The sequence below is a fragment of the Arthrobacter sp. CMU6 genome (genome assembly GCF_059090205.1).
The window spans coordinates 1-57,671 of record NZ_JBNHFL010000026.1 but is presented as its reverse complement, the minus strand read 5'-3'; the positions used below and the strand labels follow the sequence as shown (position 1 = coordinate 57,671).

Annotated in this window: 46 protein-coding genes, 2 tRNA genes and 1 riboswitch (1 of these 49 running past the window's edge); of the genes, 9 read left to right on the top strand and 39 right to left on the bottom strand. The window is 67.0% G+C overall.

Going from position 1 to position 57,671, the window contains the following annotated elements:
- Positions 1-711: the 5' portion of an amidohydrolase family protein gene (locus AC5RWD_RS17400; protein WP_494021211.1), read on the bottom strand. Its footprint begins 372 nt before the window's first position; 711 of the gene's 1,083 nt are visible here — the first part of the coding sequence; the start codon lies at positions 709-711; its stop codon lies beyond the left edge, outside the window.
- Positions 712-806: 95 nt separating this feature from the next.
- A riboswitch (TPP riboswitch) is annotated at positions 807-914 on the top strand.
- Here AC5RWD_RS17400 and thiC point away from each other — a divergent pair.
- Positions 910-2,742 (top strand): phosphomethylpyrimidine synthase ThiC, encoded by a 1,833-nt coding sequence (gene thiC, locus AC5RWD_RS17395; RefSeq protein WP_494021210.1) that lies wholly within the window; start codon positions 910-912, stop codon positions 2,740-2,742. Its footprint overlaps the riboswitch before it by 5 nt.
- A gap of 101 nt (positions 2,743-2,843) precedes the next feature.
- On the opposite strand, the gene AC5RWD_RS17390 is transcribed toward thiC, so the two are convergent.
- Both AC5RWD_RS17390 and ffh read right to left on the bottom strand, forming a co-directional pair.
- Positions 2,844-3,578 (bottom strand): alpha/beta fold hydrolase, encoded by a 735-nt coding sequence (locus AC5RWD_RS17390; RefSeq protein WP_494021209.1) that lies wholly within the window; start codon positions 3,576-3,578, stop codon positions 2,844-2,846.
- 57 nt (positions 3,579-3,635) lie between these two features.
- A complete protein-coding gene (ffh, locus tag AC5RWD_RS17385; protein WP_494021208.1) occupies positions 3,636-5,216 on the bottom strand; it encodes a signal recognition particle protein in 1,581 nt (526 codons plus the stop codon).
- A gap of 84 nt (positions 5,217-5,300) precedes the next feature.
- Here ffh and AC5RWD_RS17380 point away from each other — a divergent pair, with 84 nt between their 5' ends.
- Positions 5,301-6,689: a glucose-6-phosphate dehydrogenase gene (locus AC5RWD_RS17380; protein ID WP_494021207.1), complete on the top strand. Its 1,389-nt coding sequence runs from the start codon at positions 5,301-5,303 to the stop codon at positions 6,687-6,689.
- A 66-nt stretch (positions 6,690-6,755) separates the two neighbouring features.
- Here the strand turns inward: AC5RWD_RS17380 and AC5RWD_RS17375 are convergent, their stop codons facing one another.
- Together AC5RWD_RS17375 and AC5RWD_RS17370 are read right to left on the bottom strand one after the other, a co-directional pair.
- Positions 6,756-7,094: a P-II family nitrogen regulator gene (locus AC5RWD_RS17375; protein WP_255768384.1), complete on the bottom strand. Its 339-nt coding sequence runs from the start codon at positions 7,092-7,094 to the stop codon at positions 6,756-6,758.
- Complete coding sequence (locus AC5RWD_RS17370; protein ID WP_494021206.1) at positions 7,091-8,449, bottom strand: ammonium transporter; 1,359 nt, start codon at positions 8,447-8,449, stop codon at positions 7,091-7,093. Before AC5RWD_RS17370 ends, AC5RWD_RS17375 begins: the two co-directional genes overlap by 4 nt.
- Positions 8,450-8,676: 227 nt before the next feature.
- Between AC5RWD_RS17370 and AC5RWD_RS17365 the strand changes: the two genes are divergently transcribed.
- On the top strand, positions 8,677-9,927 hold the full coding sequence (locus AC5RWD_RS17365; protein ID WP_494021205.1) for an MFS transporter: 1,251 nt from the start codon (positions 8,677-8,679) through the stop codon (positions 9,925-9,927).
- A 59-nt stretch (positions 9,928-9,986) separates the two neighbouring features.
- Here the strand turns inward: AC5RWD_RS17365 and ftsY are convergent, their stop codons facing one another.
- The 7 genes from ftsY to coaD all read right to left on the bottom strand — a co-directional run bounded on the left by ftsY (position 9,987) and on the right by coaD (position 18,185).
- A complete protein-coding gene (gene ftsY, locus AC5RWD_RS17360) occupies positions 9,987-11,210 on the bottom strand; it encodes a signal recognition particle-docking protein FtsY (RefSeq protein WP_494021204.1) in 1,224 nt (407 codons plus the stop codon).
- Between the two features lie 87 nt (positions 11,211-11,297).
- Entirely contained in the window at positions 11,298-14,900 is a 3,603-nt protein-coding gene (gene smc / locus AC5RWD_RS17355; RefSeq protein WP_494021203.1) for a chromosome segregation protein SMC, read from the bottom strand.
- 120 nt (positions 14,901-15,020) lie between these two features.
- A complete protein-coding gene (gene mutM / locus AC5RWD_RS17350) occupies positions 15,021-15,992 on the bottom strand; it encodes a bifunctional DNA-formamidopyrimidine glycosylase/DNA-(apurinic or apyrimidinic site) lyase (protein WP_494021202.1) in 972 nt (323 codons plus the stop codon).
- Between the two features lie 6 nt (positions 15,993-15,998).
- Complete coding sequence (rnc, locus tag AC5RWD_RS17345) at positions 15,999-16,754, bottom strand: ribonuclease III (RefSeq protein WP_494021201.1); 756 nt, start codon at positions 16,752-16,754, stop codon at positions 15,999-16,001.
- A gap of 21 nt (positions 16,755-16,775) precedes the next feature.
- Positions 16,776-16,979 carry a 50S ribosomal protein L32 gene (gene rpmF, locus AC5RWD_RS17340; RefSeq protein ID WP_003806041.1) on the bottom strand — a complete coding sequence of 68 codons (204 nt, stop codon included), beginning with the start codon at positions 16,977-16,979 and terminating at the stop codon, positions 16,776-16,778.
- Positions 16,980-17,015: 36 nt separating this feature from the next.
- Complete coding sequence (locus AC5RWD_RS17335; protein WP_494021200.1) at positions 17,016-17,540, bottom strand: YceD family protein; 525 nt, start codon at positions 17,538-17,540, stop codon at positions 17,016-17,018.
- Between the two features lie 144 nt (positions 17,541-17,684).
- Positions 17,685-18,185: a pantetheine-phosphate adenylyltransferase gene (gene coaD / locus AC5RWD_RS17330; RefSeq protein ID WP_494021199.1), complete on the bottom strand. Its 501-nt coding sequence runs from the start codon at positions 18,183-18,185 to the stop codon at positions 17,685-17,687.
- A gap of 90 nt (positions 18,186-18,275) precedes the next feature.
- On the opposite strand from coaD, the gene AC5RWD_RS17325 reads away from it, so the two are divergent.
- Positions 18,276-19,484 (top strand): aminotransferase class I/II-fold pyridoxal phosphate-dependent enzyme, encoded by a 1,209-nt coding sequence (locus tag AC5RWD_RS17325; RefSeq protein WP_494021198.1) that lies wholly within the window; start codon positions 18,276-18,278, stop codon positions 19,482-19,484.
- Positions 19,485-19,486: 2 nt separating this feature from the next.
- Positions 19,487-20,269 carry a spermidine synthase gene (locus tag AC5RWD_RS17320; RefSeq protein ID WP_494021197.1) on the top strand — a complete coding sequence of 261 codons (783 nt, stop codon included), beginning with the start codon at positions 19,487-19,489 and terminating at the stop codon, positions 20,267-20,269.
- A gap of 20 nt (positions 20,270-20,289) precedes the next feature.
- Here the strand turns inward: AC5RWD_RS17320 and rsmD are convergent, their stop codons facing one another.
- Genes rsmD through AC5RWD_RS17300 form a run of 4 tightly spaced genes read right to left on the bottom strand, consistent with a single transcriptional unit; the run spans position 20,290 to position 25,209 of the window.
- Complete coding sequence (gene rsmD / locus AC5RWD_RS17315) at positions 20,290-20,895, bottom strand: 16S rRNA (guanine(966)-N(2))-methyltransferase RsmD (RefSeq protein ID WP_494021196.1); 606 nt, start codon at positions 20,893-20,895, stop codon at positions 20,290-20,292.
- 39 nt (positions 20,896-20,934) lie between these two features.
- The gene (locus tag AC5RWD_RS17310) at positions 20,935-23,154 is read right to left on the bottom strand and encodes an ATP-dependent DNA helicase RecG (RefSeq protein WP_494021195.1); all 2,220 of its coding nucleotides are present in this window, start codon (positions 23,152-23,154) and stop codon (positions 20,935-20,937) included.
- The gene (locus tag AC5RWD_RS17305) at positions 23,151-24,161 is read right to left on the bottom strand and encodes a DAK2 domain-containing protein (RefSeq protein WP_494021194.1); all 1,011 of its coding nucleotides are present in this window, start codon (positions 24,159-24,161) and stop codon (positions 23,151-23,153) included. The genes AC5RWD_RS17310 and AC5RWD_RS17305 overlap by 4 nt, the downstream gene beginning before the upstream one ends.
- Positions 24,162-24,183: 22 nt before the next feature.
- Positions 24,184-25,209 carry a thiamine-phosphate kinase gene (locus AC5RWD_RS17300; protein ID WP_494021193.1) on the bottom strand — a complete coding sequence of 342 codons (1,026 nt, stop codon included), beginning with the start codon at positions 25,207-25,209 and terminating at the stop codon, positions 24,184-24,186.
- A 121-nt stretch (positions 25,210-25,330) separates the two neighbouring features.
- On the opposite strand from AC5RWD_RS17300, the gene AC5RWD_RS17295 reads away from it, so the two are divergent.
- Positions 25,331-25,834: a DUF3515 family protein gene (locus AC5RWD_RS17295; RefSeq protein ID WP_494021192.1), complete on the top strand. Its 504-nt coding sequence runs from the start codon at positions 25,331-25,333 to the stop codon at positions 25,832-25,834.
- Between the two features lie 4 nt (positions 25,835-25,838).
- Here AC5RWD_RS17295 and AC5RWD_RS17290 read toward each other — a convergent pair whose 3' ends face one another.
- The 6 genes from AC5RWD_RS17290 to leuC all read right to left on the bottom strand — a co-directional run bounded on the left by AC5RWD_RS17290 (position 25,839) and on the right by leuC (position 32,390).
- On the bottom strand, positions 25,839-26,984 hold the full coding sequence (locus tag AC5RWD_RS17290) for a D-alanine--D-alanine ligase family protein (RefSeq protein WP_494021229.1): 1,146 nt from the start codon (positions 26,982-26,984) through the stop codon (positions 25,839-25,841).
- 17 nt (positions 26,985-27,001) lie between these two features.
- Positions 27,002-28,054 carry an NAD(P)H-dependent glycerol-3-phosphate dehydrogenase gene (locus tag AC5RWD_RS17285; protein WP_494021191.1) on the bottom strand — a complete coding sequence of 351 codons (1,053 nt, stop codon included), beginning with the start codon at positions 28,052-28,054 and terminating at the stop codon, positions 27,002-27,004.
- On the bottom strand, positions 28,051-28,797 hold the full coding sequence (locus AC5RWD_RS17280; RefSeq protein ID WP_494021190.1) for a lysophospholipid acyltransferase family protein: 747 nt from the start codon (positions 28,795-28,797) through the stop codon (positions 28,051-28,053). Before AC5RWD_RS17280 ends, AC5RWD_RS17285 begins: the two co-directional genes overlap by 4 nt.
- 10 nt (positions 28,798-28,807) lie before the next feature.
- Positions 28,808-30,133, bottom strand: coding sequence for a UDP-N-acetylglucosamine 1-carboxyvinyltransferase (gene murA / locus AC5RWD_RS17275; RefSeq protein WP_494021189.1), 1,326 nt, complete (start codon positions 30,131-30,133; stop codon positions 28,808-28,810).
- A gap of 190 nt (positions 30,134-30,323) precedes the next feature.
- A complete protein-coding gene (gene leuD / locus AC5RWD_RS17270; protein ID WP_494021188.1) occupies positions 30,324-30,926 on the bottom strand; it encodes a 3-isopropylmalate dehydratase small subunit in 603 nt (200 codons plus the stop codon).
- 9 nt (positions 30,927-30,935) lie between these two features.
- On the bottom strand, positions 30,936-32,390 hold the full coding sequence (leuC, locus tag AC5RWD_RS17265; protein ID WP_494021187.1) for a 3-isopropylmalate dehydratase large subunit: 1,455 nt from the start codon (positions 32,388-32,390) through the stop codon (positions 30,936-30,938).
- A gap of 111 nt (positions 32,391-32,501) precedes the next feature.
- Between leuC and AC5RWD_RS17260 the strand changes: the two genes are divergently transcribed.
- The 3 genes from AC5RWD_RS17260 to AC5RWD_RS17250 all read left to right on the top strand — a co-directional run bounded on the left by AC5RWD_RS17260 (position 32,502) and on the right by AC5RWD_RS17250 (position 36,029).
- Positions 32,502-33,221 (top strand): IclR family transcriptional regulator, encoded by a 720-nt coding sequence (locus tag AC5RWD_RS17260; protein WP_043420062.1) that lies wholly within the window; start codon positions 32,502-32,504, stop codon positions 33,219-33,221.
- A 301-nt stretch (positions 33,222-33,522) separates the two neighbouring features.
- Positions 33,523-35,352: an HNH endonuclease gene (locus tag AC5RWD_RS17255; protein ID WP_494021186.1), complete on the top strand. Its 1,830-nt coding sequence runs from the start codon at positions 33,523-33,525 to the stop codon at positions 35,350-35,352.
- A gap of 125 nt (positions 35,353-35,477) precedes the next feature.
- The gene (locus tag AC5RWD_RS17250) at positions 35,478-36,029 is read left to right on the top strand and encodes a DUF1697 domain-containing protein (protein ID WP_494021185.1); all 552 of its coding nucleotides are present in this window, start codon (positions 35,478-35,480) and stop codon (positions 36,027-36,029) included.
- 117 nt (positions 36,030-36,146) lie between these two features.
- Here the strand turns inward: AC5RWD_RS17250 and AC5RWD_RS17245 are convergent, their stop codons facing one another.
- The 17 genes from AC5RWD_RS17245 to AC5RWD_RS17165 form a co-directional block, all read right to left on the bottom strand.
- Positions 36,147-37,760 carry a GTPase gene (locus tag AC5RWD_RS17245; protein ID WP_494021184.1) on the bottom strand — a complete coding sequence of 538 codons (1,614 nt, stop codon included), beginning with the start codon at positions 37,758-37,760 and terminating at the stop codon, positions 36,147-36,149.
- On the bottom strand, positions 37,757-39,514 hold the full coding sequence (locus AC5RWD_RS17240) for a dynamin family protein (RefSeq protein WP_494021228.1): 1,758 nt from the start codon (positions 39,512-39,514) through the stop codon (positions 37,757-37,759). Before AC5RWD_RS17240 ends, AC5RWD_RS17245 begins: the two co-directional genes overlap by 4 nt.
- Positions 39,515-39,706: 192 nt before the next feature.
- Positions 39,707-39,782 (bottom strand) — tRNA-Glu (locus AC5RWD_RS17235).
- Positions 39,783-39,912: 130 nt separating this feature from the next.
- A tRNA-Gln gene (locus AC5RWD_RS17230) sits at positions 39,913-39,984 on the bottom strand.
- A gap of 162 nt (positions 39,985-40,146) precedes the next feature.
- Complete coding sequence (locus AC5RWD_RS17225) at positions 40,147-40,899, bottom strand: HAD family hydrolase (RefSeq protein WP_494021183.1); 753 nt, start codon at positions 40,897-40,899, stop codon at positions 40,147-40,149.
- A complete protein-coding gene (gltX, locus tag AC5RWD_RS17220; protein WP_494021182.1) occupies positions 40,899-42,410 on the bottom strand; it encodes a glutamate--tRNA ligase in 1,512 nt (503 codons plus the stop codon). Before gltX ends, AC5RWD_RS17225 begins: the two co-directional genes overlap by 1 nt.
- A 119-nt stretch (positions 42,411-42,529) precedes the next feature.
- The gene (locus AC5RWD_RS17215) at positions 42,530-43,306 is read right to left on the bottom strand and encodes a fumarylacetoacetate hydrolase family protein (protein ID WP_377989844.1); all 777 of its coding nucleotides are present in this window, start codon (positions 43,304-43,306) and stop codon (positions 42,530-42,532) included.
- 18 nt (positions 43,307-43,324) lie between these two features.
- Complete coding sequence (locus tag AC5RWD_RS17210; protein WP_494021181.1) at positions 43,325-44,122, bottom strand: MBL fold metallo-hydrolase; 798 nt, start codon at positions 44,120-44,122, stop codon at positions 43,325-43,327.
- Positions 44,123-44,255: 133 nt separating this feature from the next.
- Positions 44,256-45,368 (bottom strand): branched-chain amino acid aminotransferase, encoded by a 1,113-nt coding sequence (locus tag AC5RWD_RS17205; protein ID WP_494021180.1) that lies wholly within the window; start codon positions 45,366-45,368, stop codon positions 44,256-44,258.
- A 101-nt stretch (positions 45,369-45,469) separates the two neighbouring features.
- Positions 45,470-46,522, bottom strand: coding sequence for a 3-isopropylmalate dehydrogenase (locus tag AC5RWD_RS17200; RefSeq protein WP_494021179.1), 1,053 nt, complete (start codon positions 46,520-46,522; stop codon positions 45,470-45,472).
- A 74-nt stretch (positions 46,523-46,596) separates the two neighbouring features.
- Positions 46,597-48,156: a methionine--tRNA ligase gene (metG, locus tag AC5RWD_RS17195; protein WP_494021178.1), complete on the bottom strand. Its 1,560-nt coding sequence runs from the start codon at positions 48,154-48,156 to the stop codon at positions 46,597-46,599.
- Between the two features lie 34 nt (positions 48,157-48,190).
- On the bottom strand, positions 48,191-48,946 hold the full coding sequence (locus AC5RWD_RS17190) for an ABC transporter ATP-binding protein (RefSeq protein ID WP_494021177.1): 756 nt from the start codon (positions 48,944-48,946) through the stop codon (positions 48,191-48,193).
- Positions 48,943-51,735 carry an ABC transporter permease gene (locus tag AC5RWD_RS17185; RefSeq protein ID WP_494021176.1) on the bottom strand — a complete coding sequence of 931 codons (2,793 nt, stop codon included), beginning with the start codon at positions 51,733-51,735 and terminating at the stop codon, positions 48,943-48,945. Before AC5RWD_RS17185 ends, AC5RWD_RS17190 begins: the two co-directional genes overlap by 4 nt.
- 232 nt (positions 51,736-51,967) lie before the next feature.
- Complete coding sequence (gene serA / locus AC5RWD_RS17180) at positions 51,968-53,557, bottom strand: phosphoglycerate dehydrogenase (RefSeq protein ID WP_494021175.1); 1,590 nt, start codon at positions 53,555-53,557, stop codon at positions 51,968-51,970.
- 115 nt (positions 53,558-53,672) lie between these two features.
- A complete protein-coding gene (ilvC, locus tag AC5RWD_RS17175) occupies positions 53,673-54,698 on the bottom strand; it encodes a ketol-acid reductoisomerase (RefSeq protein WP_494021174.1) in 1,026 nt (341 codons plus the stop codon).
- A 72-nt stretch (positions 54,699-54,770) separates the two neighbouring features.
- Positions 54,771-55,283 (bottom strand): acetolactate synthase small subunit, encoded by a 513-nt coding sequence (gene ilvN / locus AC5RWD_RS17170; RefSeq protein ID WP_050054685.1) that lies wholly within the window; start codon positions 55,281-55,283, stop codon positions 54,771-54,773.
- Positions 55,284-55,285: 2 nt separating this feature from the next.
- Positions 55,286-57,187: an acetolactate synthase large subunit gene (locus tag AC5RWD_RS17165; protein ID WP_494021173.1), complete on the bottom strand. Its 1,902-nt coding sequence runs from the start codon at positions 57,185-57,187 to the stop codon at positions 55,286-55,288.
- Between the last annotated feature and the right edge of the window lie 484 nt (positions 57,188-57,671).

The following is a 57,671-nucleotide window of genomic DNA, read 5'->3' as shown; positions in this document are numbered from 1 at the left end:
CGGGAAGGTGGCGATATTGATGAGTGTCGGCACGATCGGCACCTGCTGGTCGACCAGCCGCGGAATGTGCCGTGGCAGCAGGCCGGTGGCGTGTTCGATGCAGTCGATACCGGCGTCCAGCATGTCATCGAGGGTGTCCTCGCCGAAGCAGTGCGCCGTGACCCTCGCCCCTTCGTCGTGGGCGGCGCGGACGGCGTCCCGCACGGCTTCGGCCGGGAATGATGGCGCGAGGTCGCCGGCGGCCCGGTCGATCCAGTCCCCCACCAGCTTGACCCAGCCGTCGCCTTCCCGCGCCTGCTTGCGCACCGCCTCCACGAGGCCCTCCGGCTCGACTTCCACCGCGAAGTTCCTCAGGTACCGGCGGGACCGGGCCACGTGCCGTCCCGCCCTGATGATCCGCGGGATGTCGGCGCGCTGCTGGAGCCACCGGGTGTCGCTGGCGGCCCCGGCGTCCCGGACAAGGAGAGTGCCGGCGTCGCGGTCCGTGATGGCCTGGCGGTACGCGACGTCGTCGTCCACAGGACCGCCCGGGCCCAGTCCGATGTGGCAGTGGGCATCCGCGAAACCGGGCAGGACCCAGCCGTCCAGGACGGCGTCCGGCCGTTGCCCCGGAGGATTGAACGTCAGCTTCCCGTCCACGGCCCAGAGCCCGCGGCGTTCCTCGTCCGCAGCAGTGAGCACGGGTCCGCTGAATTCGATGATGTACGCCATGCTTCCAGCCTAATCGGCTCCCGCCACCGGGATCCTGACCTTTCCGGCGCGGGCTTCACGGTAGACGGGCACAATCCGGCGTGTGGTAGCTTCGTCTACGACCACACGGGTGCCCCTGCAGGGGCTGAGATCAGGCTGGTGCAGCCTGCGACCGTTGAACCTGTCCGGGTAATGCCGGCGAAGGAAGTGAGCAGTAAATTGAGCACCCAGAAACCACAGCTGACCCCTACCCAAATTGATTCAGCCCAAATCAGTGCAGCCCAGAGTGAAGCCGCCGGAAGTACCACGCAGTCACTGAAATCCCATTCACTGGCGTATCTGGAGGGGGACGGCCTGCGGGTTCCGGTAACGGAAATCGCCCTGGAGCCTTCACCTAACGGCGAGCAGAACGCTCCGCTGCGGGTTTACCGCACGGCGGGTCCGGGCAGCGACCCGGTGGTGGGCCTCGCGCCGTTCCGTTCGGAATGGATTGCGGCACGGGCAGACACCGAGACGTACCACGGACGTGAACGGAATCTGCTCGACGACGGCAAGTCGGCCGTGCGCCGTGGCGCGGCCTCCGCTGAATGGAAGGGCGCCAAGCCGGTGCCCCGCCGTGCGGTGGAAGGCAAGACTGTGACGCAGATGCACTATGCCCGGCAAGGCATCATCACCCCAGAAATGCGTTTCGTGGCCCTCCGCGAAAACTGCGATGTGGAACTGGTCCGCAGCGAACTCGCAGCCGGACGGGCCATCATCCCCAGCAACATCAACCACCCGGAATCGGAGCCGATGATCATCGGCAAGGCCTTCCTGGTGAAAATCAACGCCAACATCGGCAACTCGGCCGTCACCAGCTCCATTGCCGAGGAGGTGGACAAGCTGCAGTGGGCCACCCAGTGGGGCGCTGACACGGTCATGGACCTGTCCACGGGAGACGACATCCACACCACACGCGAATGGCTCATCCGCAACTCCCCCGTGCCGATCGGCACGGTGCCGATCTACCAGGCCCTGGAAAAGGTCAACGGCGAAGCGAACGCACTCACCTGGGAAATCTTCCGCGACACCGTCATCGAACAGTGCGAGCAGGGTGTGGACTACATGACAATCCACGCCGGCGTGCTGCTGCGGTACGTGCCGCTCACGGCGAACCGCGTGACCGGTATTGTTTCCCGCGGCGGCTCGATCATGGCCGGCTGGTGCCTTGCCCACCACCAGGAAAACTTCCTGTACACCCACTTTGACGAACTGTGCGAGATCTTCGCGAAGTACGACGTCGCCTTCTCACTGGGAGACGGCCTCCGGCCGGGCGCGACGGCGGATGCCAACGACGCCGCGCAGTTTGCCGAACTGGACACGCTGGCCGAGCTGACCCAGCGTGCCTGGGAGTACGACGTGCAGGTCATGGTGGAAGGTCCGGGGCACATCCCGTTCCATCTGGTACGTGAAAACGTTGAGCGCCAGCAGGAGCTTTGCAAGGGTGCGCCCTTCTACACCCTGGGACCGCTGGTTACGGACGTGGCCCCCGGATACGACCACATCACCTCGGCCATCGGCGCCACCGAAATCGCCCGCTACGGCACCGCCATGCTGTGCTACGTCACGCCCAAGGAACACCTGGGCCTGCCGAACAAGGACGACGTGAAGACCGGCGTCATCACGTACAAGATCGCCGCCCACGCTGCCGACCTTGCCAAGGGGCACCCCGGCGCGAACGAGCGGGATGACGCACTGTCCAAGGCCCGGTTCGAGTTCCGGTGGCGCGACCAGTTCGCGTTGTCGCTGGACCCGGTGACGGCCGAGTCCTTCCACGACGAGACACTGCCGGCGGAGCCTGCCAAGACGGCGCATTTCTGTTCGATGTGCGGGCCCAAATTCTGCTCCATGCGGATCAGCCAGGACATCCGGAACGAGTACGGCTCCGCCGAGGCGCAGGCCGCCCTCGCCGAGATGGCGGAGGGAATGCGCGAGAAGAGCCAGGAATTCCTCGCTGCGGGCGGAAAGGTGTACCTGCCTGAGCTTCGGCTTCCGGAGTCAGCCCGGAACTGACCGCTTTTGGGAGTTCCCGTCCGGCCGGCATTGGGGGCTGGCCGGGCGGGGTGTCCCGAAGGTTTGTCAGGGGGCCCCTGTCCCTCAGGATGCCCTGTCCCTCAGGATGCCCTAGGCTGCTGCCGCCGGCTGACCTCGGCGATGAACGACCTGATGTAGCGGTCGCCTTCCGGTGAGTCGTGGGGCCGGTGCCCGCCCGCAGCAATGCGGTGCAGGGCGCCCGTTTCCCGCAGGTACCCGGCGATTTCCTCGTACAAGGGCTCCCAACCGCCGGTGAGGACCAGAGTGGGAACACCAGGCACGATCTGCAGCGGCGCCTGCCATGGTGCTGCCTGCAGGCGCAGCCGGCGCGCAGCCCGCTTCGCCTCGGGGGTACTGGGCTCCGGCGTGTCGGCGGCGAAGGCACGGCGTAAAAACTCGCGTTCGTAGTCGTCGTCGCCAAGCTGGTGCCTGACTTCGAACAGCGGCTCCATCAGGGCACGGTGCGCGGCGGTGGCAGGCAAGTCGGCGGTGAGCGACAGGCAGGCCGGTTCCACGAGCGTCAGCGAGAAGACCAGGTCCGGGCGTTCGACCGCGGCCATCATCGCGGCGATGGCGCCCTGCGAATGCGCCACGACGTGCCCCCCGGCAGTGCCGCACCCGTCGTCGGCCAGCGAACGCAGCACAATGCGGGTGTCCTCGGCGAAGTCGGTCTCCAGCGGTTCGGCCTCGGCGTCAAAGCCGTGGCGGCGCAGAAACAGGGCGTCGTACTGCAGGGCCATGCCGTGCTGGCGCGGCCACGCCGCGGAGCCGAAATTGCCGGCACCGTGGACGAACACTACCCGCTGCTTATACATGACCCAACCTTATGGCAGCGGTCTGACATCGGCGCCGGCCGACATCACCGGTGCGCCCTATTTGCCGCCCATGAACTTGTCGAAGCCCTTGGGCAGGTTCAGCTGGGACGGATCGAAGTCGGCCGACTGCTGGCCGAACGCTGCCCCGGTGGGCACTGCCTTCGATGCCCCGGCCCGCCTGGCCTCCGCTTCGCGCAGCTCCTGGGCCGCCTTGGCAGGGTTGCCGGAACGGGCCTTCTTCTTGGGCGCGTTCTTGCCGCCCTTGCGGGCACCGCCGGCTCCCATGCCTGGCATCCCGGGCATACCCGGCATGCCGCCGCCCTGGGCCATCTTCTTCATCATCTTCTGGGCCTGCGCGAAGCGTTCCAGCAGCCCGTTGACCTCGGACACGTGCACGCCCGAGCCACGGGCGATGCGGGCCCGGCGGGAGCCGTTGATGATCTTGGGTGCCACCCGCTCGTGCGGGGTCATGGAACGGACAATGGCCTCCACCCGGTCGATCTCGCGCTCGTCGAACTGCTCCAGCTGCTGCCGGATGTTCTGCGCACCGGGCATCATCATGAGCATCTTCTTCATGGAGCCCATTTTGCGGATCTGCTGCATCTGCGCCAGGAAGTCATCCAGCGTGAAGTCCTCCTGGTCGGCGAACTTCTTCGCCATCCGGGCGGCTTCGTCCTTGTCCCAGGACTTTTCAGCCTGCTCAATGAGGGACAGGACGTCACCCATGTCCAGGATTCGGGAGGCCATCCGGTCCGGGTGGAACAGTTCGAAGTCGTCCAGGTTTTCACCGGTCGAGGCGAACATCACGGGTTTGCCGGTGACCGACGAAACGGACAGCGCGGCACCGCCGCGCGCGTCGCCGTCGAGCTTTGACAGCACGATGCCGGTGAAGTTCACGCCCTCGTCGAAGGCGGTCGCCGTGTTGACCGCGTCCTGGCCGATCATGGAGTCGATCACGAAGAGGACTTCGTTGGGGACAATCGCCCGGCGGATCTGGCGCGCCTGCTCCATCATGTCGGCGTCGACGCCGAGGCGGCCGGCGGTGTCCACGATCACGACGTCGTGCAGCTTCTGGCGCGCTTCCTCAACGCCGGAGCGTGCGACGGCGACAGGGTCACCGGCCGGGTGGGCAAGTTCGGAGGTGGCGCCGGGGTGCGGGGCGAACACGGGAACGCCCGCACGCTGGCCCACGACCTGCAGCTGCGTCACGGCGTTGGGGCGCTGGAGGTCACAGGCAACAAGGAGGGGGCTGTGGCCCTGCGCCTTCATCCACTTGCCGAGCTTTCCGGCCAGGGTGGTCTTGCCGGCGCCCTGGAGGCCGGCGAGCATGATGATAGTGGGGCCGGTCTTGGCCATCCGGATGCGCCGCGTCTCGCCGCCGAGGATCTCAACAAGCTCCTCGTTGACGATCTTCACGATCTGCTGGCTGGGGTTCAGGGCCCCGGAGACCTCGGCGCCCAGCGCACGCTCACGGACCTGTCCCGTGAATTCCCGGACCACGGGCACGGCAACATCCGCATCCAGCAGGGCGCGCCGGATCTCGCGGACTGTGGCGTCGACATCTGCCTCGGTGAGGCGGCCTTTGCCGCGAAGGTTCTTGAAGGTTGCTGTCAACCGGTCAGAGAGTGAATTGAACACGCGCCGTGCACTTCTTTCAGTGGATGAACGGGACTCGACTATCTAGGGTATCAAGACACGCCTTCAAGGTGGCATGCTGGCAGGGTGACGAGCCAAACGACTGTAAAAACCCTGCTCATCCTCGGTGCCTCCGGCGATCTCACCGGCCGGCTTCTTCTCCCCGGCCTGGCCAGGCTGGTGGCCACCGGGCGCGCCGCCGGCCTGCAGCTCGTGGGGGCCGGTTCGGATCCGTGGTCACGGGAACAGTGGCAGGAACGCGTGCAGGCCGCCTTTGACGCCGCCGGCGGAACAGCTGGCGACGCCGGAAGAGACGCGCTGGCGGCCATAGCGAAGTCAACGGATTACCATCAGGCCGATGTCACCGCGGACGGCCCGCTCGCCCAGCTCCTGGGCGAACTCGAGGGCCCGGTAGCGGTCTATTTCGCCCTGCCGCCGCAGGTCAGCCAGAAGGCCTGCGAAATCCTGCGCCCGGAGCAGGTCCCCGCGGGAACACGCCTTGTCATGGAGAAGCCCTTCGGCTCCGGCGAGGAGTCCGCCCGTGAGCTCAACCGGACCCTCCTGGGCCTGGTTCCCGAGGACCACATCCACCGGGTTGACCACTTCCTGGGTAAGGCCACCGTCCTGAACATCCTCGGCCTCCGGTTTGCCAACAATTTCCTGGAGCCGGTCTGGAGCCGCGACCACATCGCGAAGGTTGAAATCATCTTCGACGAGGACTTGGCGCTGGAGGGCCGGGCCCGCTACTACGACGGCGCGGGCGCACTGCGTGACATGATCCAGAGCCATCTGCTGCAGATCATGGCGCTGCTGGCCATAGAACCGCCGGCCACCATTGGCGAGCGCGACCTCCGCGACGCCATTGCCGCCGTCATCAGGGCCAGCGGCATCAAGCCGCCCTATGCGGACAGCACCCGGCGGGCGCGGTACCTGGCGGGACGCCTCGGCGGCAAGGACGTGCCCGATTACACCGCGGAGGAGGGCGTGGATCCGGACCGGAACACCGAGACCCTCGCCGAAGTGCACGTGGACATCGACAACTGGCGCTGGAAGGGCGTGCCGTTCATCCTGCGCTCCGGCAAGGCACTGGGGGCCAAGCGCAAGGAGGCTGTGGTCACGTTCCGGCCGGTTCCGCACCTGCCCGCCGGCTTCACGGGCAGGGACACGCCCAATACGCTCCGGATCGGCTTCGGCCCCGACACCCTGGAACTCGACGTCGACGTCAACGGCCCCGGGGACATCTTCAGCCTGGACCGGGCCGCCCTCGTGGCCGAACTAAACGCCTCCGAGCTGCTGCCCTACGGCGAAGTGCTGGAAGGCGTCCTGACCGGAGATCCGCTGCTCTCGGTCAGGGGCGACACCGCGGAGGAGTGCTGGCGGATCGTGGAGCCGGTGCTGGCTGCCTGGGCAGCAGGCAAGGTTCCGCTGGAGGAATACCGGGCGGGCTCCGGCGGGCCCTCGGCCAAAGAGGCTTAACGCGCGGGGAGAGCCGGTCACGTTTCGGTGACCGGCCCTCCCGCTGCGTTGGGCTGTTGGCTGGTGCTAGATGGCGGCTACGCCGCGTTCACCCGTGCGCACCCGCACTGCTTCGAAGACATCGACCGTCCAGACCTTGCCGTCGCCGGCGCGGCCCGTGTTGGAGCTGGCGATGATGACATCCAGGATGTCGTCAGCCTGTTCGTCCGTGGCCAGCACCTCAACGCGGATCTTGGGCAGCAGGTCCACGTTGTACTCGGCGCCGCGGTAGACCTCGGTGTAGCCGCGCTGCCGGCCGTAGCCGCTGGCCGCACTGACCGTCAGGCCCTGGACCCCGTAGGCCTCCAGGCCTTCGCGGATCGCTTCGAGCTTTTCCGGACGAACGATTGCTGTGATCAGTTTCATGCCCCCACGCTTTCCTTACCTGCTGCTGATTCTGTCTTCTTGCCGTCGGCGCCTGCCGGAGCCGTATCGGTGCCGCTGGTCTGTCCGCCGGTGATCAGCTCGTGCAGGGGCTGGAAGCTGCCGCCCTGGCCCCCGACACCGAACTCGTAGGCGGTTTCTGCGTGCAGGCTGAGGTCCACGCCCACCACTTCCTGCTCCTGCGAGACACGGAAGCCCATGGTCTTGTGGATAGCCAGTGCGATGATCGCGGTCAGTACAGCCGAGTAGGCGATGGAGATTCCCGCTGCCGCCAGCTGGGCCCAGAGCTGGGTCAGGCCGCCGCCGTAGAAGAGGCCCCCACCGACGCCGTCCGTGGGGAGGGCGATGAAGCCGAGGGCCACGGTGCCGATGATGCCGGAGACGAGGTGGACGCCGACGACGTCCAGGGAGTCGTCGAAGCCCCAGCGGAACTTGAGGCCGACGGCGAGCGCGGAGGCCACGCCGGCGACGACGCCGAGTCCAAGTGCGCCGACCGGGCTGACGTTCGCGCAGGCCGGGGTGATGGCGACGAGGCCGGCGACCACACCGGAGGCAGCACCCAGCGAGGTGGGGTGGCCGTCACGGATGCGTTCGGTGACCAGCCAGCCGAGCATGGCCGCAGCCGGAGCGGCGAGCGTGTTGATCCAGATCAGGCCGCCCTGTTCCGCGGTGGTAGCGGCGCCGCCGTTGAAGCCGAACCAGCCGAACCACAGGATGGCCGCGCCGAGCATGACGAACGGGACGTTGTGCGGACGGTGGTTCGGGTCCTTGCCGAAGCCCTTGCGGTTACCGATGATGAGAACCAGGATCAGTGCAGCCACACCGGCGTTGATGTGGACCACGGTGCCGCCGGCGAAGTCGATCGCGGGGCCGAGGGCCTTGCCGACTGCGCCTTCAGGACCGAAGAGTCCGCCGCCCCAGACCATGTAGGCGAGAGGGCAGTACACCAGGGTGACCCAGACGGGCACGAAGACGCTCCAGGCGCCGAACTTGGCGCGGTCCGCGATGGCGCCGCTGATGAGGGCAACCGTGATGATTGCGAAGGTGGCTGCGTAGCCAACCTTGATGAGGCCGTCAGGGGTGGTGATGCCCTCGAGGCCGAACGTGGCGAACGGGTTCCCGACAATCTGCAGGAATCCCTCACCGGAACTCATTGATGCGCCCCAGAGTACCCACACCACGCCAACCATGCCGATGGAGATGAAGCTCATCATCATCATGTTCAGCGCAGCCTTGGCGCGCGTCATGCCGCCGTAAAAAAATGCCAGACCTGGTGTCATGAACAGCACGAGTGCCGCCGCCACCATGAGCCATACGTGACCTGCGGTAAGTTCCATGGTGCACGTCCTCTCTTGATCGATTGTTGCGGAGTGATCCGCCTGCCCAACGCCTTTTGCGTCCTGAATCAAGTTTTGCCGCGGTGTGTTTCGCTGGCGGAGGATTTAGATTGCCGGTCTGTTACAACAACCTCCCTGACGTAAATGGTGCATATCCTGCTTGTTACGGTTATGTTTCAGCCGCCCCAAATGCCCGTCCCGCCCGTTTCGCAAGGATTCCCCGCTCCATGACGCCACTCCCCCGTAACGCCGCGGGCAAACCCCGCTTCAGCGCGGCCCGCCGCGCCGACGGCGCCCGGCTCCCCCGTGACATCAAGGTGATGCTCGTCGCAGCCTTCCTGATCGCTCTCGGCTTCGGCCTCGTGGCACCGGTGCTGCCGCAGTTCGCCACCACGTTCGACGTCGGGGCGACGGCCGCCGCCGTCATCGTCAGTATCTTTGCGCTCATGCGGCTGCTGTTCGCCCCCGCCGGCGGTGCGCTTATTGGACGCCTCGGCGAGCGGCCCGTGTATGTGGCCGGCCTGCTCATCGTGGCGGCGTCCACTGCGGCCTGCGCCTTCGCCCAGAACTACTGGCAGCTGCTGGTGTTCCGCGGGCTGGGCGGTGCCGGGTCGGTCATGTTCACGGTGGCATCGATGGCGCTGGTCATCAGGCTGGCACCGCCGGAGAGCCGCGGCCGGGTGTCCGGCGCCTACGCGTCGGCGTTCCTGATCGGCAACGTCTGCGGGCCGATCGTGGGCGGCCTGCTGGCTGGCTTCGGCCTGCGTATCCCGTTCCTCGCCTACGCCGGCGCCCTCGTCCTCGCAGCCCTGGTGGTGCAGACGCAGCTCAGCCATGTTCCCGGTTCAGCCCGCGGCCAGGATGCGGGCGCGCCTGCCATGAAACTCGGTGAGGCCGTCCGCGACAGCGCCTACCGGGCAGCCATGCTCTCCAGCTTCGCCAACGGCTGGGCGACGTTCGGCGTGCGCATGGCCACGGTGCCGCTGTTCGCAGTCACGGCCCTGGGCTCCGGACCGGAGGCGGCCGGCTGGGCGCTGGCCGTCTTCGCTGCCGGAAACGCCCTCGCCCTGACCGTTTCAGGCAGGCTGGCAGACAGCCTGGGCAGGAAGCCAATGATGGTGGCCGGCCTCGTGGTTACCGGCGCGGCTACCGCTGGGATTGGCCTGACGCAGGGGCTGGGCTGGTTCCTGGCTGCATCGCTGCTGGCGGGAGTGGGAGCGGGAATGCTCAATCCGGCGCAGCAGGCGGCAGTTGCCGATGTGATCGGCCGCGAACGTTCGGGCGGCCCCGTGCTGGCGGCCTACCAGATGACGTCCGACATCGGCGCCATCCTCGGGCCGGTGCTCGTAGGTTTGCTGGCGGACCGGCTGGGTTACAGCTGGGCATTCGCAGCCACCGGCGCCGTGCTGCTGGTGGCCGCACTCGGCTGGCTGGCCGCGCGGGAGACGGTGCAGCGGCAGCCTGAGCCAACCGCGTAGCAGCAGGGGGCGTTCCCAAGGCTGGGAACGCCCCCTGCTGCAACCTGCTTGGATAGGGACTAGTTCAGGAGGGCGTCGACGAAAGCCTCGGTCTCGAACGGTGCGAGATCGTCCGCGCCTTCGCCGAGGCCGATGAGCTTGACCGGCACGCCGAGGCTCTTCTGGATGGCGACGACGATGCCGCCCTTCGCTGTTCCGTCCAGTTTGGTCAGCACGATGCCGGTGATGTTGACAACCTCGGAGAAGACCCGCGCCTGGTTGAGCCCGTTCTGGCCGGTGGTGGCGTCCAGCACCAGGAGGACCTCGTCCACCTCAGCCAGCTTTTCCACGACGCGCTTGACCTTGCCGAGCTCGTCCATCAGGCCGACCTTGTTCTGCAGCCGGCCGGCGGTGTCAATCATGACGACGTCGACTTCCTGCTCGATGCCGGCCTTCACGGCCTCGTAGGCAACGGACGCCGGGTCCGCGCCGTGGATGTCGGACTTCACGGTGGGAACCCCCACGCGCTGTCCCCAGGTTGCAAGCTGCTCGGCGGCGGCTGCGCGGAAGGTGTCGGCAGCGCCGAGCAGGACGTCCTTGTCCTCCGCAACGAGGACGCGGGCCAGCTTTCCGACCGTCGTGGTCTTGCCCACCCCGTTGACGCCGACCACCATCATGACGGCGGGCCGGTCCGCGTGCCGTTCAATCCGCAGGCTCCGGTCCATGGACGGATCCACGATCTTGATGAGCTCTTCGCGGAGCAGTGCCTTGACATGCTCGGGGTCCCGCGTGCCCAGGACCTTGACTCGTTCGCGTAGCGCGTCCACCAGCTCCATGGTGGGTTCAGTGCCAAGGTCGGCAAGGAGCAGGGTTTCCTCCACCTCGTCCCAGACGTTCTCATCGATCTTGTCGCTGGAGAGCAGTGCCAGCAGGCCCTTGCCGAGCACGTTGTTGGACTTGACCAGCCGCTCCCGGAGTCGGGTGAGCCGCCCGGCGACGGGCAGCGGCGTCTCCACCTGGATGGTTTCCAGGCCGGCAGCGTCATCCGGGACCTCGGTTTCCAGGCCTTCGAGGTCGACGGCGTCCGGGTCCTTTCGGACTCCGGGCGCGGGCGCGGCAGGAGCAGCCGGGCGGTCCTCGAGGAGCGTCCCTCCGCCTGCGCGCGGCTCAACGGGGTCGTTGGCGTCCCGGGTGCCGGGGTACTGGTTGCCGGATTTCCGGGCCTTCATCAGCACCGGGACCAGCCCGCCGATAACTACCAGGGCAGCAAGAATGGGCAGAAGAATGGGGATGATGTCATTCACACCCCTAGCTTCTCACAAGCCACAGGCGCTTCTCACAAGCCGAAGCGGCCGGGCAGGAACCGCCGCCGCCGTCGAACTGGGAGCTGCCTAGACGTCCGCACCCAGCCGCTGGCTGATGACGGTGGACACGCCGTCGCCCCGCATGGTCACGCCGTAGAGCGCGTCGGCCACCTCCATGGTCCGCTTCTGGTGGGTGATCACGATCAGCTGGCTGGATTCGCGCAGCTCTTCGTAAATCGTAATGAGCCGGCCGAGATTGGTGTCATCGAGGGCGGCTTCGACCTCGTCCATGACGTAGAACGGCGAGGGCCGGGCCTTGAAGATGGCCACGAGCAGGGCCACTGCCGTGAGTGACCGCTCGCCGCCGGACAGCAGGGAAAGCCGCTTGATTTTCTTGCCCGCGGGCCGGGCTTCGACCTCGATGCCGGTGGTGAGCATGTCGGTTGGGTCGGTCAGCACCAGCCTGCCCTCGCCTCCTGGGAACAGCCGGCCGAAGACCCGCACGAACTGGGCCGAGGTGTCCGCAAAGGCCTCCGAGAAGACTTTCTGCACGCGGTCATCCACTTCCTTGATGATGTCCAGCAGGTCCTTGCGGCTGGCCTTGAGGTCCTCCAGCTGGGTGCTGAGGAATTGGTGGCGTTCCTCCAGCGCGGCGAATTCCTCCAGCGCCAAGGGGTTGACCTTGCCCAGCGATGACAGGTCGCGTTCCGCCTTGCGGAGCCGCTTTTCCTGCTCCTCGCGGACGAACGGCACACCCTCCACTACAGGCTGGCCCTCGGCATCGACCGGCGCCCGCAGCGCGGCCCACTTGTCCTTGGAAGCGGCAGCGGCCACGGGCACCGGCTGGTCCGGCCCGTAGTCTGCCACGAGCTGGTCTGCGGTCAGACCCAGATCCTCCACCGACTTCGTTTCCAGCGCCTCGATCCGGAGCCGCTGCTGGGCGCGTGCCAGCTCGTCCCGGTGCACCGAGTCGGTTAGTTCCGCGAGTTCGCGGGCCAGCGCGTCGTTGGCAGTGCGGATATCGGCCAGTTCCCGGTCCCGCTGCTCGCGGACCTGCTCGGCGTGGTCCCGCGCCCGGCTGGCCAGCTCAACGGAAACGTCGCTGAAGCGGATCAGCTGCTCCGCCGCTGCGGAGACGGCTGCCGCCCGCTTGGCCTGGATCCTTCGACGGCGGGCCCGTTCGGCCGCCTGTTCCCGCGCCCGGCGTTCCGAGGCTGCCGCGCGTTCCAGTGATGTTGCCCTGTTGCGGATGGCCGTGAGCTGTTCTTCACGGCTGCGCAGGGACAGGCGGGCTTCCATTTCGGCGGACCGTGCCTGCGATGCGGCCAGGGCCAGTGCGTCCCGCTGCTCCGTGGACGGTTCCTCCTGGGCGGGCGCGTCCTGCGCCGCCGCCAGCCGAGCGGTCACCGCGGCCAGCGCCTCCTGCTCGGACACGACGTTTGCCTCGGCGCGCGCGAGTGACGCTGCCAACCGTTCGCTTTCGCCGACGGCGCTGCGCAGGACCGAGTTGAGGTGGCCCAGCCGTTCGGCCACAGCCGCCAGCCGGGCATCCGATTCGTGCAGGCGCTCCAGCGCGGCGTCTGACCGGTCCTGCGCCTCGGCGCGGCGGGCCTCGGCGGCAGCGAGGGCAAAGCGGCATTGTTCCAGCCCGGCGGTGACAGCGGCCAGGCGGGATGCGGCGTCGTCGACGGCGGCCTGCACCTCAAGCAGTGAGGGCGCCTTCGCGGAACCACCGGTGACGGTCCAGGCAGTGAACACGTCGCCCGCGAGCGTCACGGCGGTAAGGTCGGGTCGCTCGGCGACGAGGTCCGCCGCCGCGTCATGGTCCTCGACGACGGCGGTGGCAGCGAGCAGAGTCCGCACGGCTGCCGCCGTGGTTCCGGAGGCCGTCACCAGGTCCACGGCGGGGCGCGCCCCGGCGGGCTGTAAATCTGCAGCTGGCGTTGGACCGGCAGAGGGCGTTCCTGCGGGAGGTGCCGCGGCCTCGAGCAGCAGTGTCGCCCGGCCGGCGTCGTCCTCCCTAAGGAGGCGGACCAGTTCTGCCGCTGTCGCTGCGTCCCGGACCACGATCGCGTTGGAAGCGCTGCCCAGGGCCGCCGCAACGGCCGCCTCATAGCCCGGCTCAACGCTCAGGGCCGCGGCCAGCGGACCCACGGTCCCGGCCACCCCGGCGCCGAGGACATGGTCGGAGCCGTCCTTGCGGTTGAGGCTCAGCTGCAGCGCCTCGTGCCGTGCCTTCAGCGCGTCCCGTTCGCGGACGGCGTCGCGTTCGGTGCTTTTCAGCGAATCGATCTCGGCAAGGATGCCGTCGAGGGCTGCGCTGGCGTCCTCGTATTCGGCATCAAGGGTTTCCTCGCCGTCCTCGACCCCCGCCACCTGCGATTCGAGTGCGGTGAATTCGGACTGGGCACGCCGGCGGCGCTCATCACCGGCGGCCAGGGATTCGCGCAGCCTGCCGACTTCGGCCTGGGCTGATTCCACCTTTGACCGAGCCGCCCCCACCTGGCCGGCCAGGCGCGCCAGGCCCTCACGCCGGTCGGCGGCGGCCCGCAGTGCGGCGGTAAGCCGCTTCTCCTCCGCCGCGGCTGCGTCCTCGGCCGCTGACTTGGCTGCCGTGGCCGCCTCCAGCGCGGCGCGGCCCGAGAGGATGTCCTTTTCCAGGTCCGTCTGCTCGCCGCGGACCCGTGCGGCTTGCCGCTCCAGCTGTTCCGGGTCCCGGCCAGGCTCCGGCGCCGGGTCTCCGGAGCCAAGCAGCCGGCGGCGTTCCTCGGCCAGGGCCGCGAGCGAACGCAGCCGCTCCCGTCCGGCGGAGAGCTGGTACCACGTGTCCCGGGCGGCGTTCAGCCGGGGAGTCGCCTCCGCAGCGAGCTGCTCCAGCGACGCCTGCCGCCGGCGGCCCTCCTCAAGCTGGGTTTCGACGACGGCGCGCCGCGCCTTGAGCGCGGACTCGTCGGCGATGTCCTGTGCCAGTGTGTTTTGGAGCTGGACCAGGTCGTCGGCCAGCAGCCTGGCCCGGGCATCGCGGACCTCGAACTGGACAGTCTGCGCGCGCCGTGCCACCTCTGCCTGCTTGCCCAGTGGGGTGAGCTGCCGGCGGATTTCCCCGGTCAGGTCGCTGAGCCGCTGGAGGTTGGCCTGCATCGCCTCCAGCTTGCGGACGGTCTTTTCCTTGCGTCGCCGGTGCTTGAGGATGCCGGCGGCTTCTTCGATGAAGCCCCTGCGGTCCTCGGGGGTGGCGTGCAGGACCCGGTCCAGCTGCCCTTGTCCCACGATCACGTGCATTTCGCGGCCGAGTCCCGAGTCGGAGAGGAGTTCCTGGATGTCCAGGAGCCGGCAGGCTGAGCCGTTGATGGCGTACTCTGAACCGCCGGTCCGGAAGAGCGTGCGGGAGATGGTGACTTCGCTGTACTCGATCGGCAGTGCGCCGTCGGCGTTGTCGATGGTGAGCGAGACGTGCGCGCGGCCCAGCGGCGGGCGGCCGGACGTGCCGGCAAAAATGACGTCCTCCATCTTGCCGCCGCGGAGGGTTTTGGCGCCCTGCTCCCCCATGACCCAGGCCAGGGCGTCCACCACGTTGGACTTGCCCGAGCCGTTGGGCCCGACGACCGCCGTGACTCCGGGCTCAAAGTCGAACGTCGTGGCCGACGCAAACGACTTGAAGCCCCTGACGGTCAGACTCTTGAGGTGCAAGGTAACAGATCTCCAAAGGTGGCGGCAGCGGGTGCTAATCCTCCACCAAATCTAGCGGCTAACGGGCCGGGATCCCCGGATTTAGGGCCTTCCGGGCCCTCCGAAGCAGGGTGGGAATGGTCACCAGCGGCCGTTGCGGGGCCGCGGCTGGCACACGGGGCACGTGTAGGAGGAACGGTTCATGAACTGCTCGCGCTTTAGGATGCTGCGGATCCCCGCGGCCGCGCAGCGCCGGCATTCCTCCCCCTCCCTGCCGTAGGCGTTGAGGGACCTCTCAAAGTAGCCGGATGCGCCGTTGACGTTGACGTACAGGGAATCGAAGCTGGTCCCGCCGGCAGCCAGCGCGTCGGTCATCACGTCGCGGGCAGCGTCAAGGACGCGCTCGGCGTCCGCCCGCCGGAGGGTGTCGGTAGGGCGCGCATAGTGCAGCTTGGCCCGCCACAGGGCCTCGTCGGCGTAGATGTTGCCGATCCCGGAGACGAGTCCCTGATCGAGAAGTGCGCGTTTCAGCCCGGTTTTCCGCTTCCGGAGACGGTGGTAGAAAGTGTCGAAGGAAAAATGCGGGTCCAGGGGATCGCGCGCGATGTGCGAGGCTTCCTCGGCGATGACCGGCACCGGGTTCTCCGCGATCCCGCCGGGCCCGCCGTCGTCCGTCGGAACGAGCGTGGTGACGAAGAGGCCCCCGAAGATCCGCTGGTCCACGAACCGGAGCTGCTCCGGCATGGTTCCCTCGGGGCTCAGCCGCAGGCGGATTTTCAGGTGTTTCTCGTCCGGGACGGAGCTGTCCTGTATCAGGAGCTGGCCGCTCATGCCGAGGTGGGCCATGAGCGCGACACCCGGCAGTCCTGGACCGCCGGCATGTGTGTCAGTGCGCGTCGCGCCGTCCCCCTGCAGAGGCATCCAAAGAAACTTACCGCGGCGGACGACGTCGAGGACTTTGGCCCCCTCAAGGTTCCCGGCGAAATCCTCGGGTCCCAGGGCATGCCGGCGCACGGACCTCGGGTCAACCACGTCGACGCCGGTGATGGTCCGGCCGCGCACCCAGTTGACCAGGCCGCGGCGGACTACCTCGACTTCGGGAAGTTCAGGCACAGACGCTTAGCTGCCCGCGGCGGATTCCGACGGGGCACCGGAGGCGTCCGCCGGCGCAGTCTCCACGCCAGAGACTTTCGCCTCCGCACCCGAGAGCTTCCGCCAGGCGTCTGCTGCGGCTTCCTGCTCGGCTTCCTTCTTGGAGTGGCCCGAGCCCTTTCCATAGGCAGTTCCGCCGATCTGGAGTACTGCAACGAAGGTGCGCGCGTGGTCGGGGCCGGAGCCCTCGACTGCGTAGTAGATGCTCCCCAGCTGGCGTCCCGCGGCCAGCTCCTGGATGCTGGTTTTCCAGTCCGTGCCGGCGCCCAGGGCGGCGGCGTCCTTCAGGAGCGGTCCGATGAGGCGCATCACCAGTTGGCGGGCGGTCTCGATGTCGTTGGACACATAAGTGGCGCCGATGAGGGCCTCCATGGTGTCGGCCAGAATCGAGGCCTTGTTCTTGCCTTCGGTGAGCTTCTCCCCCTGGCCCAGGTAAATGTAGTCCCCGATGCCCAGGCTCCGGCCGATGCCGGCGAGGGCCCGGGTACTCACCACGGCCGACCGGCGCTTGGCAAGGTCGCCCTCGGGAAGCGTCGGGTTGTCGCGGTACAGCGCGTCGGTGACGGAGAAGCCCAGGATCGAGTCGCCCAGGAACTCAAGGCGCTCGTTGGTGGGTATGCCGCCGTTTTCGTAGGCGTACGAACGGTGTGTCAGAGCAAGACGAAGCGTCCCGGCGTCAATGAAGACACCGAGACGCTTCAGAAGCTCTTCAGTTGAAGACATCCTGATCAGCTTGGGGGCCGATTAGACGTCCGCGACCTTGCGGCCCTTGTACTCAAGGAACAGCGCAGTGCCAGCCGAGTCGGTGACGACCTTTGCCTGGTGCGGCAGGCTGTAGGTGACCTGGCCGTTCTCGATGGTCTTCACCAGGTGGGGGGCAGTTGCCTTCCACTGGGAGCGGCGGGCGCGGGTATTCGAGCGAGACATTTTCCGCTTGGGAACAGCCACGGCTAACTCATTTCTCTCTAGAAAAACACTTACAAATCAATTTTGCCGGTCAGGCTTAGCCAGATCAGCTAGGGCAGCCCAGCGAGGATCTACGACCTCGTGGTGGTGCCCCGGCTCGTCTTCCAGGCGCGCTCCACATTCGGAACACAGGCCCTGGCAGTCTTCCCGGCACACCGGCTGGAACGGCAGCATGGTAACAACCGCGTCCCGCAACACCGGCTCAAGATCGATCAGATCGTGCTCGACTCGACGTTGCTCTTCATCGTCTTCCTCGTCGGAAGGCAGTGCGCCTTCGTAGAAGAAAAGTTCTTGCACATTGACCTCAAGGTCATACGCAAGGGGATCCAGGCATCGGCCGCACTCACCTTTTACTTCGGTGAGGGCGGTTCCTGATACCAGAATTCCTTCGTGTACGGCCTCAAGCCTCAGGTCGAGCTCGATATCCGAGCCTTCCTGAACGCCAATGAGCGCCACGCCGAGATCCCCCGGCGCGGGTACATGTTCCGTCAGTGTACGCATGCTCCCCGGACTGCGTCCGAGGTCCTTGACATCGAACATCAAGGGCGAACTTGCATCTCGCTTAATGAGAACTCCTGTTGAACATATGACCGACGTACCATCTTAGCCTGAACTCCCTGACGGACTCAAACCGGATGCCACGCCGGGGCACGCGGCCGGCGTGCACCGGAAACGTACCGGATAAGCCTACCCCCTGGAGGGCTGGCCGGCGGCAGGCGCGCCAGCAAGAAGCCGTTTCAGCACCGATCTGGGGACGTACTCTGAGACGCTGCCGCCCAAGGTTGCCACTTCCTTGATCAGGGTGGAGGACAGGTGCAGGTAGTGGGCCTCCGCCGGAAGGAACACGGTCTCCACTCCGCTCAGCTGGCGGTTCATCGTGGCCATGGGAAGCTCGTAGTCAAAGTCCGACGACGACCGCAGCCCTTTGACGATGGCGGACGCGCCGCGCTGCTTGCAGTACTCCGCCAGGAGGCCCTCCCCGACCGGTTCCACCACGATGCCGCGCAGGGAGGCCAGGGTCTCCCTGGCCATCTCAATCCGTTCCTCCAGAGGGAAACGGTACTTCTTGGCATAGTTGGTGGACACGGCGACGATCACTTCGTCGAACAGGCTCGCGGCTCTGGCGATGACCTCGAGGTGTCCGTTGTGGATGGGGTCGAAGGAGCCTGGGCATACGGCGCGTCTCATGCTCCGAACCTACCGTATCGGCGGGCCGGGATACCATGACTTGGGCACCGGCCGCCACGGGGCCGCGGCTGACAGACAGGCAGGAAACCAATGACACAGACACTTCCGGCGCCCTGGCAGCGTGCAGCCACCGGGGCGAATTTGCTGGCAAGTGACGGCGCCTTGGGCGTGACGATTTTCGAGGAGATGACTACGCTGGCCATGCAGACCGGCGCCATCAACCTGGGGCAGGGTTTCCCCGACGAGGACGGCCCCGCGGAGATCAAGGCGGCCGCCCAGGCCGCGATCGCCGAAGGCTCCAACCAGTACGCCCCCGGCAAGGGGATCCCCCAGCTGCGGAAGGCCGTGTCCGCGCACCAGAGCCGGTTCTACGGCCTGGAACCGGACCCGGACACTGAAATCGTCGTCACCACCGGCGCCACCGAGGCCATCGCCGCGTCCCTGCTTGCCTTCGTCGGCCCCGGCGATGAGGTCCTGACCTTCGAGCCGTTCTATGACTCCTACGGCGCGATCATCGGGCTCTCCGGCGCCACGCATGTCGCGGCCCCTCTGCTGGCCCCCGATTTTCTGCCTGATTCCGCAGCGCTGGAGGCGGCGTTCACCGGCCGTACCAAAGTGGTGCTGCTGAACAACCCGCATAACCCCACCGGTGCGGTCTTCCCGCGCGAGGTGCTTCAGCGCGTCGTCGCCCTCGCCCGGAAGCATGACGCGATCATCATCACCGACGAGGTCTACGAGCACCTCACGTTCGGCGCCCGCCACATACCGGTGGCCACGCTGCCGGGTGCCGCCGACAGGACGGTCACCATCTCCTCGGCGGGCAAGACGTTCTCCTTCACCGGCTGGAAGGTCGGCTGGCTGAGCGGCCCGGAGCACCTGGTGGCAGCGGTCCGGACGGTGAAGCAGTTCCTCACGTACAGTTCCGGCACCCCGTTCCAGAGCGCCATCGCCACCGCCCTGGCGCTGCCCGACGAGTTTTACGAGGGCATCTCCGCCACACTGCGGAAAAAGCGCGACATCCTCAGCGAGGGGCTGCGCGCCGCCGGCCTGGACGTGTTCACGCCCGACGGCACGTACTTCGTGAATGTGGACACCTCGCCGCTGGGCATCCGGGACTCAGTGGACCTGGCCCGGCGCCTGCCCGGTCTGGTGGGCGTGGCGGCGATCCCGGTACCCGTGTTCTGCCACCCCGAGGGCGCGGAGCGGACGCGCAGCCTGCTGCGGTTCGCATTCTGCAAACGGGCGGAAGTCCTCGAGGAGGCGGCCGCACGGCTGGCGACCCTCCAGGACAGGCTCTGACCGTGGCCGACGGCGCCCGGGCATCGCGCTTCCTGCGCGCCACCGGCCAGCATGCCGTCATCGAACCGGATACGTATACAGACGGCGGGTTCGTGCTCAGCATCGGCGGGGCCGAGCAGTCCCACGTGGATTTGGCCGACCCCGAGGACATCTTCTACGAATACCTGCGCCGCATCGGCCATGTCGTGGACCTCGCCGCTCCGTGGGGTGAGCCCATCCGCGCGCTGCATCTGGGGGCCGGCGCCCTGACCCTGGCGCGGTACATCCAGGCGACACGCCCCGGCTCCGTGCAGTATGCCGTGGAGCTGGAGCGTGAGCTGCTGGACTTCGTGCTGGAGCGGCTGCCGCTGCCCGAGGGCACCGACCTCCACACCATCATCGGGGATGCCCGTGCGGCCCTGGCGGAGCTGCCCGCGGAGCTGCGCTTCGACGTCGTCATCCTTGACATCTTCTCCGGCCCGGAGGCGCCGGCGCACATCGCCTGCACCGGGTTCTACGAGGAAGCCGCTGCACTTCTCACGGAACGGGGCGTGCTGATCGTCAACGTGGGCGATGAACCGGGCCTGACGCTCGTCCGGAGCCAGGTGGCCGCGCTGCGGGAGGCCATGACGGATGTCGCCGCCTGCGCCGAGTCGGGCATGTTCACGGGAAAGTATCCGGGAAACATCATCCTTGCCGGCACCCGCAAGCCATGGCCTCCCGAGTGGTCCGCCGCGCTCACCGCCCGCGGGCCGCACCCGGCCAAGGTCCTTGCGGGTGTGGAACTGGACCTCTTGTCGGACTAGTCCGGCTGCGGATCAGGAGCTCAGTCCCCGGCCTCCAGCGCGAGGTCCACATCCTGGCCGCTGGAAGGTTCCGCGTACCACAGCCGGGTCTCGCCGTACTTCTTCTCGGCGAACCGCTCCAGGCCGTCCGGCCACCGGGGTTCAGGAGCGCGGGACGAACGTTCGACCACCACCACGGCACCGTCATTGAGGTGCGGCGCCAGCTTCGCCAGGACAGACGCCAGCGCGGGCTCATCGAGGGGGTATGGCGGATCCAGGAAGGCGACGTCCCATACGGCGTCTTCGGCCGCGCGGTCCAGGAAGGACTCCACCTTGGACCGGTGCACCGTGACGGCCTTGTGGCCCAGGACTCCGTTGATGAGGTCGGCATTCCGCTGGCACACGGAGCTGGCCTTGGCGTCGAACTCCACCAGATCGACCGTTTCCGCACCCCTGCTGGCGCTCTCGACCCCCAGCGCCCCGGATCCGGCATACAGGTCCAGGACCCGGGCGCCGCCGAGCACGTTGAACGCGTCCAGCCGGGAAAACAGCGCCTCCTTGACCCGGTCCGTGGTGGGCCGTGTCAGGGACCCCGAAACGTTGGCCAGCGGGGTTCCGCCCGCGGCTCCTGCAACGATCCTGCTCATACCCCCTCCCCCGACTGCGCCGGCCGGGGTGGGTTCGTGCTAGCCGCGTTCAAGGAACGCCTCCTTCTCGGGATTCAGGTACTCGTCAATGGCCTCGGCAAGTGCCGGGTAGCCGGACAACACGGGGTCTGCGGCGACGATCTTCTGGGCGTCCCGCCTGGCCCGGGCAATGATGTCCTCGTGTTCCAGTACGCGGAGCAGCTTCAGCGTGGACCGGCCACCGGACTGCGAGGCGCCGAGGATGTCACCCTCACGGCGGAGCTTGAGGTCCTCCTGTGACAGCTCGAATCCGTCGGTGGTGGCCGCCACGGCATCCAGCCGGCGCCGGCTTGGGTGTCCCGGTTCGAGCGTGGTCACGAGCAGGCACGTGCCCGGCAGCCCACCCCGGCCCACGCGCCCGCGGAGCTGGTGAAGCTGGGAGATGCCGAAGCGGTCCGCGTCCAGGATGACCATCAGGGTGGCGTTGTGCACGTCCACGCCCACCTCGATGACGGTGGTGGAGACGAGAAGCTTGGTCTGGTTGGCGGTGAAGGAAGCCATGGTCTCCGACTTCAACACCGGGTCCTGGCGTCCGTGGAGCGGCGCCAGCGCCACTCCCGCCAGGGCGGGTTCCTCCTTGAGGTGCTCGACGACGGCGGTCACGGAGGCCAGTTCGCGTGCGGCTCCGTCTCCCTCCAGTTCCCCGGGCTCAGGTTCCGCTTCACCGGGAGTGAAGTCACCGTCGTCGTCCGCCCCGATCTTGGGGCACACGACGTACACCTGGTGTCCGGCCTCGATCTCCTCACGGGAACGGGACCAGATGCGGGTCGCCCAGGCGGGATTCTCGGCGAGTCCCACGACGTGCGTGGTGATCGGCGCACGGCCGGCCGGCAGTTCGTCAAGCACGGACGTTTCGAGATCGCCGAACACCGTCATGGCCACGGTCCTGGGGATCGGGGTGGCGGTCATGACCAGCAGGTGCGGCGGCTTGCTGGCCTTGGCACGCAGGGCATCGCGCTGTTCCACGCCGAAGCGGTGCTGCTCATCCACCACGATCAGGCCCAAGTCAAAGAAGGTGACGTTGTCGCTCAGCAGCGCGTGGGTGCCGATGACGATCCCGGCCGTGCCGGAAGCGGCGTCGAGCAGCGCCTGCTTGCGCGCGGCGGTCGGCATGGAACCGGTGAGCAGGCTGACCTGCACCGAATGGTCGCCCACCCCGCCCAGGAGCCCGTCGCGGGCCAGCGGGCCGAGCGTGCGGCGGATGGAATCGAAGTGCTGTGCAGCCAGCACTTCCGTAGGCGCCAGCAGTGCAGCCTGTCCCCCGGCGTCGACCACCTGGAGCATGGCCCGCAGCGCCACAATCGTTTTGCCGGAACCGACCTCGCCCTGCAGCAGCCTGTTCATGGGCCCGTCCTGGGACAGCTCCGCCGAGAGGGTCTTGCCGACGGCGGACTGGCCCGCTGTCAGGGTGAACGGCAACTGGCGGTCGAACGTTGCGAGCAGTCCCTCCGGCACGGGGCGGCGGGCGGTGGCCTCCTCGGACGCAAGCTGGGCACGGCGCCGGGCAAGGGCCGACTGGAGAACCAGCGCCTCCTGGTAACGGAACCGGTCGCGGGCCTTGCGCCAGTCCGCCGCGGTCTCCGGGGCGTGGATGAGCCGGTAGGCCTCCGGCAGCGGCAGGAATTTCTCCCGGGCCGAAATGGCCGCCGGCAGCGGATCCCGTAGGGCATCCAGGTCCGCGGTCTGCAGCAGGGCGGTCATGACTTTCTGGATGGACCAGCTGGTGAGGTGTGCGGTGGCCGGGTAAACCGGGATGGGCATGGCCGCGAGCTTCTCCGGGTCCATGCCGGGGACATCAGGGTCCTCGTCCAGCAGCTGGTAGTCCGGGTTGGTTAGTCCCAGTGAACCGGCGTAGCGCGTCACCTTGCCGGAGAACATAGCCCGCCGGCCGGGCTGCAGCTCATTCTTGGCGCGGCGGCCATTAAAGAAACTGATTTTCAGCGTGCCCGTCCCGGCGTCGTCGGTGATGACGACGTCGATGATGAAGCCCTTCCGGGCGCGCATCTGCCGCTTGCTGTTGGACACGACGCGGGCGATGAGGGTGACCTCCTCATCGAGCGGAAGTTCACTGATGGGCGTCAGTTCACCGCGGTTGAGGTAGCGGCGCGGATAGTAGTTGAGCAGGCCGCCCACCGTGGTGATGCCCAGGTGTTTCTCGATCACGGCCGCGGAGCGTTTGCCGATCCGGCGCTCCAGGCCGACTTCCAGTTCGACGTTCATCTTCCTTCTGCGCTCACTTCTCCTGACGGATCCCGGGGCAGGGCAAGCTCGCTGACGGACACGTCCGACGGCTCGCCCAGCGACCTGATCAGTCCGAGGGCCGGAACCGGGTCCGGAACGTGCACGTGGACCCGCCACCGGTACCGGCCCTCGGCGTCAGCGGAGGGGCCAACCTGGCTCATGATCACGGAGTCCCCGAGTTCATCCAGGCGCTGCCGGAGCGTGGCTGCGTCCAGCGGGGACAGGCTGATGGTGCACATGACCTCCACGCCGTCGTCGTCAGGCATGTCGGTGTGGATGTGGGGGTCCTGGAGATCGTACCCGTGCAGGCCGTCCAGCAGTTCGCTCCGGAGCTCCTCGCCGAGCACGGCCGAACGGAGGCAATCCAGAATCAGCAGCATTCCCACGCCGCCGGCGTCCACCACGTGCGCGGCCTGCAGGGCATCGAGCTGTCCCTCCGTGCGGACCACGGCTTCGAGGGCGGCTGCGACGGCCGCATCCAGGACCAGGCCAAGGGCATGGTTGCTGTCGTTGCCGTTCTGCCCGGCGTCGACGGCCGCGGCGGCCCGTCCTGCTGCTTCCATGACAGAGAGCATGGTGCCCGGAACCGGGTCGCTGAGCGCGGACCATGCCCTGATCTGCGCCCGGTTGAGGGCGGCGGCGAGGAGCGAGGAGGTGAGCCTGGCATGCCCGGCCAGCGGTTCAGCCGCGGCGCAGAGGAATACGGAGAACAGCGTGCCGGAGTTCCCCCTGGCCTGCTCCATCGCCGCCTGGCCGGCGCGCGCAAGCACGGCACCCACGTCGTTGAGCTGCGGATCCTGGCCGGAGGGCGCCTCCTGGCCGGCGTCGGCGACGGCGGCATCCTGGAGAGCCCGGGATGCGGCACGGACAGTGAGGTACAGGTTGGTTCCGGTGTCACCGTCCGCCACCGGGAAGATGTTGATGGCGTTCAGGCGGTCGCTGTGGTTGCCCAGTGCGGTTTCGGCCTTGCCCAACCACCGCTTCATCGCTTGCGCGTTCGCGGCAACCTTAGTCTGCAAAGTGATCCCATCCCACGGAGTCAGCGGGCCGTCCCGCGATCGTCACGCCCGGCGCCTTGTCTGCGCCGCAGGCCTGTACTGAGCCTATCCCAGTAAACCCGGGCGGCACCTGCATGCCCGCGGGGAATGTGGCCAGAAGCCCGTGGTCTTCCCCGCCGCCGAGTACCCAGGCGCGCGGGTCGGCGCCCAGGAGGGTGGCCGCGGGGCGGAGGGGCCCGGCGAGCTGGCCAAGCTGCCCTGGATCCAGGTCCACCACAACGCGGCTGGCCACGGCCAGCCTGGTTCCGTCCCGTACCAGACCGTCGGAGATGTCCATCATGGCTGTGGCGCCGGACTTCCGCGCCAGCGGCCCGGCCTCCAGGGGCGGCTCCGGCCGGCACTGAAGCTCAAGCAGTGACAGCAGTTCGGGCGTCAGCGAACTCACATGATGGGCGGACTCCAGCAGTGCCAGCCCGGCAGCGGCCCAGCCTGCCCGCCCGGCGATCACCACCGTGTCGCCTTCCCGGGCGCCGGACCGCAGGACCGGCTGGCCGCCGTCGAGCGTGCCGAGGACTGCAACGGTGACCGACAGCTCGCGGCCACGGCCAAGGTCTCCACCCGCGACCGAGCACGCCCCCGCGCCCAGCTTGCCGATGGCTGCTGTGAGTCCATCCGCCAGGTCCTCGACCCACCCGACGGGAGTGTCCGGTGGCAGGGTCAGGCTGACCACCATCGAGGTTGCCGAGGCACCCATGGCGTTGATGTCGCTAAGGTTCTGCGCAGCGGCCTTCCATCCCACGTCATAGCCGGTGGTGCGGTAGCCGTTGTTCCACTCAAGCCGGAAATCCTGGTCCTGGACCTGGGTGTCGATGCTGATGACCGTCCTGCCGTCCGGCACCGCAACGATGGCGGCGTCATCGCCCGGTCCGAGGAGCACGGCGGCGCTGTGCAGCGCGCTGAGTTCCAGGCGCGGGAAAATCCGGGCCAGAAGCTCCGCTTCCGACAGTTGGGCGACAGTCAATGATGTTTGGGGCACGCCACTACGCTACCGCCACGGACAGACATTTTCGGATGGCATGTTTCCGGCCCGGCTGCCAGGGAGTGCTGGCGGCACCCGGCGGTCCGCCCGGCTCCCCGCGGAACGATAGGCTTGAAGGATGCACTTCCAGCGCGCCCAGAATCCCGTCCGCAGGCTGAAGGTGGCAGCCGCCGCCGCGCTGACTGGACTGGCGCTGGGCGGCTGTTCACCCGCCGTCGACGTTGCCCCCGCCGCCGACGCAGCCAATCCTGCCTGCGCGCCGATGATGGTGGCGCTCCCGGATGCCATCGGCGACGCCCGCCTGCGCAAGACCAACAGCCAGGCGACCGCCGCCTGGGGTGACCCGTCCCGGGTGGTCCTGCGGTGCGGGGTCAACGTCCCCGGGCCCACCACTGACCGCTGCGTGAGCGTCAACGACGTCGACTGGGTGATCAAGGAGGGTGACCCCGTGTGGACCCTGACCACCTACGGCCGGGAACCGGCCACCGAAATCCTGATGGATCCGGACAAGATCAGCTCGGCCACCGTCCTGGCCGACCTGTCCGCGGCGGCCGCGAAGATCAAGGCCAGCCGCAAGTGCGTGGGCCAGCAGGAAGTCCAGGACCTGCCCACTAGCAAATAACGGATCAGCGCAGGCCGGTCTTGCGGGTCAGCGCCAGGTGGATCAGCTCGTCGATCAGTTCCGGATAGCTCAGGCCGGTGGCCGCCCACATCTGCGGGTACATGCTCTTCGGCGTGAACCCGGGCATGGTGTTGATCTCGTTGATGATGAGGTCGCCGTCCGGCGTGTAGAAGAAGTCGACCCGGCTCAGTCCCTCCGCCCCCACGGAATCGAACGCCGCGGCAGCAAGCTCGCGGACGCGGGCAATCGCTTCCTCGGGCATGTCCGCGGGGCAGCTCAGGGCGGCCGCGTCGTCCACGTACTTGGCCTGGAAGTCATAGAACTCGTGCTCGCCGGCGGCCACGGAGATTTCGCCGGGCAGGGACGTGCGGGGGGCCTCGCCGCCGCGGCCCTCGAGCACGGCACATTCGATTTCCCGGCCCACGATGCCGGCCTCGATCACCAGCTTCGGATCATGTTCGCGGGCCGCCTCAATGGCGGCGTCCAGGCCGTCAAGCGAGTCCACCTTGGAGATGCCCATCGAGGATCCGGCGCGCGCGGGCTTAACGAACACGGGGAAGCCCAGCAGGTCCACCTGTTTGCGGACTGCCTCGGGGTCGTTGCGCCACTGCCGGTCGGTCACCGCGATGTATGGACCCACCTTGAGGCCGGCGGCCTCAAAGACCACCTTCATGAAGTGCTTGTCCATGCCGACCGCAGAGGCCAGGACGCCGGCGCCGACGTAGCGGGTGTCGGAAAGTTCCAGGAGCCCCTGGATGGTGCCGTCCTCGCCGAACGGCCCGTGCAGCAGCGGGAACACCACGTCCACCGTGCCAAGTTCCTGCGGCACCTCGTTGGGGGCCGTCACGATGAGCTGGTGCGCTCCGCCGATCTCCGTGAGGCTTACAGTCTGGGCCGACGGCGGAACCTCCGGAAGCGAGGTAGCGGAGAGTGACCACCGGGCCGTGTCCCCGGACGCGAGCACCCACTGGCCGGACTTGGCGATGCCGATGGGAACGACGTCGTACTTGTTCCGGTCGATGGCCCCCAGCACGCCGGCGGCGGTCACGCAGCTGACGGCGTGCTCGCTGGAGCGGCCGCCAAAGAGGATGGCGACCCGCGGCCGGTCAGGGGTTGTCTGGCTCTGGTTGGTCTTGTCCGCTGCGGTCAAGTTTTCTTCCGACACTGTCAGTAATCGCCTTCGGCTTTAAGTTCCCGGGACAGCAGGAGCGGCCCGAGTTGGTCAACGGACAATTTTCCGGCGAGGACCGCGACGACGGCCGCCGTGATGGGCATTTCGACGCCGAGCTTGCCGGCGAGTTCGTGGACTGCCTGGCCGGACTTGATGCCCTCTGCCGTCTGGGTCATTTTCTGGGCCACCTCATCCAGCGTGAGTCCCTGTCCCAGCAGGCGCCCGGCGGTGTGGTTCCGGGACAGCGGTGACGAGCAGGTGGCCACCAGGTCCCCGAGGCCGGCCAGGCCGGCCATGGTGTGGGCTTTGCCGCCGAGGGCCAGGGCGAGGCGGGAGGTTTCGGCCAGGCCGCGGGTAATCACCGAGGCCTTGGTGTTGTCCCCCATCTGCTTACCCTCGCAGATGCCCACGGCCAGCGCGATGACGTTCTTGACGATGCCGCCGATCTCGACGCCCACGATGTCGGAGGTGGTGTAGGGACGGAAGTACGGGGCGGTGCAGCTTCTGGCTATCCAGCCTGCGGCGGCGGCATCGGCGCAGGCAACCACGGAGGCCGTGGGCTCCTCCCGGGCGATCTCCATGGCCAGGTTAGGGCCGGACACGACGGCGATGCGGTCGGCAGGGATGTCGAGTTCCTCGGCGATGACCTCGCTCATGCGGGCGTCCGAGCCCAGTTCGAGGCCCTTCATCAGGGACACCACGAGGGCATCGGGCCCGATCAGGGGCTTCCACTTGCGCAGCTGGAGGCGCAGCGACTGCGCGGGAACAGCGAGGACCACCAGGTCAGCTCCGGACAGCACATCCGCGACGTCGGTGGACGCGGTGATGCTCAGCGGCAAGTCGATGTCGGCGAGGTACTGGGGGTTGCGGTGGTTGTCGTTAATCTCAGCAACGACTTCCGCCCGGCGGCCCCAAATTCGGATGCTACGCTCAACCCCCGAGGCCGTAGCGGCGTCGGCCAGCGTTTTGGCGAACGTGGTCCCCCACGAACCGGCGCCAAGGACTGCCACGGATACGGCTGAACCGGGCCGCTCGTAGACAGGCGTCATTTCCCGCCCCGCTCGACGTCGCGGCCGTGCTTCGTCTGGTTATGGGCGGCAGGGTCCCAACGCCGTGCCGGCGGCTGCTCCCCGCGGAGCTCGGCCAGGAGTCCTGTCACGGCATCCATGATGACGTCCGTTGCTTCCGCCAGTGTGGCCCTGTCCCGGGGCCGGCCCTCGAAGCGCGAGAGGTCAACGGGGTCGCCGACAAGGATACGGGACGTCTTGCGCGGGAACAGGTGGAACCGCTTGGCGTAGCGGGGAAAAAGCTCGTGCGCTCCCCAGTGCGCCACCGGAACCACCGGGATGCCGGCTTCAAGGGCCAGGCGGGCGGCGCCGGTGTGGCCCTTCATCGGCCACAGGTCGGGGTCGCGGGTCAGCGTGCCCTCGGGGTAGATGATGATCGCGCCGCCCTCCGCCACAACCTCCTGGGCGAGTTGCAGCGAACGGTTAGCCCCCGCCGTCGAGCGTTCCACCGGAATCTGCTTGGTGGCGCGCAGTACGGCACCCATCACCGGGACCTTGAAGAGGCCTGACTTCGCCAGGAAGTGCGGGGCGCGCTTGTTGCTGTACAGCATGTGCCCGATCACGAGGGGATCGATCTCGGTGCAGTGGTTGGGCACGGCGATGAAGCCGCCAGCGGGAAGCTTGTCCGTGCCCTCCCATTTTTTGTTCATGATCAGGTTCAGGACCGGCCGGACAATGCCGGCGATAATCACGAACGTTGTGTGGCTTTTGGCCGATTCTTTCACCGGGCCCCCGCTACTTCGCCGACGAGATGTCGAAGTCGGCGCCGAGCCCGGCCAGTTTCTCGGTGAACCGCTCGTAGCCGCGGTTGATGATGTCGATTCCGGTCACCCGGGAGGTGCCCGTGGCGGCCAGTGCGGCGATCAGGTGGCTGAAGCCGCCGCGGAGGTCCGGCACGTCGATGTCGGTACCCTTGAGCTGCGTGGGGCCCGAGATGACGGCGGAATGCAGGAAGTTCCGCTGGCCGAAGCGGCACGGCACGCTGCCCAGGCATTCCCGGTGCACCTGGATGCTGGCGCCCATGCGGATGAGGGCGTCGGTGAAGCCGAAGCGGTTCTCGTAGACGGTCTCGTGCACGATGGACACCCCTTCGGCCTGGGTCAGGGCGACGACGAGGGGCTGCTGCCAGTCGGTCATGAAGCCCGGGTGGACGTCCGTTTCCAGGACCAGTGGGCTGAGCTTGCCGCCGCGGTGGTAGAAGCGGATGCCGTCCTCGCCGATGTCCATGCCGCCGCCCACCTTGCGGAAGGTGTTCAGGAAGGTCATCATGTCGCGCTGCGAGGCGCCTTCAACGAAGATGTCGCCGCGCGTCACCAGCGCCGCCGACGCCCAGGAGGCCGACTCGTTGCGGTCCGACAGGGCCCGGTGGTTGTAGCCGCCCAGATCGCGGACGCCCTCGATGCGGATGGTGCGGTCCGTCTGGACGCTGATGATGGCGCCCATCTTCTGGAGCACGGCGATGAGGTCGACGATTTCGGGCTCGGTGGCGGCACCGGAGAGTTCGGTGATGCCTTCGGCGCGGGTTGCGCTCAGGAGGACCTGTTCCGTGGCCCCAACGGAGGGGTACGGCAGGGAGATCTTGGCCCCGTGCAGCCCCCTGGGCGCGGAAATGTGGATGCCGCCCGGGCGCTTCTCGACGACGGCACCGAACTGCCGCAGCACGTCCAGGTGGTAATCAATGGGCCGGTCACCGATCTTGCAGCCACCCAGGTCCGGGATGAAGGCCTCGCCGATCGCATGGATCAGGGGACCGCACAGCAGAATGGGAATCCGGGAGTCGCCGGCGTGGGCGTCGATGGCCGTGCTGGGCGCTGTCTTGGCTGCCTTGGGATCCAGGGTCAGGTCGCCGCTGACGGGGTCCTTCTCGACGGTCACCCCGTGCAGCTGCAGCAGGCTGGTGACCACCTCGACGTCCTTGATTTCCGGAACGTTCCGCAGCACGGAGGGCTCGTTGCCCAGCAGCGCGGCTACCATGGCCTTGGGCACAAGGTTCTTGGCACCGCGGACGCTGACACGGCCAGTTAGCGGGACGCCTCCGCGAATTGTCAGAACACTACTCATTTACCGGTTTCCTCACGACTACTCGCCCCCCAAATCCTTACAAAGGCACCAGCTAAGCATATGAGTTCGCGTTACCGAACCGAAATACTGACGCGGGCGTGTGGGCTCGGGCTACCGAACCGGGGGCAGCAGAAAGGCCCGCCGCGGCTGTGCACGGCGGGCCTCCTGCTGATGCTTTTTGGTTATCCCGTCAGGAAGTCCTGGCCGGCAGCGTAAGCGGTTTGAAGGACGGCCGCGTCGCTTCGTACGCGGTGATGTCCTCCTCGTGCTGCAGGGTCAGTCCGATGTCATCGAGGCCCTCGAGCAGGCGCCAACGCGTGTAGTCGTCGATCTCGAACGGCGCAACCACGCTGCCGCAGGTCACGGTCTTGGAGGCGAGGTCGACCGTCACCTCAGTCCCGGGCGCGTTCTCGAGCGTCTTCCAGATGAGCTCGATGTCATCCTGGGCAACCTGGGCGGCAAGGAGTCCCTGCTTGCCCGAGTTGCCGCGGAAGATGTCGGCGAACCGGGAGGACAGCACGGCGCGGAAGCCGTAGTCCTTGAGCGCCCAGACGGCGTGCTCACGGGACGACCCGGTACCGAAGTCCGGGCCGGCCACCAGCACGGACCCGGCGTTGAACGGCGCCTGGTTCAGGATGAAGGAAGGGTCCTTGCGCCACGCTGAGAACAGCGCGTCTTCAAAGCCGGTGCGGGTGATGCGCTTAAGGTACACGGCGGGGATGATCTGGTCCGTGTCAACATTGCTCTGGCGCAGCGGAACGCCAATGCCGGTGTGGGTGGTGAACTTTTCCATGGCGTCTTCCTAGGCGGCGTCGGTGGTGAGGGCTGCGGATTCCGGGGCCGGATCGAGGTCCGACGGCGAACTCAGCGTTCCGCGGACGGCCGTGGCGGCTGCAACTACCGGCGAAACAAGGTGCGTGCGGCCACCCTTGCCCTGCCGGCCTTCGAAGTTGCGGTTGGAGGTGGAGGCGCACCGCTCCCCCGGCTCCAGCTGGTCCGGGTTCATGCCCAGGCACATGGAGCAGCCGGCGAAGCGCCATTCTGCACCGAAGTCCTTGAAGACCTTGTCCAGCCCCTCGGCCTCGGCCTCGAGGCGTACCCGGGCCGAGCCGGGGACTACCAGCATCCGGACCTTCGGGTCCTTCTCCCGGCCGCGGATGATGTCCGCCGCGGCCCGCAGGTCCTCGATGCGCGAGTTGGTGCAGGAGCCCAGGAAGACGGTGTCCACCCGGATGTCCTTCATGGGCGTTCCGGCTTCCAGGCCCATGTACTGCAGGGCACGTTCGGCCGCGGCCTTGGCGTTCTCGTCGCCGAAGTCCTCCGGGGACGGCACCTTGGCCGACAGCGAGACGCCCTGGCCCGGGTTGGTGCCCCAGGTGACAAACGGCTCCAGGGTGTTGGCATCCAGGTCGACCTGGGCGTCGAAGACTGCGTCATCGTCGGTGCGCAGCGTGTTCCAGTATTCGACGGCGGCGTCCCAGTCGGCGCCCTGCGGCGCGTGCGGCCGGCCGTTCATGTAGGCGTAGGTGATCTCGTCCGGAGCCACCATGCCGGCGCGGGCGCCTGCTTCGATGGACATGTTGCAGATGGTCATCCGGGCGTCCATGGACAGCGCACGGATGGCCGAGCCGCGGTACTCCAGGACGTAACCCTGGCCGCCGCCGGTGCCGATCTTGGCGATGACGGCAAGGATAATGTCCTTGGCGGTCACGCCGGGGCGCAGCGTGCCCTCGACGTTGATGGCCATGGTTTTGAAGGGCTTGAGGGACAGCGTCTGGGTGGCCATGACGTGCTCCACCTCGGACGTGCCGATGCCCATGGCCAGCGCACCGAACGCGCCGTGGGTGGAGGTGTGCGAGTCGCCGCACACCACGGTCATTCCGGGCTGGGTCAGTCCCAGCTGCGGGCCAACGACGTGCACGATGCCCTGCTCGGCGTCACCGAGGGGGTGCAGGCGGACGCCGAACTCCTCGCAGTTGTTGCGCAGGGTCTGGATCTGTGTCCGGCTGGTAAGGTCGGCGATCGGCTTGTCGATGTCCAGCGTGGGGGTGTTGTGGTCCTCGGTGGCGATGGTGAGGTCCGGGCGGCGCAGCTTGCGGCCGGCCAGGCGGAGACCCTCGAAGGCCTGCGGGGAGGTCACCTCATGGACGAGGTGCAGGTCGATGTACAGAAGGTCAGGCTGGGCGTTGGCACCTTCGCCGTCGCCTTTGCGCACCACGTGCGCATCCCAGACTTTCTCGGCCAATGTTCTGGCCATGGCCATCTCCCTTCGATGCTGTTTGTTGTTGGTTCCACTGAAACAGCAGACCCCTGTAATAAGCCAGTCAAAAGATTTGCATCTCAGATAATGAGACGGCAATATCATTACATGGACAATTCTAGTGGAGTCGGTGTCATTGATAAAGCAGCACAGGTGCTCGACGCGCTTGAGGCCGGACCCACGACCCTGGCGCAGCTTGTCGCTGCCACGGGACTGGCCCGGCCTACGGTGCACCGGCTTGCGCTGGCGCTGGTCCACCACCGCCTCGTGAGCCGCGACATCCAGGGCCGTTTTGTCCTCGGCAGCCGCCTGGTTGAACTCGCGTCCGCCGCCGGCGAGGACAGACTGATCGCCTCCGCCGGGCCGGTCCTCATGCAGCTCCGCGATGCCACCGGCGAAAGCGCCCAGATTTTCCGCCGCCAGGGCGACTGGCGGGTCTGCGTTGCATCCGCCGAGCGCCCCATTGGCCTCCGCGACACCATTCCCGTGGGAACCCAGCTGTCCATGAAGGCAGGCTCCGCCGCCCAGGTCCTGCTCGCCTGGGAGGACCATGACCGCCTGCTGGAAGGCCTCCAGTCCGCGCGCTTCACGCCCACCGTTCTGGCGGGAGTACGACGCCGGGGCTGGGGACAGAGCCTCGGCGAACGGGAGCCTGGGGTCGCCTCGGTTTCCGCTCCGGTGCGCGGGCCGTCCGGCCGAGTCATTGCCGCTGTTTCCATTTCCGGCCCGATTGAGCGGCTCACCCGCCAGCCCGGCCGGCTGCACGCGGAGGTTGTCTGCAACGCGGCCCGCGTGCTGACCGAAGCCCTCCGCAAGAATAACGACTAGCGTCGCCTTTGGGGAGCCGGGGCTCAGACCGGACGCTGTTATCGCAGGCCCGGCGGACATACTAACGACGGCAGGCCCTAACGACGGCGACGCTGCCGCGGCTTGATCGTTCTGGCCGCCAGTTCAGATCTGAGCCGTACCCCGAAGCGGGCACCAGATCAGGCCGTTCTCAGACCTGACCAGGCTACAAGCCGCTATCCTCGTGTTCAGCCCAGGACCGAACCAAAAAGATTTTTGGATCACGCCGCATCTGGTGCCGGATCGGCCCTTAATTGTCAGTCCCCCTTGGCAGACTGTGTTCATGGAAGGCATGGGGAATGCAGCACTGACAGCGGAAGCGCCGCATGGCGGCGTTCTGCTGGCTGCCGCAGTTCCGGACGCCCTTCTTCCAACCGCCGTTGTTACAGACGCAGTCTTTCCTTTTGACGCGATTCCCGAGGATGAGTTCCCGGGCGGCGGGTTCCCGTCCGATCAGTTCGCCAACGGCGGGCTGCCGGATGACGCGGACGATGACCCGAACTTCGTGTACCCGGACGATGTTTTCCCCGAGGACCCTTTCCCCGGGGGACAGTTTGCCGACGGCGTTTTCCCCGAGGACCCCTTCCCTGAGCTTCTCTTTAAGGACGTCCAGTTTGCAGATGTCCCGTTGGCCGGCGGCGCCGCCACCGGGAGTGCTGGGCGGCGCGGAAGCGGAACGACGCGGGTGGAACTGGCGGACCGGCTCGCGGCCGCTGCTATTTTGGTGCGGGCGGACCTCACCGCCGACGGTGCCGGCCTGATCGACCAGACCAAGGCGCTGGAGAAACTCAAATGCTGGGCCGCCGGGCAACAGGCCCGGCTAGCTGTCGCCTTCGAACTCCGCCACCGTCGGGAACCGGCCAACAATGCGGCTCAGGCCGATTCTGCGCAGGCCGATTCTGCGCAGGCCGATCCAGGGCAGACCAGGGGCAGCACTCTGGCGGCCGAGGACCTCGGCAAGAAACGCCCCAAAGAACAGACCATGGGAGCGGCGGAGCAGATCGCCCTGGCCCGCGGCGAGTCCCCGCACCGCGGCGGCCGGCTCCTCGGCATGGGCAAGGCACTGGTCACCGAAATGCCCCACACCCTGACCGCCCTGGACACCGGCCAACTCAACGAAGAACGCACCATGCACGTAGTGAAAGAAACAGCCTGCCTGACCGTGGAGGACCGGGCAGCGGTCGATGAGGAACTGGCCGCGGATACAGGGACCTTCAACGGCGCCGGGACCCGGGCCGTCATCGCCACCGTCAAGGCCGCCGCGATCCGGCGGGACGCACGCTCCGTCACCCAGCGCGCCAGCCACGCCGCGTCGGAGCGGTCCGTCAGCCTGCGCCCCGCCCCCGACTGCATGACCTACCTGACGGCGCTGCTGCCCGCCCACGAGGGAGTCGCGGTCTACGCCGCCCTGACCCGGCACGCCGACACCCTCCACGCCACCGGCGACCCCCGCAGCCTGGGACAAATCAAGGCCGACACCCTCGTCGAACGGACCACCGGCACCCCCGGCGGCATCACCGGCATCGACATCAGCCTCGTCATGACCGACCGAACCCTCCACCAAGCCGACACCGAACCCGCCCGCCTCACCGGCTACGGCACCGTCCCCGCCACCTGGGCACGGGAGCTGATAACGCAGGAAAAGAGTGACGGACGAGAGGAGCTCAAAACCTGGCTCCGCCGCCTCTACACCGCCCCAGGGACCGGCGACCTCGTCGCCATGGACTCACGAAGACGCCTGTTCCCGCCAAAGCTGCGCCGCTTCATCCAGATCCGCGACAACACCTGCCGCACACCCTACTGCGACGCACCCATCCGCCACCACGACCACATCATCCCCTGGCACGAGAACGGCCCAACCAGCCTGGCCAACGGCGCCGGGCTCTGCGAAGCCTGCAACCACACCAAAGAACTACCCGGCTGGAAAACCCAACCCAGACCAGGACCCCGGCACACCATCGAAATCACCACACCCACGGGCCACACCTACCACTCAACCGCGCCACCACTGCCCGGGACCAGGCTGCCCGGATCTGGAACCGCCGGAACCAGCCTGCCGGGAACCGAATCGCCGGGACCCAGCCAGTTGGATCGGTCCGGCCCAGCCCCGTAAGCACGGTCACACCGGGCATCGCGTCGGCACAACGTTGGCCGGAGGAAGTCCCGTGAAGCTGCCTGAGCCAATCGGGCAGTAGCGCGGTTCGGCTGTAGAGCGCGGTCGGGCAGTAGTCTGGGCGCATGACCAGCTACGCAGTGTTCCTCCGCGGCATAAACGTGGGCGGCATCAACATCAGAATGGCTGACCTCAAGGAAGCCCTAAAGGCGGGACCGTTCACCTGTGTGAAGACGCTGCTGGCCAGCGGCAACGTGGTGCTGGCCAGCGATCTGGACCCTGCCGCGGTCAAGAAGGAATTCGAGGCAACCTTGCGGAAAGCCTTCGGGTACGACGCCTGGGTGGTGGTACTGACAGCGGATCGCGTAGCGGAGCTCGTGGCCGCGTGCCGCTACCCCGCCGACGACAAGAGCACGCACACCTACCTCACCCTGGCCTCGGACAAGGCTGCACTGGATGAGCTGTCCGCCTCGGGGAAAGCGCTGGACGGCGTGGAGCAGGAGCGGCTGGGTCCCGAGGCCCTGGCGTGGCTGGCGCCCGCCGGCGGTACACTCGAGAGCCCGTTCAGCAAATTGTCCGCCAAGCCGAAGTACAAGGCTTCCACTACCACCCGAAACCTCCGCACCATGATCAAGGTCCGGGACGCCGCCGCAGCCGTGGAGACCGCAGCCGGCTGACCGGCTGCAGGACCGGCCGCGGTCCTGAGGGCCGCGGTCCTGAGGGCCGCAGGCACGAGGGCCGGGGATCTGGGATGAGGATCTGCCGTCTGGGATGGGGATCGGCGGGTGTGGGAATTAGCCGGCGGCAGCCCGCAGCGCCGCGTTGAACGACTCCAGCCTCCGGACCTCCGCCTCCACCGGTTCCACCACTAGCCGGCCCGCCACCTCCGCCACGGCAGCATTGAGCCGCTTCCTGGCCCTCGCGCCGCGGCGGCGAGCCACGCCGGCAGAGATGAATTTGGCCGTTACGGCAAGAAGAATCCCCAGTGCCACTCCGCCGGCAATCAGCAGGGTGGGAACGGGCCAGCCTTCCACCCGGGGCACCTCCGGAACGGGCAGCTGCAGGTAGCCAAGCCCGGCAAGCACACCCAGCCACCCCAGTCCGGCCACGGCCGCGAGCAGCGCCAACCACTGGATCACATTGAACGCGCCCCACCACCAGGACGTCCGGCCCGCGCCGAGGTCCGCCCCGGCTATGGCCTGGTCAAGGGCGTCCGGCAGCCGGTCCCTTCCCGTCCGGGCCGCGGAGCGGATGGCTGCCCGCCAGGGACCGGGTGCACCGTCACTGGCGGCGTCGGCAAACTGTCGGACCGCAGCATCGGTCCGCGCACGCTCCGGGGCGCCCGCCGGCGGCAGCGACGTCCTGTTCACCTCGGCGCTGGCGTTGCGTCGCAGGTTGAGCCGGCGGAGCGGATCGGGCCTCAGTCGGACCAGCCACCGTGTCACCGGCCACCCGGTGCGCCGGGTGGACTCGATCCGGTACGACGCTGACACCGCATCGGTCACCAGGGGCACGTTGGCCGCCACAGCCAGCTCATCGGCAAGCCGCGCTACGGTCCCGCTCTTCACGCCAGCGGCTTCCCCGCGGCCCGAGGCTTCCTCCAACTGCGCCGCCGTCTTAGTCACGTCCGCGGACAGCCGCAGCGACAACGCCTCCCGCTGCGAAACGACGCGGCGGATGGCAGCCCGCACGCTGTCCACTCCGGCTCCAGTCAGTGCGGAGGCCGCCAGGACCTGCACCCTGCCCAGTCCGTCGCGGGCCAGGATCCCCCGCAGCGACTCCAGCACGGGCTCGACGTCCGCTGCCGGCAGCCTGTCCACCTGGTTGAGCACCACCAGCGTGACGGCCCCGTGTGACGCCAGCGGAGCCAGGAAGCCGTTATGGAGGGCGGCGTCGGCATACTTTTGCGGGTCCAGCACCCAGACCAGGACGTCCACCATACCCACCAGCCGCTGCACGATCTCCCGGTTTGCGGTGCGGGTCGAATCGAAGTCGGGCAAATCCAGCAGGATCAGCCCGGTATCCTCGTCGGCAAACCCGTCCACGGGATCGGCGAGGTGGCGGGCGCGCACATCCAGCCAGTCCAGCAGAGGCTCGCTGCCGTCTGCTCCCCATACGCTCGCCAAGGGTTCGGATGTGGTGGGCCGACGCGCCGCCGCCGTCGCGATTTCTGCGCCGTTCACGGCGTTGAACAGGGTGGATTTTCCGCTTCCGGTGGCCCCGAAGAAGCCCACCACCGTGTGGTCGGCCGACAGCGCCCGCCGCGACCGGGCACGTTCCAGCACCGCGAGCACGTCCTCGAGGGCGGCGTCGGGAAGCACGCCCTCGGCCAGCTCCCGGGCCCTGCCCAAAGCGTCGAGGCGGCCCTGGAGCCGCGTCTCCTCCTTCGCCCTCCCCCGGCGGTTCACGTGGCGTCCGCCAGCCGGGTGAGCGCCTGCGCATGTTCGGCGAGCCCGGCGGCGGCCTGCCCGGCTTCCGGGACCAGCCTGTCCAGGAAGCGCTCCTGCTCGGCTGCCAGCAGTCTTCGGCACCTGGTGTTCAGGTCGTCACGGGCCGTGCGGGCAAGCCGGCGTACGGCGTCCTCGCCGAAGACGGCTTCCAGTAGCTTCTGACCCACGACGGCGGTCCCTCCGGCGACGCCGATCTCAAGGCCGGTCAGCCCGGCGGTCATGGAGAAAACGACGATCATCAAGGCAGCGCCGAGGCCGTTGATGCCGAAGGAGAGCCACCGCGCCTGGGTCCGCTTGTCCTGCCCTTCAGTCCTGATCAGTTCCATGAGGCCCGCCTGCCAGTCGCGTATCTCCGCCGCCACGAGATCCCCAAAGCCGGGGCTCGTTCCCGAGAGGTCATCTGTTCCCAGGAGCTGCCGGCCTGCCGGATCCGACCGCCAGCGCTGGTCTGCGTCCTCCGCAGCCTTGGCAGCCTCATCCAGGATGACGGCCTGGAGCCCTGTTTCAATGGCGGTTTCCACTTTCACTGCGGGCGCGGGCTCGCCGCGGAAGAATGCCCCAAGCCGGTCGCGGAACCGCCCCACGTTCTGCTCCAGGCTCCGGAAGAACTCGCCCGTTCCCACAAAGTCCTGCCAGCGGGCCAGGACCTCGCCACGCAGGAGGGCACCATCCTTGGTGGCGTCGATGATCCGGGTACCTGCGTCCCGGTAGGCGGCCCGTACGTCGTCGCCCAGCAGAGTGGCTGCGCGGCCCTGCTCCTTTGCGGCGTCAGCGATGCGTCCTACCCGTTGGCCGAGTTCCCGCACCGCACCATGCAGCGTCCGCCGTGCGATGTCAGCGCGGGCCGCAGCGTCGTTAGCAAGGCCGCGGAGCCACGCTTTCAGGGGTTCCACGGTTTCCGCCGGCAGCATGCCGGAGCTGCCGAGCGCGACTTCCGGGATGACAAACAGGCGGGCGGCGCCAAGGCCTTCCCTCGCCAGCATGCTGCGCAGATCCTCGCTCACTTCGGCTTCCGCCGCCGGCGGCACGCGGTCGAGGACCACCGCCACCATGATGTCCCTCGACGCCGCGTTCAGCAGCAGCTTCCACGGAACGGCGTCAGCATAGCGGTTGGCGGTGGTCACGAAGATCCAAAGGTCTGCTGCCGCCAGCAGCTGCCCGGCGAGCTTGCGGTTCTCGTCGGAGATGGAGTCCACGTCCGGCGCGTCAAGCAGCGCGATGCCCTCGGGCACGGCAGGCTCGCCCACGAGGACCAATGACGAGACGGGCGCGGTGTCCGCTGGCGATCCGGCCGGACCGCCGGATGCAGGCGTTACGGCGGCCTGGGCTCCGGCCGGGACGAGCGTTCCGCGGATGCGGCTCAGACCGGGCAGAACGCGCTGGTCCTCGAACCACTCAGCATCCGAGGGGTGGTGCAGCAGGATGGGCTGGCGAGTGGTGGGCCGAATGGCGCCGGCACGCGTGACCGGATGGCCGACGAGCGCATTTACAAGAGTCGATTTCCCTGCACCCGTTGAGCCACCGACGACGGCCAGCAACGGAGCGTCAAGGCTGCGGTAACGGGGCAGGACGTAATCATCCAGCTGAGCCACAGAGTTCCGGATCTCCAGCCGAGCCTGGTCAGCGGTCGGCAGGGCCAGCGGCAGCGAAACAGCTGCCAAGTCGCGGCGGACCTCCTCCAGGAGGCGCACGCCGGCAGGCTGCGCTTCCATTTCCTGGCCGCCGGCTGGCGGGATGCGGTTGGAGGTCACAACCTCATCATGCCAGTTGAGGTCTGATTTGGGTCGAAGGAGTGCATTACGGGGTGGCCAGTCATCCGACGCTCGCCCGTGGAGCTTTTTCAGGCAAGGGGAAATTTCCGGCAAAACAAAACCGGCCCCGGGCTGTTGCCCGGAGCCGGTTGCTGGTGACCCCAGCGGGATTCGAACCCGCGTTACCGCCGTGAGAGGGCGGCGTACTAGGCCGCTATACGATGGGGCCGGGTACTTTCCGATCAGCGTCTCCGCCAATCAAGCCAAGTTAGTGTTTCACACATTTGGCTTTGTTCCAAATCGATGATTTTCGATTCACAACACCTGAAAATGTCCGGAAAATCCGAATAATTTCAGAGCTGGGATACCAGGACTCGAACCTAGAATGACGGTACCAGAAACCGTAGTGTTGCCAATTACACCATATCCCATTGGCACTTTCGGGCCGGTGGAAAGACTCTCTCTTTCGCTCCGTGCCCCTCAGCACGAGTAATTACTCTACCCGAGACTTTTGCGCCGCACAAATCGGCAGACCGTTACCTGCGCCACACTCTCAGAACGCCGTGGCGGGCGCAGGCAACGGATGCGGACGACTAGCTGGAACCGGCCGGCAGCGCCAGCAGTTCCAGCAGGGAAGTGATCTCCTGCCCCTGGAAACCGGGAGCCTGCTCCCCGCTGCGGTTCAGCCAGATGCCCAACAGTCCTGCCGCCGTCGAGCCCTCAGCGTCCAGGAGCCGGTTATCCCCGATGTAGAGCGTGGAGGCAGGGGTGCTGCCGATCAGCCGGACGCCTTCGAGGTAGATGGCGGGATCCGGCTTGGGGACACCGACAGTATCGGTGCCCACGAGGAAACGGATGCGTTCCAGGCCGGCGCTGTCCAGCTTTACCCGCTGATAGTCGTGCACGTTGTTGCTCACGGCCCCGTAGGGAATTCCCGCCTGGTCCAGGGCGTCGAGGAACGGCAGGACGTCCTCAAAGGCCCTGACATAGCTGGGTTGCAGCCGCGAGTAGGTGCTGAGCCAGTTGTGTGACTCCTCCCCCTCGCCCATTTCGACGCCGAAGTGCCCCAGGGCTGCGCGGCCCCGGAGCAGCCGCTGCTCGTTGAAGGTCAGCTCGCCCGCGAGGTAGCGGTCGTAGTAGTGGGTTGTCTCGTGCGTGAAGATCCGCCCCACCTTCTCCCACCCGGCCTGGTCCAGGCCGGGCAGGAGGTGTTCGCTGGCGTCCCGCAGCGCCGTGGTCATGGCGTAGGCAAGGTCCACCAGGGTGTCGTCAATGTCGAACAGGACACCGCTGACCGCCCCGAGGTCTCGGGACAGGACGGCGGTTTCCGCTGCGGGATGCGACATCAGCCGCGGAAAGCGCGCAGGCGCGCCAGGGACGATTCCTTGCCCAGGACGACCATGGACTCGAACAGCGGCGGGGAGATCCGGCGGCCCGAGATCGCGGTGCGCACGGGGCCGAACGCGAGCCGGGGCTTGATCCCCAGGTCCTCCACCAGGGCCTGCTTCAGCGCGGACTGGATGTTTTCGGCGTTCCAGTCGTCGATCGGCGCGAGCGCGGCCAGTGCCGCGTCGAGAACCTCGGTGACGTTCGCCGGCAGGCCCTTGCGGGCGTCGTCGGCGACGTCGATCGCGTCGTCGGACTTGAACAGAAACGCCAGCATCTCCGGGGCTTCGCCGAGAAGGGTGATCCGCTCCTGGACCAGCGGCGCGGATTCCGTCAGGATTTCCTCCTGGCGGTCGGTGAGGATTTCCCCGACAAGGCCGGCGTGCCGGAGGTACGGGACCAGCCGCTCGCGGAAGACCGCAGGGTCAAGCAGCCGGACGTGTGTTCCGTTGATCGCTTCGGCCTTCTTGAGGTCGAAGCGGGCCGGGTTGGCCAGGACGTCGTGGATATCGAAGTTCTTCACCAGCTGTTCCACCGTAAAGACGTCCTCATCGGCGCTCAGGGACCAGCCGAGCAGTGAAAGGTAGTTGAGCAGCCCCTCGGGGATGAAGCCGCGCTCCCGGTGCAGGAAGAGGCTCGATTCCGGGTCGCGCTTGGAAAGCTTCTTGTTGCCCTGGCCCATGACATAGGGCAGGTGCCCGAACTCCGGCATGTATTCCGCCACGCCTACCGCGTAGAGCGCACGGTAGAGGGCGATCTGCCGCGGCGTGGAGCTGAGCAGGTCCTCGCCGCGGAGAACGTGGGTGATGCCCATGAGGGCGTCGTCGACGGGGTTGACCAGCGTGTAGAGCGGAGCCCCGTTGGCCCGCACCACGGCGAAGTCCGGGACTGAACCGGCCTTGAACGTGATCTCGCCACGGACGAGGTCGGTGAACGTGATGTCCTCGTCCGGCATCCGCAGCCGCAGCACGGCCTGCCGGCCCTCGGCCTTGAACGCGGCCACCTGTTCGTCGCTGAGGTCGCGGTCAAAGCCGTCGTAGCCGAGCTTCGGGTCCCGCCCGGCGGCACGGTGGCGCGCTTCGATCTCGTCAGGAGTCGAATAGGACTCGTAGATATGGCCGCCTGCCCGGAGCTTGGCGATGACGTCCTGGTACAGCTCGCTGCGCTGCGACTGGCGGTATGGCTCGTGGGGCCCGCCGACCTCCACGCCCTCGTCCCAGTCGATGCCGAGCCACTTCAGGGCATCCAGCAGCTGGTGGTAGCTTTCCTCGCTGTCGCGTGCCGAGTCGGTGTCCTCGATGCGGAAGATCATCTTCCCGCCGGTGTGGCGGGCGTAGGCCCAGTTGAACAGCGCCGTGCGGATCAGCCCGACATGCGGGGTGCCCGTCGGTGACGGGCAGAAGCGGACACGGACAGGCGTTTCGGCGGTGACGGCAGGAATGGCAGCAGGCGCGGCGGAGGGGGTAGTCATAGTGATACCAACTTTACCAACCGGGCACCCCTGCCCCTGCCCGCGCTGACAGGGCTCCCGCGTTGCGGACCGGTTCCCGCCTTGCGGACCGGTTCCCGCCCGGGCCGCCGCGTCGCCGGCTAGCGGCGGACTACCGGGTTCGACAGCCGGCCGATGCCCTCGATCTCCACTTCGTACCGGTCCCCGGCCTGGACGAGGCCGACGCCGGCCGGCGTGCCGGTCATGATGACGTCACCGGGCAGCAGCGTGAAAGCGCTGGAGACGATGGAAACCAATTCGCGGACGCCGCGGATCATCTGGGCGGTGCTGCCGTCCTGGCGGAGTTCGCCATTGAGCCGGCCTTTGATGGACAGGTCCTCGGGATCGAGTTCGGTCTCGATCCACGGACCAAGCGGAGCGGAGGTATCGAAGCCTTTGGCGCGCGCCCACTGGAGGTCTGTCTTTTGCACGTCGCGGGCGGTGAGGTCGTTGCCGCAGGTGTAACCGAAGATCACGTCGTCGGCACGCTCTTCCGGAACGTCCTTGCAGATGCGGCCAATGACGACGCACAGCTCCGCCTCGAAGGAGACCTCCTCGGAGAACTCCGGCAGAACCACGGGATCGTTCGGGCCCACGACGGAGGTGTTGGGCTTCAGGAACAGCAGCGGCTGCTGGGGCACCTCATTGCCGAGTTCGTGCGCGTGCTCCACAAAGTTGCGCCCCACGCCGATCACCTTGCTGCGCGGGATGATGGGCGCCAGCAGGCGGACGTCCTCCAGCTTGTGCCGCACGGAGGTGCGTTCCACGCCATTGAAGAACGGATCGCCGTTGATGACAGTGATTTCCTCACTGCCGGGCTGGCCTTCAACAACGCCGTAAAGGGGATCAGAATCGACTACAAACCGGGCAATACGCATGGGTCCAAGCCTACAGTCTCAGCCCATCTCCCTCAGGAGGCGCAGGTATTCCAGCTGTGCCGCGACGGAATTCTCCGCGGCGCCCCGGACAGAAGGATCGACGTCGGCATAAACAACGCTGGTGACCTCGCCTACGGCGGCGTCCGGGCCGAGGCCGGCGAGGGCCGCCCGGATCTGGGCCAGCCGGTCCAGGCGGTGGTCCCGGTAGGCGCGCACCACCGCGTCCAGCGCCGGCAGGACGGGGCCGTGGGCCGGCAGGACGGTAGCCGGTCCCAGCCGCTCCAGCCGGTCCAGGGAGGCGAGGTAGTCCGCCAGCGTGCCGTCCGGGTGGTCAAGCACGGTGGTGCCCCGGCCCAGGATGGTGTCGCCGGTCAGCACCGAGCCGGCGGGTCCGTCGAGTGGCAGGTGGAAACAGAGGGAGTCGGAGGTGTGACCGGGGGTGGACACCACCCGGATCTCGGTGCCGCCGGCCGCAATGGTCTCCCCCGGTTGCAGCACGGCTCCCCCATGGCAATGCTCGGCAGCGGCGGCCCGGACGGGCGCGCCCGTGATTTGGGCGAGCCGGGCCGAGCCGGCAGTGTGGTCCGCGTGCCGGTGCGTGACCAGGATCAGCTCCACGGGTCCGGCGGCCGCCAGCGCCTGAAGGTGCGCCTCGTCCAACGGCCCCGGATCAACCACCACCACCGCCCCGTGGCCCTGCTCCCCGACGACGTAGGAGTTGGTCCCCTCCAGGCTCATCGGCCCCGGGTTCGGCGCGAGGCGGAACCGCGTCAGCGGGCTGCTGCTGGCAAAGGCGCTGGTGATGTGCTGGCTCACGGGTTTCATTCTGTCATCCGGGATCACCTGGCCAAATAGGGAGAGAACGACGGCGGGCGGCCGGTGAGCTGCCGAAACAGCCCAGCCGGCCACGCGCCGTCGTTCGCTTTTGTGGTTATCCGCCCGAAGCGGCTCAGGCGAGCCGGGTCAGCCAGCCGTGGGTGTCCTCCACGGTGCCGGTCTGGATCCCGAGCAGATGCGCGCGGATGGCCATGGTGGTCTCGCCGGCCTTTGCGTCCTCCGAGCCAATGAATTCCGTAGCATCCTTCAGGACACCGATGGGAGTGATAACGGCAGCCGTGCCGCAGGCGAACACCTCGGCGATGTCGCCGGAGGCAACACCGTCGCGCCATTCGTCCAGGGTGATCTTCCGTTCGGTCACCTCACGGCCCATGTCCTTGGCCACCTGGATGATCGATGAGCGGGTCACGCCCTCGAGGATGGTGCCGCTCAGCGCGGGGGTGACCAGCGAGCCGTCCTTCATGACGAAGAAGACGTTCATGCCGCCCAGTTCCTCAACGGCGTTGTCGTTGAACTGGTCCAGGAACAGCACCTGCTTGCAGCCGTTGGCCTCGGCCTCCTGCTGCGCGATGAGTGAGGCAGCGTAGTTGCCGCCGCACTTCGCGGCTCCGGTACCGCCCCGGCCTGCCCGGGCGTATTCGCGTGAAATCCAGATCGAAATCGGCTTGAGCTCTCCGCCGAAGTAGTTTCCGGCTGGCGAGGCAATGACGCGGAACGAGACCTCTCGGGCTGCCCGCACACCCAGGAACGCCTCGGTGGCGATCATGAACGGGCGCAGGTACAGGGCCTCGCCGTCGCCGGCGGGAACCCATTCCTTATCCACCGCCACGAGCTCGCGGATGGCGCCGAGGAAGTATTCGGCCGGAATCTCCGGAAGCGCGAGCCGGCGGGCGGACTTGTTCATCCGGGCGGCGTTGGCCTCCGGCCGGAAGCTCCAGATGGAACCGTCAGCGTGACGGTAGGCCTTCAGACCCTCGAAGATTTCCTGCCCGTAGTGCAGCACCGCGGCGGACGGGTCCAGCATGATGGGTCCGTAGGCCTCGATCCGCGCATCATGCCATCCGCCCTGGCCGCTGGCGTCGACCGTGTAGTCAACAATCGCAGTGTGGTCGGTGAAGTGGTCGCCAAAGCCTGGGTTCGCCAGGATGGCTGCACGCTCTTCAGCAGACTTCGGGGTGGCCGAGAGCTGCTGGGTGAATTCGACGCCATGGGCAGTCTGAGTCATGGTTCCTCCACGGTCGGCTGCCTGGCATCTGAACGTGGTTCAGCATCGGACCACGGCAGCGAATTGGTAATTCAGGTCAAGCTTACGCCTGCTGGCGGAGGCTAAACGGCCGCCGCAATGGCGTCGCCAATGGCGCTTGTGCTGCGCACTTCGCCGTTGCGGCTTTCGACATCGGCCACCACCGCGGACTCGATCCGCCGGGCCGCGTTGGAGTAGCCCAGGTGCTCCAGCAGGAGGGCTGCGGACAGGATGGCCGCGGTGGGGTCCGCCTTCTGCTGGCCGGCGATGTCGGGTGCGGAACCGTGGACGGGTTCAAACATCGACGGCGCCGTCCGGTCCATGTTGATGTTGCCCGAGGCCGCCAGTCCGATTCCGCCGGTGACGGCGGCAGCAAGGTCGGTGATGATGTCGCCAAAGAGGTTGTCGGTGACGATGACGTCGAAGCGGGCGGGATCGGTGACCATGAAGATGGTCGCGGCATCGATGTGCAGGTAGTCGTGGGTGACCTCGGGGAATTCCTGGGCCAGGGCCTCGACAGTGCGCTTCCACAGGTGGCCGGCAAAGACCAGCACGTTGTGCTTGTGGACCAGGGTCAGCTTCTTGCGCGGGCGCTCGTTGGCCCGGCGGAACGCATCCCGGACAACGCGCTCCACGCCGTGGGCCGTGTTCAGCGAAACCTCGGTGGCCACCTCGTGCGGCGTGCCGCCGCGCAGGGTGCCGCCGTTGCCCACGTAGGGACCCTCGGTGCCTTCACGGACGACGATGAAGTCGATGTTGCCCGGTTCAGCCAGAGGGCTGCCCACCGTGCCGTACAGCCGGGAGGGGCGCAGGTTGACGTAGTGGTCCAGGCTGAAGCGCAGCTTGAGGAGCAGCTCGCGTTCGATCAGCCCGGACGGGATGCGGGTGTCCCCGGGAGCTGCACCGATGGCGCCGAAGAGGATGGCGTCTCGCGTCTTCAGATCCTCGAGGACGGCATCCGGGAGGGTCTCGCCGGTCTCAAGCCAGTGCTGGGCACCGAGCTCGTAGTGGGTCTGGTCAAGGGTGACGCCCTCAGCCGCCACGACCTTCTCCAGAACCTTCAGGGCTTCGGCGGTGACCTCCGGGCCGATGCCGTCGCCCGGGATGACAGCGAGATTGATGGTAGATGCGCTCATATTTTCAGCGTAGCCAAGCCATCCACATTCTGGTCAAGCCGTCTCATTATTCGGTCACCCCGGCCCGGCGCTTTCTAGGCGTCCACAGGTTCCTCGTACTTCGGGAACACCGGTGCCGGGGCGGGCAGTTCCGTGCCCGCGGCGATCGGCGTCGCAATGGCCGCGAACTCCCGGGCGGCACCTTCCGGCTGGCCGAGGTACCCGAGCAGGGCGGCGGTGGCCGTGGGCATGACCGGCTGGGCGAGGATCGAGACGATCCGCAGCACCTCGAGGGTCACGTACAGCACGGTCTGCATGCGTTCGACGTCGGTCTTCCGCAGCACCCAGGGGGCCTGTTCGGCGAAGTACGCGTTCGTGTCCCCCAGCACCGTCCAGATTGCCTCGAGGGCGCGGCTGAACTCCTGCTTTTCGAAGGCCGCACGTGCCTGCTCAAGCAGCGCATTGGCCTGTCCCAGGATTGCGGTGTCCGCGTCCGTGAACGCGCCCGGCACAGGGACCCGGCCATCGCAGTTCTTGGCCACCATGGACAGTGAGCGCTGGGCGAGGTTTCCGAAGTTGTTCGCCAGGTCGGAGTTCATCCGGCCCACGATGGCCTCATGGTTGTAGCTGCCGTCGGCGCCGAACGGAACCTCGCGCAGGAAGAAGAAGCGGACCTGGTCCAGGCCGTACTGGGCGACGAAATCAGCCGGAGCAACGACGTTGCCCAGGGACTTGGACATCTTGACGCCGTTGTTGTGCAGGAACCCGTGGATCATCACCCGCTTCGGCAGTTCCAGGCCCGCGCTCATGAGGAAGGCCGGCCAGTAGATGGCGTGGAAGCGCGAGATGTCCTTGCCGATGATGTGGACGTCGGCGGGCCAGTACCTCTTGAACGACTCCGATTCGACGTCCGGGTAGCCGGCGCCCGTGAGGTAGTTGGTCAGTGCGTCGACCCACACATACATGACGTGCTTTTCGTCGCCGGGGACGGGGACGCCCCAGTCGAAGGTGGTGCGGCTGATGGACAGGTCCTCGAGGCCGCGCCTGACGAAGCTGATGACCTCGTTGAAGCGGGACTGCGGCGCGCCGAATTCCGGCTGCGCCTCGTATAGGGCCAGCAGCTTGTCCTGGTAGGCGGACAACCGGAAGAAGTAGCTTTCCTCGGCAGTCCAGGTCACCGGGGTGTCGGTCTCCTTGGTGTACCGGGCGCCGTCCTCCTTGACCACAGTGTCATCTTCACCGTAGTAGGCCTCGTCCCGCACGGAGTACCAGCCCTCGTATTTGGACAAGTAGATGTCGCCGTTGGCTTCCATCTTCTTCCAGATGGCCTGCGAGGCGGTGTAGTGGTCCGCGTCCGTGGTGCGGATGAACCGGTCGTAGGTGATGCCGAGGGCGGCGTGCGCGGCCTTGTAGATTTCCGCGTTCCGATCCACCAGTTCCTTCGGTGAGATGCCTTCCTTCTCCGCGGTCTGAGCAATCTTCAGCCCGTGCTCGTCGGTGCCGGTCAGGAACTTCACGTCATAGCCGTCGAGCCGCTTGAACCTGGCCATCGCATCGGTGGCGATGTACTCGTAGGCGTGGCCGATGTGCGGCACGCCGTTCGGGTAGGTGATGGCCGTAGTGATGTAGAAGGGGCTCTTGTCTGAGGAAGTCACGGGCGGAACGTTACCTTTATGCGGAGGGATGGATCTAGATCAGTTCGGTCAGCGTATCGCTCAGCCGGACCAGTTCGTGGTCATGTGACGCCACGAGGACTGCGATGCCGTCGGACGTTGTGTCCTTGAGGATGCTGATGATGCGGTTGGCGGAGGCCCTGTCCAGGCTCGCCGTGGGCTCGTCCACCACCAGGACCCGGGTGCCCAGGATCAGGGCGCGGGCGATGGCGACGCGCTGGCGCTCACCGCCGGAGAGCTGCTCGGGACGGTGCCGCATGCGGCGTCCGAGGCCCACGAGGTCCAGCAGGTCCTTGGCCATCTCGCGCCGCTGCTCCACCTCGCCGTCCGGCACCGCGGGGAGCAGGACGTTTTCGAGCGCGCTCATGCCGTCGATCAGTGCTCCGCCCTGGTCAACGTAGCCGATCAGTGCCCGGCGCCGGTCGGCGATCTCGTCATCGCTCATGGTTTCCAGGGAATCGCCCTCCCACAGCACCCGGCCCGACGTCGGCAGGGTCAGGCCCGCTCCGACGGTCAGGATGCTGGTCTTGCCCGAGCCGCTTCGGCCGGCCACACAATGCATCTCACCGGCGCTCAGGGTGAGGTCAAAGCCGTCCACGACGCTGACGGCGTCGGACCCGTTCTTGCCTCCGCCATAGCGGATGGTGATGTTGCTCAGCTCCAGCGGGGTGGCGTGGTCGGCCTCCTTGACGATGGTGTTGGCCCGGGTCTGGGCAGGGGTCTCGCCTTCGTTGTTCCCGCGGGCGCGGCGAAGGTTCAGGTCGTTAGTCATTTGACCACTTTCGTTGCAATCGGAATCCAGCAAAGAACCGCCACGAGACCGGCCACTGCGGCCCACAGCGCGGCGTAGGGGGCAAGAACAAGGCCGATGCCCAGTGCACCCAGGATGCCTAGCGGCACAGCAAAGGCACCCACGAGGGCATTCTCGAAGAAGCGGACCTGGCCCAGCATGTCCGGATTCCAGCCCATGGCCTGCAGGGTGCCGAGGTACCGGCGTTTGGCCTTGAGCTCGAAGCGCCCGGTCACCAGGGTGAGCAGAAGGCCCACAGCCACGCCGGACAGGCCAAGGACGATGCTCGGCAGGGCCACGCTGGCGGCGGCCAGGCCACTGAGGGCGCTTGCGCCGGCGGCACGCGGAATGTCGATCAGCAGTGCGATCAGGCCCCCGACTGCCGAGCCGAACACACCAACCGCAACGGCCAGCGAGATGGCGTTGAAGCGGTGCGTGCTCAGCTGCCGGTTGGCGAAGGTCAGCGGCGAGTCGACGGCGATGAGCTTTTCGTCGTGCTGCGGCTCCTGGTCGACTACCTCGCGATGCCGGAGCTGCTGGGCGGCGAAGAACGCCGCGCCCAGGTACAGGACCAGCACGGACGCCGAGACGATGGCCGTGGCGATGTTCCAACTCACGAGGCTGAGCACTATGCCGGCCACGGCCAGCAGTGCGGCGCCGACGGCGAACTCCTCCAGCACCCAGGAGCGGATGCGGCGCTGGGTCCAGCCCATGGCGCGCAGCGTGCCGGCTTCGCTGCGGCGCAGCCGCACGTAGCTGACAGTCGAGGCGCCGGTCAGCAGCGCGGCACCGCACAGTGTCAGGAACAGCAGCGTCAGGTTCGTCGCCGTCAGGGAGCCGGCCACAGCGTCGGCGGCGTTCTGCCTGACCCACGACTGCTGGACGGTTCCCAGCGGGGATTCCTTGCCGGCGTCGTCCTTGGAATAGCCGGGAACGAAGATGTTGGCGTCCTCGCGGGCAGAACCGGCCACAACGGTGGCTTCGAGCCCCATGTCCCGGATCTCGGCGGCGAGTTTGTCCACCTCGGGCTGGACCTGCTTCCAGCTGCCGGCGGCGCTGGCGCGGACGCGGACAGCGTCGATGACGGAGGCGTTCTTCTCGTAGCCGCGCGCAGCGGCCAGGCCGTAGTAGTCGGTGATGGCGCCGGCCGACTGGCTGACGAGTCCGGTGGCGCTCAGGGAGGGCTTGAGTGCGGTGTCAACGTCCTTGCCCTGCGCGTCCTTGGTCAGTGTCATGGGGGTGGGATCGTAGCCGCCGAGCGGGAGCCGGTTGACGTCGCCGGCTGCTTCCTGGACCGCGGCAGGATCGAAGGTGCCGTAGACCATGGCGAGCGGAGTAGCCAGCTTCTTGCCCGTTTCGAGGTTCTCCCGGTAGGAGCGCTCGTCCACGGGGTTGCGCTGGGTCTGGTCCACGGCCTCGCCGTTGGCGCTCTTCTCCGGCAGGCGGTTCACCGTGACCCACTCGCCGGGGGTGGCGGTCTTGTCCTCGGCACCGTTGCCCGCAGTAGAGCCGTCCGAGTACTTGGGGGCGGAGGCGAAGTTGGTGCTCCAGGTTGCCGGGCTGTAAAGGCCGCGGCTGAAGTTCGCCGAGTTGCCCAGCAGTTTGGAGTAGTCCGTGGACCCCGGCCAGGACAGCGCGAAGGGCGACTTGGAGACGAAGGGCAGGTAGTCCTTGTCCAGGGAACGCTCGGCGGTGCCGACTTCCTTGACCACGTTCCCGGAGTCGTCGATCTCCTCGATTTTCACGGAGTACTTCAGGTCTACCGACGTGCCGGAGCGGACGATCAGCGGGATGGCCTGGGAGTCCTCGGTGAGCTGCCCGTTGCGCTTGGCCTGCTGGTACTGGGTCATGATGGGGGCCCAGTACTTGAGCTTCACACCGAGGAAGTCAGGGCCCTCCTCGAGTTCCTTCATGCCAATGCCGGTGGTGAAGAGGCTCTCCAGGTGCTGGCCGACCGCCTCGGCGCTGCGGGCGTCGGCCGGCGGCGCCTTCTCCAGGGGCGACAGGAAGTCACCGGCGGTGCCCAGCAGGGCACGCTCGGAAACGGGGTCGACGGCGACCACGGACTCCGTGACCTCCGGAGCCAAGGGCAGGGCGACGGTGAGGTTGAACAGGTTGTGCTCTGACCCACCTGCCGGGGCCGGGAACTTGATCCCGGTCTCGCCTTGGGGACCGGCGATCTGGATGCTGTTGCCTCCCTCGACCTGCTGCTCCACGAGCTTGCCCTTGCCGAGGGTGCCCTCGGCCGTGGACTTGAAGAGGGTGTGCTGCGAGGAACCGTCGGAGCTGGTGGCGCTGGCTGTCAGGCGGTACTTCTTGGGGGTGTCGCTGAGTACGGACTGCGCTTCCGGCCACTTGCTGGGGTCCGTGCCGCCGGGCTGCCCGGCGGTCGCCGTGCCGACGAGTCCGGCGTTGAAGCCCAGGTAGTCCATGGCCTCCAGGCGCGGGGTCTCAAGGTTTTGCGTCACGCGCGAGACCAGGCTGATGGGAGCGGCAACAGAAGTGCGGGACAGATCCCGGATCTTCTGCAGCTGGTCGAAGCTGATGCCGCCCTGCCCGGTGGCAATCTCGGGCTGCATGAGCGTACCGTCCGAGCCCGCCTTGGCCTGGACCAGGATGTCGTAGAGGCCGCGCGAGTTCTGGTCCACGGTCCGGTTCAGCGCTGCCTGCGACTGGGTCTGGACGAGGACGGACAGGCACATGGCGAAGATCAGAATTGCAGCGGTCAGCAGCAGCACTTTGCTTCTGATGAACCTCTGGACGGCGTTCATTGGGCTCCCTGAAACCTGGATTGCGTGCGCACGCCACGATGACCGCAGAATGTGGAGGTGTCCCTTGCGGACGTGCAAAAAGTATTGGCCGGCCTGCCGGCTGGATCCTTAAATTCGAACCTAGCTATTGTACGCAGACCGGCCAATCATACTTGGCCGGGGTGAACTCCAGGGGACACTGGAGTTCACCCCGCGTTGGGGACGTGGCCGTTGCCGGCCAGCGCTCGTCGGACTAGTCCTCGAGGTCCACTTCGCGCACCATCTCGGCTCCGATGCCGGCCTTGATGGCGTCCAGCACCTGCTGCGGGACGGAGCTGTCGATGGTGAGCAGCGCCAGGACCTGGCCGCCCTCCGCGTTCCGTGCCACCTGCATGCCGCCGATGTTGATGTTGTTCATGCCCAGGATGTGGCCGATGGTGCCGATGACGCCGGGACGGTCGGCGTAGGAAACCACAACGAGGTGTTCGCTGATGGGAATCTCGACGTCGTAGCCGTTCACGCCGACGAGCTTCTGGACCTGCTTGGGACCGGTCAGGGTGCCGGCCACGGAGATCTGGGTGCCGTCGCTCAGGGCGCCGCGCAGCGTGAGCACGTTGCGGTAGTCCTCGGCCTCAGGGGTGGTGATGAGGCGAACGTTGATGCCGCGCTGCTCGGCGATCACGGGCGCGTTGACGTAGGACACCTGCTCGGTGACGATATCGGCGAAGATCCCTTTGAGGGCGGCGAGCTCCAGAACCTTGACGTCGAGCGCGGCGATTTCACCGGCCACCTCAATGTCGATCTGGGTTACGGAGGCGTGGGTCAGCGCCGTGAAGATGCGGCCCAGCTTCTCGATCAGCGGGATGCCGGGACGGACGTCCGGGGCGATCACGCCGCCGGCGACGTTCACGGCATCCGGAACCAGCTCCCCGGCAAGGGCGAGGCGGACGGACTTCGCGACGGAGACGCCGGCCTTTTCCTGTGCCTCATCGGTTGATGCGCCCAGGTGCGGGGTCACCACAACATTGTCCAGCTTGAAGAACGGCAGGTCGGTGCTGGGCTCCTGGACGAAGACGTCCACGGCGGCGCCGGCAATCTGGCCGTCCTGCAGCGCGGTGTAGAGGGCTTCCTCGTCCACGAGACCACCACGGGCAACGTTGATCACGTAGGCCGTGCTCTTCATTTTTTTGAAGGCGTCGGCGCCGAGCATGCCGACTGTTTCCGGCGTCTTGGGCATGTGGATGGTGATGAAGTCAGATTGTGCCAGCAGCTCGTCGAGGGTGACGAGCTTCACGCCGAGCTGGGCAGCGCGGGCGGAGGTGATGTAGGGGTCGAACGCGAGGATCTCGGTGTCGAAACCCTGCAGGCGGGCGGCCACCAGGGCGCCGATGCGGCCCAGGCCGATGATGCCGATCTTCTTCTCGAAGAGTTCGATGCCGGTGTACTTGGAGCGCTTCCACTCGCCGTCCTTCAGGGCAGCGCTGGCCTGCGGGATGTGGCGGGCCAGGCTCAGGATGTGGCCCACGGTCAGTTCCGCGGCGGAAACGATATTCGACGTCGGGGCGTTGACCACCATGACACCGGCCTGGGTGGCGGCCTTGATGTCGACGTTGTCCAGGCCGACGCCGGCACGGGCGATGACCTTCAGGTTCTTCGCAGCGGCGATGGCCTCGGCGTCCACCTTGGTGGCGGAGCGGACCAGGATGGCGTCAACGTCCTCGATGGCAGAGAGCAGCTGGGAACGATCGGCGCCGTCGGTCTGGCGGATTTCAAAGTCCGGGCCAAGGGCCTCAATGGTGGCGGGCGAAAGTTCTTCGGCAAGCAATACTACGGGTTTTGACACAGCTGATCCTCTGCGTTGAAGTCCTGGGGGTAACTAAAGTCTAGGCGTACGGAAAGGCCGGGCTCACATTGTTAAGTGTGAACCCGGCCTCACCGTCGCTGTAAAGGGCGCAGCCTTAGCGGGCTGCAGAGCCTTCTATGTAGTCCTGGTCCTGCTGCTGCCAGGAGAACAGGGAGCGCAGCTCGCGGCCGACGCCCTCGATCGGGTGGGACTCGGCCTTGGCGCGCAGTTCCTTGAACTCGACGCCGCCGTTGTCCTGGTCTTCGATGAAGCGCTTGGCGAAGGCACCGGACTGGACGTCTGCGAGGACGGCCTTCATGTTTTCCTTCACCTCGGGGGTGATGACGCGCGGACCGGAGACGTAGTCGCCGTACTCAGCGGTGTCGGAAACGCTCCAGCGCTGCTTGGCAATGCCGCCTTCCCACATGAGGTCAACGATGAGCTTGAGCTCGTGGAGCACCTCGAAGTAGGCGATCTGCGGCTGGTAGCCGGCTTCGGTCAGGGTCTCGAAGCCGTACTGGATCAGCTGGGACACACCGCCGCACAGGACAGCCTGCTCGCCGAAGAGGTCGGTTTCGGTCTCTTCGGTGAACGTGGTCTTGATGACACCGGCGCGGGTGCCGCCAATGGCCTTGGCGTAGGACTTGGCCAGGTCCCAGGCGGAACCGGTAGCGTCCTGCTCCACGGCGATGATGTCCGGGATGCCGCGGCCGGCTTCGAACTCGCGGCGAACCGTGTGGCCGGGGGCCTTCGGGGCGACCAGGATGACGTCAACGCCCTCCGGTGCCTGGATGTAGCCGAAGCGGATGTTGAAGCCGTGCGCGAAGGCGAGGGCCTTGCCCGGGGTCAGCTTGTCCTTGATGGAGTCGTTGAAGATCGCGCGCTGGTGCTGGTCCGGTGCCAGGATCATGATGACGTCGGCCCATTCGGCGGCGTCTGCAACGTTCTTGACCTGGAAGCCTGCTTCCTCGGCCTTGGCGGTGGACTTGGAGCCTTCCTTGAGGGCAATGACAACCTCGACGCCGGAATCGCGCAGGTTCAGCGCGTGGGCGTGGCCCTGGGAGCCGTAGCCGACAATGGCAACCTTGCGGCCCTGGATGATCGACAGGTCTGCGTCGTCGTCGTAAAACATTTCAGTCACTTGCGTAACTCCTCTTGAGTGGATTTTTTGTAGATGTTTGTCGGTGCTGCGTTTGCGGGCGAGTCACTCTGCCTAGGCGGAGCGCAGCGCCCGATCACTCATGGAGCGGGATCCCCGTCCAACGGCCAAGGTGCCGGACTGCACAATTTCGCGGATACCGAAGGGCTCCAACACTGAAAGCAGTGCCGTGAGCTTTTCGGGATGGCCAGTTGCTTCAATGACCACCGAGTCTGTGGAGACGTCGACCACTGAAGCGCGGAACAGGTCTGCAGCCTGGGTCACCTGCAGACGAGTTGCGGCATCCGCACGTACCTTGACCAGGATGTGGTCGCGCTGTACGGAAGATTCGGAGGTCAGTTCAACAATCTTGATCACGTTGATCAGCTTGTTCAACTGCTTGGTGACCTGTTCGATCAGGTCACCGTCGGCGTCGACGACGACGGTCATCCGGGAGATGCCCGGAACTTCCGTCGGGCCTACGGCCAGGGAATTGATGTTGAAGGCACGGCGGGCGAAAAGGCTGGCCACGCGGGTCAGCACACCGGGCTTGTCTTCGACCAGAACGGACAGTGTGTGGCGGCTCATGATCAGTCCTCCTCTTCCCATTCCGGGGTCATGTTGCGGGCAACCTGGATCTGGTCATTGCTGACCCCGGCGGGCACCATCGGCCACACCATGGAGTCGGGGCTGACCACGAAGTCGATGACCACGGGGCGGTCATTGATTTCCAGCGCCTTCTGGATTGTTGCGTCGATGTCCTCGGCCCGCTCGCACCGGAAGGATGCGCAGCCGTAGGCCTCGCCGAGTTTGACGAAGTCCGGGATCCGGATGGTCTCGTGGCCGGTGTTCAAGTCGGTGTTGGAGTAGCGGCCCTCGTAGAAGAGGGTCTGCCACTGGCGCACCATGCCCAGCGAGGAGTTGTTGATCACAGCAACCTTGATGGGGATGTTGTTGATGGCGCAGGTGGCCAGCTCCTGGTTGGTCATCTGGAAGCAGCCGTCGCCGTCGATGGCCCAGACCACACGGTCCGGCTCCCCCACCTTGGCCCCCATGGCCGCCGGAACGGCGTAGCCCATGGTGCCGGCACCGCCGGAGTTCAGCCAGGCGTGCGGACGCTCGTACTTGATGAACTGCGCAGCCCACATCTGGTGCTGGCCCACGCCGGCAACGTAGATGCCTTCGGGGCCGGTCAGGGCGCCGATACGCTCGATGACGCGCTGCGGCGCAGTCAGGCCGTCCTCGGGTTCGGTCCAGCCCAGCGGGTAGGTTTCCTTCAGGTTGTTCAGGAAGGCCCACCAGTTGGCCAGGTCCGGGGTTCCGGAGGTGCCGAACTGGGTCCGGACGGCTTCCGTTAGTTCCGGGATGATCTCCTTCACGGAGCCCACGATCGGAACATCGGCGGTGCGGTTCTTGGAGATTTCCGCGGGGTCGATGTCCGCGTGGATGACCTTGGCGTTGGGCGCGAAGGTCTTCAGGACGCCGGTAACGCGGTCGTCAAAACGCGCGCCCAGGGTGACCAACAGGTCCGCCTGCTGCAGCGCGGTCACGGCCGAGACGGTGCCGTGCATGCCGGGCATGCCCACGTGCTGCGGGTGCGAATCCGGGAAGACACCGCGGGCCATAAGCGTGGTCACGACGGGGGCGCCGGTGAGTTCGGCCAGCTCGCGGAGTTCGGCCGCGGCGTGGGCCTTGACCACACCGCCGCCCACGTAGAGCACGGGCTTGCTGGCGGCGGAGATCAGCTTGGCGGCCTCGCGGACCTGCTTGTTGTGGCCGCGGACCACGGGGCGGTAGCCCGGCAGATCGATCTTGGGCGGCCAGGAGAAGGTCATCTGCCCCTGCTGCGCGTCCTTGGCGACGTCAACAAGGACCGGGCCCGGACGTCCGGTCGAGGCGAGGTGGAAGGCCTCGGCCATGACGTGGGGAATGTCGTTGGGGTCCGTCACCAGGAACGAGTGCTTGGTGATGGGCATGGTGATGCCCACGATGTCCGCTTCCTGAAAGGCATCGGTGCCGATCACTCCGCTGGAGACCTGGCCGGTGATGGCCACGAGCGGAACGGAATCCATGTGCGCATCCATGATGGCGGTGACGAGGTTGGTGGCACCCGGGCCAGAGGTGGCGATGCAGACGCCCACCCGCCCGGTGACCATGGCGTAGCCTTGCGCGGCGTGGCCGGCTCCCTGTTCGTGACGGACCAGAACGTGGTTCATTTTGGAGGCCATCAAGGGGTCGTAGGTGGGCAGGATCGCGCCACCGGGCAAACCGAAAATGTCGTCGACGCCGAGTTCTTCGAGCGAACGGACAATTGCTTCTGAGCCGGTCATCACCGTCGGGGGTACGACGTTGTTCGGCCCAAGGACAGGAGAGGCGGCTGCAGCAGTGTCGACCCCGGCCTCAGCCGGCTTGTCGACGCGTTCCGGAGCCTTGGCGGCTCCAGCGGACTTTGAAGCCATCAGCGAGGGGCTGATGGGCGATCCTTTGCTCATCGAACTCTTCCTTAGTGGATCGTGAATTGGTGTGGTGCTAGAAAAAACTGAACGTTCCGTCCCGCCCGGAAAATAAAAAAACCCCTCAGCCTGATGGCTTTTCGAGGGGTTGCGCGTGACAGTTCGTTACCAGTCGGGCTATGGAGCCACGCGCTTGGTAAGTACGACGACGGCGCCGACGGTAACGAATGCGATCATGCGTTCAGTTTTCCCTCTGGCGGATAGCGTGTCAACGAAGCGACCTGCCATCTCACCATGTGGACATCACTGTCCACGGGCCGAACACGGGCTCGGCCACCTACTCCTAAAGGTATCCCCCCGCACAAGCTCCACCAAGGCGGCAGGGCTTAATAAGGGGGATTCCGCGGGCCCCTTGGCGTGGGGGGGGCCCCCCCCCCCCCCCCCCGGTTTTTTTTGTTGATGTTAAATTAATTAGTACATATAATTTTTTAAGCTTATTTCGTAGCGGCCGGTCCCCCCCGCC

Bases quoted from the DNA above. Each gene is read 5' to 3' on its own strand.
- AC5RWD_RS17390 (WP_494021209.1), bottom strand. From the start codon at position 3,578: ATGTATAAGCAGCGGGTAGTGTTCGTCCACGGTGCCGGCAATTTCGGC.
- AC5RWD_RS17375 (WP_255768384.1), bottom strand. From the start codon at position 7,094: ATGAAACTGATCACAGCAATCGTTCGTCCGGAAAAGCTCGAAGCGATC.
- AC5RWD_RS17370 (WP_494021206.1), bottom strand. From the start codon at position 8,449: ATGGAACTTACCGCAGGTCACGTATGGCTCATGGTGGCGGCGGCACTC.
- AC5RWD_RS17365 (WP_494021205.1), top strand. From the start codon at position 8,677: ATGACGCCACTCCCCCGTAACGCCGCGGGCAAACCCCGCTTCAGCGCG.
- rnc (WP_494021201.1), bottom strand. From the start codon at position 16,754: ATGTCTTCAACTGAAGAGCTTCTGAAGCGTCTCGGTGTCTTCATTGAC.
- coaD (WP_494021199.1), bottom strand. From the start codon at position 18,185: ATGAGACGCGCCGTATGCCCAGGCTCCTTCGACCCCATCCACAACGGA.
- AC5RWD_RS17325 (WP_494021198.1), top strand. From the start codon at position 18,276: ATGACACAGACACTTCCGGCGCCCTGGCAGCGTGCAGCCACCGGGGCG.
- rsmD (WP_494021196.1), bottom strand. From the start codon at position 20,895: ATGAGCAGGATCGTTGCAGGAGCCGCGGGCGGAACCCCGCTGGCCAAC.
- AC5RWD_RS17310 (WP_494021195.1), bottom strand. From the start codon at position 23,154: ATGAACGTCGAACTGGAAGTCGGCCTGGAGCGCCGGATCGGCAAACGC.
- AC5RWD_RS17305 (WP_494021194.1), bottom strand. From the start codon at position 24,161: ATGAAGCGGTGGTTGGGCAAGGCCGAAACCGCACTGGGCAACCACAGC.
- AC5RWD_RS17295 (WP_494021192.1), top strand. From the start codon at position 25,331: ATGCACTTCCAGCGCGCCCAGAATCCCGTCCGCAGGCTGAAGGTGGCA.
- AC5RWD_RS17285 (WP_494021191.1), bottom strand. From the start codon at position 28,054: ATGACGCCTGTCTACGAGCGGCCCGGTTCAGCCGTATCCGTGGCAGTC.
- murA (WP_494021189.1), bottom strand. From the start codon at position 30,133: ATGAGTAGTGTTCTGACAATTCGCGGAGGCGTCCCGCTAACTGGCCGT.
- leuD (WP_494021188.1), bottom strand. From the start codon at position 30,926: ATGGAAAAGTTCACCACCCACACCGGCATTGGCGTTCCGCTGCGCCAG.
- leuC (WP_494021187.1), bottom strand. From the start codon at position 32,390: ATGGCCAGAACATTGGCCGAGAAAGTCTGGGATGCGCACGTGGTGCGC.
- AC5RWD_RS17260 (WP_043420062.1), top strand. From the start codon at position 32,502: ATGGACAATTCTAGTGGAGTCGGTGTCATTGATAAAGCAGCACAGGTG.
- AC5RWD_RS17255 (WP_494021186.1), top strand. From the start codon at position 33,523: ATGGAAGGCATGGGGAATGCAGCACTGACAGCGGAAGCGCCGCATGGC.
- AC5RWD_RS17250 (WP_494021185.1), top strand. From the start codon at position 35,478: ATGACCAGCTACGCAGTGTTCCTCCGCGGCATAAACGTGGGCGGCATC.
- AC5RWD_RS17240 (WP_494021228.1), bottom strand. From the start codon at position 39,514: ATGGAAGCGCAGCCTGCCGGCGTGCGCCTCCTGGAGGAGGTCCGCCGC.
- AC5RWD_RS17225 (WP_494021183.1), bottom strand. From the start codon at position 40,899: ATGTCGCATCCCGCAGCGGAAACCGCCGTCCTGTCCCGAGACCTCGGG.
- gltX (WP_494021182.1), bottom strand. From the start codon at position 42,410: ATGACTACCCCCTCCGCCGCGCCTGCTGCCATTCCTGCCGTCACCGCC.
- AC5RWD_RS17215 (WP_377989844.1), bottom strand. From the start codon at position 43,306: ATGCGTATTGCCCGGTTTGTAGTCGATTCTGATCCCCTTTACGGCGTT.
- AC5RWD_RS17205 (WP_494021180.1), bottom strand. From the start codon at position 45,368: ATGACTCAGACTGCCCATGGCGTCGAATTCACCCAGCAGCTCTCGGCC.
- AC5RWD_RS17200 (WP_494021179.1), bottom strand. From the start codon at position 46,522: ATGAGCGCATCTACCATCAATCTCGCTGTCATCCCGGGCGACGGCATC.
- AC5RWD_RS17190 (WP_494021177.1), bottom strand. From the start codon at position 48,946: ATGACTAACGACCTGAACCTTCGCCGCGCCCGCGGGAACAACGAAGGC.
- AC5RWD_RS17185 (WP_494021176.1), bottom strand. From the start codon at position 51,735: ATGAACGCCGTCCAGAGGTTCATCAGAAGCAAAGTGCTGCTGCTGACC.
- ilvN (WP_050054685.1), bottom strand. From the start codon at position 55,283: ATGAGCCGCCACACACTGTCCGTTCTGGTCGAAGACAAGCCCGGTGTG.
- AC5RWD_RS17165 (WP_494021173.1), bottom strand. From the start codon at position 57,187: ATGAGCAAAGGATCGCCCATCAGCCCCTCGCTGATGGCTTCAAAGTCC.